50 protein-coding genes are annotated in these 50,998 nt (G+C 36.9%); 13 read left to right on the top strand and 37 right to left on the bottom strand.

What is annotated here, in order from left to right; genetic code table 11:
- Positions 1-49 precede the first annotated feature (49 nt).
- Both B2R82_RS05800 and B2R82_RS05795 read right to left on the bottom strand, forming a co-directional pair.
- On the bottom strand, positions 50-1,234 hold the full coding sequence (locus B2R82_RS05800) for an FtsW/RodA/SpoVE family cell cycle protein (RefSeq protein WP_286923960.1): 1,185 nt from the start codon (positions 1,232-1,234) through the stop codon (positions 50-52).
- Between the two features lie 60 nt (positions 1,235-1,294).
- Complete coding sequence (locus B2R82_RS05795; protein ID WP_004224778.1) at positions 1,295-1,576, bottom strand: YlaN family protein; 282 nt, start codon at positions 1,574-1,576, stop codon at positions 1,295-1,297.
- Positions 1,577-1,759: 183 nt separating this feature from the next.
- Between B2R82_RS05795 and B2R82_RS05790 the strand changes: the two genes are divergently transcribed.
- Both B2R82_RS05790 and B2R82_RS05785 read left to right on the top strand, forming a co-directional pair.
- Complete coding sequence (locus tag B2R82_RS05790; RefSeq protein ID WP_286923959.1) at positions 1,760-2,260, top strand: peptidyl-prolyl cis-trans isomerase; 501 nt, start codon at positions 1,760-1,762, stop codon at positions 2,258-2,260.
- Positions 2,261-2,271: 11 nt separating this feature from the next.
- A complete protein-coding gene (locus B2R82_RS05785; RefSeq protein WP_283871029.1) occupies positions 2,272-2,475 on the top strand; it encodes a YlaI family protein in 204 nt (67 codons plus the stop codon).
- 167 nt (positions 2,476-2,642) lie between these two features.
- On the opposite strand, the gene B2R82_RS05780 is transcribed toward B2R82_RS05785, so the two are convergent.
- The 5 genes from B2R82_RS05780 to typA form a co-directional block, all read right to left on the bottom strand.
- Positions 2,643-3,437, bottom strand: coding sequence for an ABC transporter permease (locus B2R82_RS05780; protein WP_286923958.1), 795 nt, complete (start codon positions 3,435-3,437; stop codon positions 2,643-2,645).
- Entirely contained in the window at positions 3,430-4,197 is a 768-nt protein-coding gene (locus B2R82_RS05775; RefSeq protein WP_286923957.1) for an ABC transporter ATP-binding protein, read from the bottom strand. Before B2R82_RS05775 ends, B2R82_RS05780 begins: the two co-directional genes overlap by 8 nt.
- Position 4,198: 1 nt before the next feature.
- A complete protein-coding gene (locus B2R82_RS05770; protein WP_286923956.1) occupies positions 4,199-5,191 on the bottom strand; it encodes an ABC transporter substrate-binding protein in 993 nt (330 codons plus the stop codon).
- A 151-nt stretch (positions 5,192-5,342) separates the two neighbouring features.
- Positions 5,343-5,741, bottom strand: coding sequence for a YlaH-like family protein (locus tag B2R82_RS05765; protein WP_283871025.1), 399 nt, complete (start codon positions 5,739-5,741; stop codon positions 5,343-5,345).
- 30 nt (positions 5,742-5,771) lie between these two features.
- On the bottom strand, positions 5,772-7,616 hold the full coding sequence (typA, locus tag B2R82_RS05760; RefSeq protein WP_286923955.1) for a translational GTPase TypA: 1,845 nt from the start codon (positions 7,614-7,616) through the stop codon (positions 5,772-5,774).
- 137 nt (positions 7,617-7,753) lie between these two features.
- On the opposite strand from typA, the gene B2R82_RS05755 reads away from it, so the two are divergent.
- Positions 7,754-7,939, top strand: coding sequence for a DUF5325 family protein (locus B2R82_RS05755; RefSeq protein ID WP_286923954.1), 186 nt, complete (start codon positions 7,754-7,756; stop codon positions 7,937-7,939).
- Positions 7,940-7,984: 45 nt separating this feature from the next.
- Here B2R82_RS05755 and B2R82_RS05750 read toward each other — a convergent pair whose 3' ends face one another.
- Entirely contained in the window at positions 7,985-8,779 is a 795-nt protein-coding gene (locus tag B2R82_RS05750) for an inositol monophosphatase family protein (protein WP_283871023.1), read from the bottom strand.
- A 241-nt stretch (positions 8,780-9,020) separates the two neighbouring features.
- Positions 9,021-9,218: a hypothetical protein gene (locus tag B2R82_RS05745; RefSeq protein WP_283871022.1), complete on the bottom strand. Its 198-nt coding sequence runs from the start codon at positions 9,216-9,218 to the stop codon at positions 9,021-9,023.
- Between the two features lie 126 nt (positions 9,219-9,344).
- On the opposite strand from B2R82_RS05745, the gene B2R82_RS05740 reads away from it, so the two are divergent.
- Positions 9,345-9,971, top strand: a complete 627-nt coding sequence (locus tag B2R82_RS05740; RefSeq protein ID WP_286923953.1) for a YktB family protein — start codon at positions 9,345-9,347, stop codon at positions 9,969-9,971.
- Between the two features lie 255 nt (positions 9,972-10,226).
- Here B2R82_RS05740 and B2R82_RS05735 read toward each other — a convergent pair whose 3' ends face one another.
- Positions 10,227-10,514: a UPF0223 family protein gene (locus tag B2R82_RS05735; RefSeq protein WP_054770792.1), complete on the bottom strand. Its 288-nt coding sequence runs from the start codon at positions 10,512-10,514 to the stop codon at positions 10,227-10,229.
- 20 nt (positions 10,515-10,534) lie between these two features.
- Positions 10,535-11,494: an NAD(P)H-dependent flavin oxidoreductase gene (locus B2R82_RS05730; RefSeq protein ID WP_286923952.1), complete on the bottom strand. Its 960-nt coding sequence runs from the start codon at positions 11,492-11,494 to the stop codon at positions 10,535-10,537.
- Positions 11,495-11,639: 145 nt separating this feature from the next.
- On the opposite strand from B2R82_RS05730, the gene B2R82_RS05725 reads away from it, so the two are divergent.
- Both B2R82_RS05725 and B2R82_RS05720 read left to right on the top strand, forming a co-directional pair.
- Complete coding sequence (locus B2R82_RS05725) at positions 11,640-13,109, top strand: aminotransferase class I/II-fold pyridoxal phosphate-dependent enzyme (RefSeq protein ID WP_054770791.1); 1,470 nt, start codon at positions 11,640-11,642, stop codon at positions 13,107-13,109.
- A 218-nt stretch (positions 13,110-13,327) separates the two neighbouring features.
- A complete protein-coding gene (locus B2R82_RS05720) occupies positions 13,328-13,930 on the top strand; it encodes a class I SAM-dependent methyltransferase (protein ID WP_286923951.1) in 603 nt (200 codons plus the stop codon).
- Between the two features lie 50 nt (positions 13,931-13,980).
- Here the strand turns inward: B2R82_RS05720 and B2R82_RS05715 are convergent, their stop codons facing one another.
- From B2R82_RS05715 to pdhA, 7 genes are all read right to left on the bottom strand, one after another.
- Positions 13,981-14,658: an LrgB family protein gene (locus tag B2R82_RS05715; RefSeq protein ID WP_286923950.1), complete on the bottom strand. Its 678-nt coding sequence runs from the start codon at positions 14,656-14,658 to the stop codon at positions 13,981-13,983.
- On the bottom strand, positions 14,651-15,094 hold the full coding sequence (locus tag B2R82_RS05710) for a CidA/LrgA family protein (protein WP_286923949.1): 444 nt from the start codon (positions 15,092-15,094) through the stop codon (positions 14,651-14,653). Before B2R82_RS05710 ends, B2R82_RS05715 begins: the two co-directional genes overlap by 8 nt.
- Positions 15,095-15,300: 206 nt before the next feature.
- Positions 15,301-16,083 (bottom strand): SDR family NAD(P)-dependent oxidoreductase, encoded by a 783-nt coding sequence (locus B2R82_RS05705; RefSeq protein WP_286923948.1) that lies wholly within the window; start codon positions 16,081-16,083, stop codon positions 15,301-15,303.
- Between the two features lie 204 nt (positions 16,084-16,287).
- Positions 16,288-17,703 carry a dihydrolipoyl dehydrogenase gene (lpdA, locus tag B2R82_RS05700; RefSeq protein WP_286923947.1) on the bottom strand — a complete coding sequence of 472 codons (1,416 nt, stop codon included), beginning with the start codon at positions 17,701-17,703 and terminating at the stop codon, positions 16,288-16,290.
- A gap of 5 nt (positions 17,704-17,708) precedes the next feature.
- A complete protein-coding gene (locus tag B2R82_RS05695) occupies positions 17,709-19,055 on the bottom strand; it encodes a dihydrolipoamide acetyltransferase family protein (RefSeq protein ID WP_286923946.1) in 1,347 nt (448 codons plus the stop codon).
- 23 nt (positions 19,056-19,078) lie between these two features.
- On the bottom strand, positions 19,079-20,056 hold the full coding sequence (locus tag B2R82_RS05690) for an alpha-ketoacid dehydrogenase subunit beta (RefSeq protein ID WP_008174017.1): 978 nt from the start codon (positions 20,054-20,056) through the stop codon (positions 19,079-19,081).
- 3 nt (positions 20,057-20,059) lie between these two features.
- Complete coding sequence (pdhA, locus tag B2R82_RS05685) at positions 20,060-21,175, bottom strand: pyruvate dehydrogenase (acetyl-transferring) E1 component subunit alpha (protein ID WP_286923945.1); 1,116 nt, start codon at positions 21,173-21,175, stop codon at positions 20,060-20,062.
- Positions 21,176-21,568: 393 nt separating this feature from the next.
- Here pdhA and def point away from each other — a divergent pair, with 393 nt between their 5' ends.
- Positions 21,569-22,126, top strand: coding sequence for a peptide deformylase (gene def / locus B2R82_RS05680; protein ID WP_283871011.1), 558 nt, complete (start codon positions 21,569-21,571; stop codon positions 22,124-22,126).
- 182 nt (positions 22,127-22,308) lie between these two features.
- Here the strand turns inward: def and phnX are convergent, their stop codons facing one another.
- The 5 genes from phnX to B2R82_RS05655 are packed head-to-tail and all read right to left on the bottom strand — an operon-like array spanning position 22,309 to position 27,575.
- Positions 22,309-23,112 carry a phosphonoacetaldehyde hydrolase gene (phnX, locus tag B2R82_RS05675; protein ID WP_286923944.1) on the bottom strand — a complete coding sequence of 268 codons (804 nt, stop codon included), beginning with the start codon at positions 23,110-23,112 and terminating at the stop codon, positions 22,309-22,311.
- On the bottom strand, positions 23,102-24,202 hold the full coding sequence (gene phnW, locus B2R82_RS05670; protein ID WP_286923943.1) for a 2-aminoethylphosphonate--pyruvate transaminase: 1,101 nt from the start codon (positions 24,200-24,202) through the stop codon (positions 23,102-23,104). Before phnW ends, phnX begins: the two co-directional genes overlap by 11 nt.
- Positions 24,203-24,215: 13 nt before the next feature.
- Complete coding sequence (locus tag B2R82_RS05665; RefSeq protein WP_286923942.1) at positions 24,216-25,202, bottom strand: extracellular solute-binding protein; 987 nt, start codon at positions 25,200-25,202, stop codon at positions 24,216-24,218.
- Positions 25,199-26,830, bottom strand: coding sequence for an ABC transporter permease subunit (locus B2R82_RS05660; protein WP_286923941.1), 1,632 nt, complete (start codon positions 26,828-26,830; stop codon positions 25,199-25,201). The genes B2R82_RS05665 and B2R82_RS05660 overlap by 4 nt, the downstream gene beginning before the upstream one ends.
- The gene (locus B2R82_RS05655; protein ID WP_286923940.1) at positions 26,823-27,575 is read right to left on the bottom strand and encodes an ABC transporter ATP-binding protein; all 753 of its coding nucleotides are present in this window, start codon (positions 27,573-27,575) and stop codon (positions 26,823-26,825) included. Before B2R82_RS05655 ends, B2R82_RS05660 begins: the two co-directional genes overlap by 8 nt.
- 151 nt (positions 27,576-27,726) lie before the next feature.
- On the opposite strand from B2R82_RS05655, the gene B2R82_RS05650 reads away from it, so the two are divergent.
- Entirely contained in the window at positions 27,727-28,485 is a 759-nt protein-coding gene (locus B2R82_RS05650; protein ID WP_286923939.1) for a DeoR/GlpR family DNA-binding transcription regulator, read from the top strand.
- A 60-nt stretch (positions 28,486-28,545) separates the two neighbouring features.
- Here B2R82_RS05650 and B2R82_RS05645 read toward each other — a convergent pair whose 3' ends face one another.
- Positions 28,546-29,316: a Cof-type HAD-IIB family hydrolase gene (locus tag B2R82_RS05645; protein WP_286923938.1), complete on the bottom strand. Its 771-nt coding sequence runs from the start codon at positions 29,314-29,316 to the stop codon at positions 28,546-28,548.
- Positions 29,317-29,914: 598 nt separating this feature from the next.
- On the opposite strand from B2R82_RS05645, the gene B2R82_RS05640 reads away from it, so the two are divergent.
- Both B2R82_RS05640 and rnjA read left to right on the top strand, forming a co-directional pair.
- The gene (locus tag B2R82_RS05640) at positions 29,915-30,124 is read left to right on the top strand and encodes a DNA-dependent RNA polymerase subunit epsilon (protein WP_054770786.1); all 210 of its coding nucleotides are present in this window, start codon (positions 29,915-29,917) and stop codon (positions 30,122-30,124) included.
- Between the two features lie 5 nt (positions 30,125-30,129).
- Positions 30,130-31,797, top strand: a complete 1,668-nt coding sequence (gene rnjA, locus B2R82_RS05635; RefSeq protein ID WP_286923937.1) for a ribonuclease J1 — start codon at positions 30,130-30,132, stop codon at positions 31,795-31,797.
- A gap of 149 nt (positions 31,798-31,946) precedes the next feature.
- On the opposite strand, the gene B2R82_RS05630 is transcribed toward rnjA, so the two are convergent.
- Entirely contained in the window at positions 31,947-32,126 is a 180-nt protein-coding gene (locus B2R82_RS05630; protein WP_286923936.1) for a hypothetical protein, read from the bottom strand.
- A gap of 23 nt (positions 32,127-32,149) precedes the next feature.
- Positions 32,150-32,983 (bottom strand): TetR/AcrR family transcriptional regulator, encoded by an 834-nt coding sequence (locus B2R82_RS05625; RefSeq protein WP_286923935.1) that lies wholly within the window; start codon positions 32,981-32,983, stop codon positions 32,150-32,152.
- 99 nt (positions 32,984-33,082) lie between these two features.
- Between B2R82_RS05625 and B2R82_RS05620 the strand changes: the two genes are divergently transcribed.
- Positions 33,083-36,172, top strand: coding sequence for an efflux RND transporter permease subunit (locus tag B2R82_RS05620; RefSeq protein WP_286923934.1), 3,090 nt, complete (start codon positions 33,083-33,085; stop codon positions 36,170-36,172).
- A gap of 203 nt (positions 36,173-36,375) precedes the next feature.
- Here the strand turns inward: B2R82_RS05620 and B2R82_RS05615 are convergent, their stop codons facing one another.
- The 3 genes from B2R82_RS05615 to B2R82_RS05605 form a co-directional block, all read right to left on the bottom strand.
- Positions 36,376-37,944 carry a glycoside hydrolase family 10 protein gene (locus tag B2R82_RS05615; RefSeq protein ID WP_286923933.1) on the bottom strand — a complete coding sequence of 523 codons (1,569 nt, stop codon included), beginning with the start codon at positions 37,942-37,944 and terminating at the stop codon, positions 36,376-36,378.
- Positions 37,945-38,281: 337 nt separating this feature from the next.
- Positions 38,282-39,544 carry a DUF4179 domain-containing protein gene (locus tag B2R82_RS05610; protein ID WP_286923932.1) on the bottom strand — a complete coding sequence of 421 codons (1,263 nt, stop codon included), beginning with the start codon at positions 39,542-39,544 and terminating at the stop codon, positions 38,282-38,284.
- The gene (locus B2R82_RS05605) at positions 39,541-40,041 is read right to left on the bottom strand and encodes a sigma-70 family RNA polymerase sigma factor (protein WP_286923931.1); all 501 of its coding nucleotides are present in this window, start codon (positions 40,039-40,041) and stop codon (positions 39,541-39,543) included. Before B2R82_RS05605 ends, B2R82_RS05610 begins: the two co-directional genes overlap by 4 nt.
- A gap of 498 nt (positions 40,042-40,539) precedes the next feature.
- On the opposite strand from B2R82_RS05605, the gene B2R82_RS05600 reads away from it, so the two are divergent.
- Positions 40,540-40,692 (top strand): hypothetical protein, encoded by a 153-nt coding sequence (locus B2R82_RS05600; protein WP_313373189.1) that lies wholly within the window; start codon positions 40,540-40,542, stop codon positions 40,690-40,692.
- Positions 40,693-40,814: 122 nt separating this feature from the next.
- Here B2R82_RS05600 and B2R82_RS05595 read toward each other — a convergent pair whose 3' ends face one another.
- The 5 genes from B2R82_RS05595 to B2R82_RS05575 all read right to left on the bottom strand — a co-directional run bounded on the left by B2R82_RS05595 (position 40,815) and on the right by B2R82_RS05575 (position 47,478).
- Positions 40,815-41,810 (bottom strand): S66 family peptidase, encoded by a 996-nt coding sequence (locus B2R82_RS05595; protein ID WP_286923930.1) that lies wholly within the window; start codon positions 41,808-41,810, stop codon positions 40,815-40,817.
- 40 nt (positions 41,811-41,850) lie between these two features.
- Positions 41,851-44,373: a bifunctional lysylphosphatidylglycerol flippase/synthetase MprF gene (mprF, locus tag B2R82_RS05590; protein WP_286923929.1), complete on the bottom strand. Its 2,523-nt coding sequence runs from the start codon at positions 44,371-44,373 to the stop codon at positions 41,851-41,853.
- 219 nt (positions 44,374-44,592) lie between these two features.
- Positions 44,593-45,084 carry a GNAT family N-acetyltransferase gene (locus tag B2R82_RS05585; protein ID WP_286923928.1) on the bottom strand — a complete coding sequence of 164 codons (492 nt, stop codon included), beginning with the start codon at positions 45,082-45,084 and terminating at the stop codon, positions 44,593-44,595.
- An 87-nt stretch (positions 45,085-45,171) separates the two neighbouring features.
- Positions 45,172-45,876, bottom strand: coding sequence for a response regulator (locus B2R82_RS05580; protein ID WP_286923927.1), 705 nt, complete (start codon positions 45,874-45,876; stop codon positions 45,172-45,174).
- The gene (locus B2R82_RS05575; protein ID WP_286923926.1) at positions 45,877-47,478 is read right to left on the bottom strand and encodes an ATP-binding protein; all 1,602 of its coding nucleotides are present in this window, start codon (positions 47,476-47,478) and stop codon (positions 45,877-45,879) included.
- A gap of 402 nt (positions 47,479-47,880) precedes the next feature.
- Between B2R82_RS05575 and B2R82_RS05570 the strand changes: the two genes are divergently transcribed.
- The gene (locus B2R82_RS05570) at positions 47,881-49,143 is read left to right on the top strand and encodes a dicarboxylate/amino acid:cation symporter (protein ID WP_286923925.1); all 1,263 of its coding nucleotides are present in this window, start codon (positions 47,881-47,883) and stop codon (positions 49,141-49,143) included.
- A gap of 46 nt (positions 49,144-49,189) precedes the next feature.
- Here B2R82_RS05570 and B2R82_RS05565 read toward each other — a convergent pair whose 3' ends face one another.
- From B2R82_RS05565 to B2R82_RS05555, 3 genes are all read right to left on the bottom strand, one after another.
- Positions 49,190-49,669, bottom strand: coding sequence for a hypothetical protein (locus tag B2R82_RS05565; protein WP_286923924.1), 480 nt, complete (start codon positions 49,667-49,669; stop codon positions 49,190-49,192).
- Positions 49,670-49,675: 6 nt separating this feature from the next.
- Entirely contained in the window at positions 49,676-50,338 is a 663-nt protein-coding gene (locus tag B2R82_RS05560; protein WP_054770830.1) for a potassium channel family protein, read from the bottom strand.
- A 163-nt stretch (positions 50,339-50,501) separates the two neighbouring features.
- On the bottom strand, positions 50,502-50,998 hold a 497-nt coding region (locus tag B2R82_RS05555), incomplete at its 5' end, for a hypothetical protein (protein ID WP_286923923.1).

Here is a 50,998-nt window from a genome sequence, read left to right as displayed (position 1 = left end):
CCCGATTGGCTACGAGAATTTTGTTGATTGACACCATTGATATCCCCCTTTATGATTGTGATTTTTTCCTTTCTACCTTTTCAAACATGGAAACATTAATCAATATCCCCATAGCTAAAGATAGAATAATTATAGATGTCCCGCCATAGCTAATAAAAGGTAGCGTTACACCGGTTAACGGGATTAACCCAGTTACACCCCCAAGATTGATAAACGACTGAAAACCAATCCAGCTTGCAATACCAGCCGCAATCATACGTGCCAGTGGATCTTTCGTACGCAAAGCAATTGAAAATCCTTTATATATAATAAATCCTAGACCACCTAAGACGATAAGTACTCCCCAAATACCTAGCTCCTCCATAATAATCGCCATAATAAAATCGGTTTGTGGTTCAGGCAAATACCCCAATTTTTGAATGGATTGACCTAGTCCCCTTCCTTCTAAGCCGCCTCCACCAATTGCATAATAACTATTTACAACTTGATGACCAAAATCATTTTCATAATCAAACGGGTTAAAATAGGATAAAATACGACCTTTCCGATTCCCCTTTAACAGCTCGCCTTTAAACATCCATAGAATACCAATGATAGCTGCACCAAATGCCCCTAACACACCAAAAAACTTCCAAAATGTTTTAAACGGAATTCCACTAGCTGCCACAACTGAGACAGCTATACCACATAAAATAATGCTGGCTCCTAAATCTGTTTCAAAAGCTACTCCCGCAACTACAAGTATCCAAAGAAATATTGGATAAAATATTTCAGTCGGTTGTAGCTTTTCAAATGTATATTTTTGTGCTTTTCGATGAAAGGCAGCAGCAAAATATAAAATAATAAATAGTTTCGCATATTCAGAGGGCTGGAAATTTCCCAATCCAGGAACAGCTATCCAGCTCTGAGATCCGATTCCTTCCTCAGCACCATTTCCGTCTATCTTTACCCAAGTAAATAACACAGCAAGTACAATCGTCAGCAACAGCATAATATTTTTATTTGCATAATGCTTATAAGGGAAAAATGCTGCCACTAAAAATCCTAAAAACGCTACGATTAAATTGGTCACTTGCTTACTATAATAGAAATCGGGTGTTTGTTCTTTGTGAACAATAGCCACCATCATACTGGAGCTATAAATCATCACCAAACCAAATAAGCTTAGCAATAGAACCGTAAAAAATAATGGATAATCAAAATTTTGTGCATAACGTTTTAAGTATTGTCTCATCGAAAAACCTCGTTCTAGAAAAAAAACTCAAATCGCAGATTGCGTTTGAGTTTTTTCTTTTTATTTGTCTGTATACGCGTCATGTAGTACAGAAAGTTCTTTCTCGAGTGAATCGAGAATTTCTTTGCCTTTTTCGCGCTCAATCAGTCCAAGCTTCACAGCAAAGTCAATTTCACGTGAAAGGCCGAACATTTGTGTATCTAATACTTCTTCATATAAAGGGCATTGTGGCATTGTTAAATGATCCATTTGTACTCGAATAAGGCGAGCAATTTTGTCTGCATCAGCAACTAAAAGCTCCAAAGCCTTCTCCTGAAAAGAAGTTTGTGATTTCGTATCCATGAGGACGCCCCCATTATCTGATATTTCTTCGATTCTATCTTAATAAAGTTTATCTTTTAGTCGTTAAAATTGCAAGTGTCTTCATTGGAAAAATAACGAATTCAAATTATATTTCTTTATTATCTCTAGTCATTAGCGTTATACTATTTCATGGATATACAAGATTTAAGGAGGATTTCTATTATGGAAACAATAATTCCTATCAAGGGTGCAGTTTCATTTCAACTAACATTAGATCCTACAGTTTGGATTTTCGATGATCGTAAATTAGATTTAAAAACATACTTCACATCACAAGAAGTGGAGGAGGATAAGGATATTAAATATATGCGTGAGGTAGGCGCTCATTGGTCACGCGAAATAATGGAAGGAGCCACTTTCCCTCCAACTCTAAAATCTGAACGTAAATTTGATCGTAAAGGGATGGAAACAGGTACTTTCGGTATTGAATTGAGCCCCTTCTTGAAAAATGCGGAAATTAAACCTGAAGCGACAATGATCGTTATTGAATGTGAAGATGGCACAGAATATCCATTCTCCATTGCAGAGGCACAAACACTCATTTTAAAATATAGCCAGGACGGCAAACCTTTACTTGAAGATGGCCCTGTCCATGTGCTCTTTAAAGATGGTTCAAATGTAGACAACCCTATTAAAAATGTATCAGCCATTCGTGTTGAATAGGAGGGAATGCAATGCGTGTAAAATGTGTCATTTGCGATACAATTAACAATTTAGACGATGATTTACCGTTAGCAAAAAAATTACGCAATCGACCAATTCATACGTATATGTGTGATATATGTCATGATCGGATTAAAGACAATACGCTTGCACGAATAGAAACAGGAAATTTCCGCTTTTATCGCACTTCACCACAAATGGATAAAGATTTTTAAATACAACAAAATCATTCCGAAGTATGAATATTCTCGGAATGATTTTGTTTTTTTAGGTGTTTGAAGATATCAATAATATTTTCCATAACAATAAAAGCGAGGTATCCCACAACGCTGAGATTAACCTCGCTTCCATTCTTTTAATCCAACTTAGGAGCCACATTATCTTATGCATTATTCTTTATGATTACCTTCTCAATCAGCTCGACTACCTGATACATAATAGTCGCAAAAAAGGCAATGATGAGCAGTGACATCAGAACTAGATTAAAATTAAATACTTGGAAGCCATAGATGATTAAATAGCCAAGACCTTTTGAGGCAACTAAAAATTCCCCTACAATAACCCCTACCCATGATAACCCTACGTTTACCTTTAAAGTAGAAATAATCGTTGGAAAAGAGGCTGGTAATATGACTTCTTTAAATATCTGCCACCTCGTAGCCCTAAAAGTTTGTAAAACTTTGCTATAGTTCGGATCTACTCCTTTAAAGGCTGTATAAACAACAATAGTTGTAATAATTATCGAAATTAAGGCACCCATAGCAATTATCGAAAAATACCCTGGTCCAAGTGCAACAATTAAAATAGGTCCTAGCGCTACTTTTGGCATGGCATTTAAAATCACTAAATAAGGATCCAATACCTTAGACAATAATGGGGACCACCATAAAATAATAGCTATTAATGTACCAAGTAAAGTACCCGCAATAAAACCAATAATCGTCTCCATCAGCGTGACACCAACGTGCAAAGTTAACGAACCATCACTTACTTTTCCAATAAATGTTTGCCATACATGTGTTGGCGAACTAAAAATTAACCGATCAATCCATTCAAATCTAGAAAGAAGCTCCCATCCACCAAAAAAAATGAGTAAGATGATGAGCTGATAAAATCGAACAAAACGTTTTTCCTTTTTTAACATTTGTTGATACTGTTTAAAAGGTGTATTATCCAAGGCTCTCCAGCTCCTTCCAAATAGCTTGGAATACATCTGAATATGCTGGATGTTGCCGTGCATCAAAGGGGGATAGCTGTTGTAATGCTTCCGGTATTTCAAAAACTCTGTGTAATGTACCTGGATTAGCAGAGAAGAGAAATACCCGTTCACTCATCGCAATCGCCTCTCCAATATCATGAGTGACAAGAACTGCTGTTTTTTGATAGGCCTTTAACGTTTCAACAACCAAATCCTCAAGCTTTAGCTTCGACTGATAATCAAGTGCTGAGAATGGTTCATCCAGCAGTAAAATTCTAGGATTTACTGCCAGCGTTCTGGCTAGTGCAACACGTTGCCGCATCCCACCAGACAGCTCTCGTGGGTAATTACCGCTGACATTTGCTAGCCCCACTTCTTGTAACAATGCATTTGCAGTTACTTTATGCGTTTTTTGGCTACGCTCCATAATCTTCAAGCCGATCGTAATATTGTCCTCAATATTTTTCCACGGAAATAAATAATCTTGCTGAAGCATATAGCCAATAAGTGATTGGTTTTGTGTCGATATTTCCTCACCATCAATATATATCTTGCCTTTAGTAGGAGGAAATAAGCCTGCTATGATGGATAATAAAGTTGTTTTCCCACAACCGCTCGGTCCGATAAAAGAGACAAACTCTCCTTCTCGAATGCCTAAATTGATATCACATAATACATCCTTTGCCTGTGTACTTGAAAAATAGCTATGGTGAATATTTTCTAGATTTAAAAATTCCATATTACTCAGCAGCCTTTTTTGCAAAAGTTGTATTCACCAATTCTTCATAATCCACCCGTTGAGGAAGTTCACCTGCTTCCTCCATAATCGTTTGCAAGTTATCCCATTCCCCCTTCTCCAATATAGGATCTGTCGCATAAGAGCCCTGAGATTTATAACGCTCTACCACTGTTTCAATCAAGTCTACATCCACATTTTCAAAGTATGGCTGAATAATTTTAGCTACTTCGGCAGCACTCTCTTTTTGCACAAAATCCTGTGCCCGTTTCAATGCATTTGTAAAGCCTTGGACGGTCTTCGCTTCATCCTTTAAATAACTACTTTTTGCCATAAACGAGGTATAAGGTAAATGGCCAGATTCTGTACCAAATGAAGCAACAATATAGCCTTTCCCTTCTTTTTCGAACACACTTGCAGTCGGTTCAAACAGTTGTACAAAATCTCCTGTTCCAGAAGCAAAGGCCGTAGCAATATTTGCAAAGTCAATGTTTTGAATAAGTGTTAAGTCTTGAGTAGGATCTATGCCATGCTTTTTCAATACAAATTCACCTGCCATTTGTGGCATTCCACCCTTACGTTGCCCTAAAAATGTGGAGCCTTTTAATAGATCCCAAGAAAAATTATCTATCTTATCCCGTGCAACTAAAAATGTACCATCTGTTTGGGTAAGCTGAGCAAAATTTTGAATTGGATCATTTGCGCCTTGAAGCGTTACATAAATAGAGGTCTCTGATCCAACTAGGGCAATATCAATCCCATCTGAAAGTAATGCCGTCATTGTTTTATCCCCACCAGCTATTGTCTGAAGTTCTACAGAAAGTCCTTCATCTTCGAAGAATCCTTTTTCAAGTGCTATATACTGTGGTGCATAGAAAATTGAGCGCGTCACCTCTCCAACTTTGACTTTTTCAAGCTCATGTTTATTACACGCCGCCAAAGAAAGGAGAAGTACAGCAATTACACTAAAAAACAAGCTTCTTTTAAACCACCGCATTCCTTTTCCTCCTCGTTTGTTGAAAATAAGTCTATCGACATTAACTTATTCACTTTAGAAGGTTTCGGTGCCTATGGTTTGACAATTCTCTTAAGCAACAAAAAAACAGCCTTAGCTTCAACACTAAGACTGTTTCTCAAATATAGTTATTTCACTGATTAGTAGCTTGTTGCTCTTCTCTTTTTTCACGCCACATACGTGTTTTATAGACAATTAAAATTAATGCCGCTACAATAAGCCCTTCAACCATTGGAAGATATAAAGCAAAAAATGTTAACAGGATACAACCTAAAAATAGGAAAATATAAATAATAATATTTTGTGATCTTTTTAATTTCTTTGCAAAGCCTAATTTATAGACAATTGCCGAAAGTAGAAACACCAGGAAAAATAGAACATAGCCAGCAATGTCATAGTTAGGCATATTCTCATATAAAAAACGTGTAATTCCAGCCATTTTTTCATAGGCATCTTCTGTTTCCTTTGCATTTACCTGTGCAGCTACTTGAATAACATTCAGTTCCCCCATTAAAGCGGACTTAATATCCAAGACTCCTCTTCCTTTCGTGGAAGCAAAAAATTATTGTTCAGCGTTTTTAAGCTTTTTCGCTATTCTTTCACGTTCATTTTTATCTAGAATTTGTTTACGAAGGCGAATAGATTCTGGTGTAATTTCTAGGTACTCATCATCATTTAAGAATTCTAATGCTTCTTCTAGTGTTAATAAACGTGGCTTTTTAATAACGTTTGTTGCATCTTTTGTCGCGGAACGAACATTCGTTTTTTGCTTCATTTTTGTTATGTTTACAGTGATATCATTGTCACGTGTATTTTCGCCAACGATCATACCTTCATAAATTTCAGTACCTGGCTCTACAAATAGTGTACCACGGTCTTCTACTTGCATCATACCATAAGTTGTTGATTTACCAGTTTCCATTGAAACAAGAACACCTTGGTGACGTCCACCAATACGACCTGGGATATATGGTTGGTAGCAATCAAATGTATGGTTAATGATACCAAAGCCTTTTGTCATTGACATAAACTCTGTCGTATAACCGATTAAACCACGAGCAGGAACTAAGAATGTTAAACGAACTTGACCATTGCCATTGTTCACCATATCTAACATTTCACCTTTACGAGTACCAATTGATTCAATAACAGAACCAACATTTTCCTCAGGAACATCAATCTGTACACGTTCAAATGGCTCACATTTTACACCATCAATTTCACGAATGATTACTTGAGGTTTTGATACTTGTAGCTCGAAGCCCTCACGACGCATATTTTCAATCAGGATTGATAAATGCAGTTCACCACGGCCTGAAACTGTCCATGCATCTGGCGAATCCGTATCTTCAACGCGTAAAGATACATCTGTTTGAAGCTGTGAACGTAGGCGTTCCTCCACCTTACGGGCAGTTACCCATTTACCCTCGCGCCCTGCAAATGGCGAGTTGTTGACTAAGAATGTCATTTGTAATGTTGGTTCATCAATACGTAATGGTGTTAATGCTTCTTGATGCTCTACTGGACATACTGTTTCACCAACGTTGATGTCCTCCATACCTGAAACGGCGATTAAGTCCCCAGCTTTAGCTGACTGAATTTCTTCACGTTTTAAACCAAAGAAACCAAATAGTTTCGTTACACGGAATTGTTTTACAGTACCGTCTAATTTCATTAATGCAACTTGTTGTCCTACTTCAATAGTACCGCGGAATACGCGTCCGATCCCAATACGACCAACATAATCATTATAATCAAGTAATGCTACTTGGAATTGTAATGGTTCTGCTGAGTTATCAATTGGTGCTGGGATTGCTTCGATTACCTTTTCAAATAGACATTGCATATTTTCTTCTTGGTTTGCTGGATCAGCATCAAGAGAAGCTGTACCATTGACACCTGATGCATAAACAACAGGGAAATCTAGTTGATCATCGTCAGCACCTAGCTCGATAAATAATTCTAATACTTCATCGACTACTTCTAATGGTCGTGCTGAATCTTTATCAACTTTGTTTACAACTACAATCGGTGTTAACTTTTGTTCTAACGCTTTTTTTAATACAAAGCGTGTTTGCGGCATACAACCCTCATACGCATCGACAACTAGTAAAACGCCATCTACCATTTTTAAAATACGTTCTACCTCACCACCGAAGTCAGCGTGTCCAGGCGTATCAAGGATGTTGATACGTGTTCCGTTATAGTTTACCGCAGTATTTTTTGCTAAAATTGTAATACCACGTTCGCGTTCAATATCATTAGAGTCCATTGCACGTTCTTCAACATGTTCGTTTGAACGGAATGTACCAGATTGTTTTAATAATTGGTCAACTAAGGTAGTTTTACCATGGTCAACGTGGGCGATAATTGCGATATTGCGAAGATCTTGACGTAAGTTTGTCATTATTCCACTCCATATTCTTTTTTCGAATGTTTAACTGTGATATTATAGCACAAGAGGGATAGAAATGTCCTTATTAGAATTTCCATCATTCTAAAAAATATATTTGATTTACAAATTTTAATATAGGGGGCTCGGTTATGAATCGTGCAAAATTCGTAATGGCCATTTATGCATTAGCAGCTGTTTTAGCAATGTGTTCTATCGGATATTCTGTAGCTGCTGAAAGTGTGTTTGGTATTCTAGCAGGCATTTTGGCTACTTGTGTCATTTTTATGACAGCCTTTAAAATGAAACGCAAATTGCGTGAACAAGGATTACTTTAATTATGTTACAAAGAAGGAGCCTGTCTAAAAAAGACGGCTCCTTTATTATTCATAAGGCACAATATATTTATCTAATAATTCTTTGTGTATCGATGGATTGGCAATGATAAAAGTATCCTGATGAAGGAAATCAAAACCTTCCCCGTGTAAATTTGTGGCAACAGCGCCAACCTCATGCGCGATAATAGTACCACCAGCAATGTCCCATGGTGATAAACGCATAGAGACATATGCATCTAACTTACCACTCACAACAAATGCTATTTCCATAGCTGCAGATCCGTATGATCGTGTACCTCGTACTTTACGAACCATATCAATAACCTTTTCATGATGAATATGCCGATTCGGTGCTACCCAATGAGCATTAATCCCAATGACAGCTTCTTCTATTTTTACTGACGTTAATTTTCGTAAAGGAGATTCATTGTACCAGGCACCTTCTCCAGCTATTGCATAAAATAAATCCTCACGCATCACGTCAAATATGTAACCAAGCTTGCCTATTCCATTGATGAAGATACCAATAGAAATCATAAAATGGCGGTGTTGCTTAACAAAATTCATGGTGCCATCTATAGGATCAATTATCCACACAATGCCATCTAAGGACTCTACTTTTTCTCCCATTCCCTCTTCCCCTAAAATCTTGTGAGATGGATCAAAAGCTCTTATTTTATCGATAAAGAATAATTCTGTTTCACGATCGATATTCGTCACAAGATCATTAGCACCTGATTTCGTTTCGATTACCAAATTATACGAAAAAGCTTGTCTAATGCGGCTGCCTGCCTCAAAGATAATACTTTTCGCAAATTGATCCAATTGTTGTATGTCCATAAAAACCCACCCTTCGATTAAAAAAACTCTAACTCTATGCTATTGGACTGATTTTTCATGTTCTCACCATTCAAGTATATGATATCTTTTTCTCTCGATGTTAGCATGGTGTATTCTGCACATTGTAGATACTTAAAACTTTTCATTATGATATAAAGTCTATTTTACCCATTATAACAATAAAAATCACCTGCTGTCGGAATATTCAGCAAGTGATTTTCAAATGGGTATAAAATTTTTATTACGCATAGGCGTGCAAACTTTCAAGTTCCATCTGAATTTCAGTCAGACGTTTTTTACTTTTTTCAATTTCAGCTTCATTTTTTTCATTCATAGCGTCGAAGAGAGAAGCTAATTCATAATCTAATTCCAACTGTAAAATGTGTTCATATTGCTTTTCAATGTCAACTTTACGTATAATTTTTACGATTGGTTTCATAAAAATCACTTCCTTTTTTTAATTTTTCACAAGAACATTTTGCAGACTTTAGAAAGTTCTTGTTATAAGATTTTTTCCCATTTTTCTAAAAAAATAAACCTTATAAATCGAAAGGAGCTACTACCATTGCCAAAAATAAAGTGGACGAATAAAGACTTTAATGTATTTCATATAGACGGTTTAGAACAGAGAATGGATGCATTAAATTCTTCTGTACGACCAAAATTCCAACTGCTAGGAGAGGACTTTTCTGCGTACTTTTCCAGTCATCTTGGGGAAGAATTCTATCCTCATGTTGCAAAACACGCACGAAGAACTGTCAATCCTCCAAATGATAGTTGGGTAGCCTTTGCTCCGTACAAAAGAGGTTATAAATCATTACCTCACTTTCAGATTGGTCTTTGGAGCACACATTTATTCATCATCTTGGCTATTATTTACGAAGCGCCTGAAAAAAATGTAATGGCACAGCGTTTAATGGCCAATAAAGCAATACTAGGGCAACTTCCCGAAGACTTTATTGTGTCTGGAGATCATATGTCTCCAGAGGCCTTTCCTTTACAAACGGCAAAGGAGGACAAGCTAGATGAGTTACTCCTTCGTTTACGGGATGTTAAAAAAGGTGAATTTTTAGTAGGTCGACATATTCCAAAAGAGCAAGCAATCAAACTGACAGCTAGTCAACTCCATCAAATAACGGAAGAAACCTTTAGTCATTTACTCCCAATCTATAACGTCATTGTTGGAAAGTAATGCTCGATGTATAGTGTTTTTATCCATGTAACATAATAATGCAAATGATATACTGCTTATATATTGTGGAAAATTTCCGATTTTATTCCTATTTTTATAAAAATTTTTTCGCGGTTAAAGAATTATAATTGGTATATTTTCTATTATTCAATAATAATGATATTGATGTAATGTATGCAAAACATTCTTTTTTAACACCAAGATAGTGTAAAGCTCTAAAAAAAGTGGACGTGAGAATAACTCACATCCACTTTTTTAATGACGTTGTTTCGGAACAACTTTAATCAAAGTACCATCCGTTCCTTCTTTCGCTAGCTTAACAACAGGATAACTTACATAGCCACTAGCTTCTTCAAATTCACGAAAAATAGATTTTTCTTCTGCCTGTGATGGGACAATTTGTTTAAAACGGCGATACTTTGCAAGCATATTTTCGCGTTTAATGCCCTTCTCATAAGCTTGCTCAATCCCTTCGAAGAATTGAACAACATCAACAATTTCTTCTGTAGACCAATCTGTTGAAAACGGATAGGAATATTCCATTAGACATAACCACCTTTACGTTATTGTCCCCATTTTACTCGGATACTTTCAGCTTCTGCAACCATACGATTCATTAGCTCCTGAACTGTTGGAATGTCATGAATCATTCCTGTTACTTGACCAGCCCAGCCAAATCCTTGATCATTCTTACCATCATAAATAAAACGTTTATTGGCAGCACCACCAATGAAATCTTTTAATGCTTCATATGTCGGTGTCTTCTCCTCAATTTCTAAAATTTTCGCAGTGAAATCATTGCGTAATGCTCGAGCTGGTGCACCAATAGAGCGTTTAATAATAGTTGTATCAGCCTCACTGCTTGCTAGTAACGCCTCTTTATAAGCCTCTGATGCATCTACACACTCTTTAGTCGCAATAAAACGTGTGCCCATTTCAATGCCCTCTGCTCCAAGCGCCTGTGCTGCCATCCAACCCCGACCATCACCTATGCCTCCAGAAGCAATAACTGGTATCTTTACACTATCGACAACTTGCGGAACAAGCACCATTGTGCCGACATCGTCACGTCCAAGATGACCACCTCCCTCTTGTCCAACAACCATCACAGCATCTGCTCCAAGTTGTTCCGCTTTTTGAGCTTGTCTACGTGCGGCTACAAGCACCAATTTTTTAATGTCGGTTCCTGCCAAAATATCAAAAATAGGTGCAGGATTTCCTCCAGTCATTGTTACTACAGGTACTTTTTCTTCCACTGCCACACGTACCATATCCTCGTAGCCAGTGCCATACATGCCAATGGCAAAGTTCACACCAAACGGTTTATCTGTTAATGTTCGTACTTTATGAATTTCTGCGCGCAATAGGTCAGGATCACGTAAACTCATCGCTGTTATTTGTCCAAGTCCGCCAGCATTCGACACTGCCGCTGCCAAATCAGCATAAGCTAAATAGGCTAACCCACCTTGTATTATTGGGTATTTCACATTTAATAGTTCTGTCACACGTGTATTCCAATTCATAGTACCTCCCCTTTCATACGTTATAAACTTCTCGAAAGGATCAAAAAACCCTTTTATTTTTTTAAGTAAAGTCTATTCTTTCATGTCGTAAGGTGCTATAATTCATATGTTTTCTTAGATATTATAAAGTGAGGTGGTACCTGCGTTGTCACAATTAGAGACTCCATTGTTCGACGTATTACTTAAACATCGGAACAGACATCCAATTCAGTTCCATATTCCAGGCCATAAGAAAGGTCAAGGTATGGATCCAGCCTTCCGAGAATTCGTCGGCGACAACGTTTTATCAATCGATTTAATTAATATTGCTCCACTAGACGATTTACATTCACCAAAAGGCGCCATTAAAGAAGCACAAGCACTTGCTGCTGAGGCCTTTGGTGCTGATCATACATTCTTTTCCGTTCAAGGTACTAGTGGCGCCATCATGACGATGATTCTGACCGTCGTCGGTCCAGGTGATAAGATTCTAGTGCCACGGAATGTTCATAAATCAATTATGTCAGCGATTGTTTTCGCTGGTGCAATTCCGATTTTTATTCATCCTGAAGTAGACAGTGAATATGGTATTTCTCACGGAATATCCCCTGAAGCTGTCGAAAAGGCTTTAAATGCTTATCCAGACACAAAAGCAGTTCTAGTTATTAATCCAACTTATTATGGCTTTACAGCTGATTTAAAACGTATTGTCGAAATCGCGCATGGTCGTAATATTCCAGTTGTTGTGGATGAAGCTCATGGCGTACACATTAAATTCCATGATGAACTTCCCTATTCAGCGATGGAGGCAGGAGCTGATATGGCTGCTACAAGCGTACATAAGCTAGGTGGGTCTATGACACAAACATCGATCTTAAATGTACGTGAAGGCCTTGTCTCAGCAAAACGTGTACAAGCAGTCTTTTCTATGCTGACAACAACATCGACATCTTATCCATTGTTAGCATCGCTTGATACGGCGCGACGTCAGCTAGCAATACATGGCGTTGATTTAATTGATGATGCTCTTCGCTTGGCAAAGGATGCACGTAAACGTATTAATCAGATACCACATTTAAAATGTGCTGGAAAGGAAAAGTTACATTCATCTGCCACATATGATATGGATCCTTTAAAGCTTTTAATTAGTGTGAAAGATTTGGGTATTTCTGGTCATCGAGCTGAGGAATGGTTACGTTATAATGCGAATATTGAGGTAGAACTTTCTGATCTTTACAATATTCTATGTTTAGTAACTTTGGGAGATACGAAAAAAGAGATAAACCTTCTTATTAACGCGCTTAATCGTATGTCCAAAGCTTTTGATTCAGAAGCTGCAATCACTGAAGCAGTAGTTAATGTTCCAGAAATTCCAGCACTTGCTATGTCGCCTCGTGATGCATTTTATGCTGATACTGAGGTTGTTCCATTGGCAGAGGCAGATAACTGTATTTGTGCAGAATTTATTATGGTATATCCTCCTGGAATTCCGATCTTTATTCCCGGGGAAATAATTACACAAGAAAATATTCATTATATTCAAATGAATATTGAAGCAGGTTTACCAGTACAAGGACCTGAAGATTCAACATTAAAAACAATTCGTGTTATAAAAGAACGCAAGCCTATTATTTAAAACTGGAAAGCTACCTCTTCAAAATTTTGATGAGGTAGCTTTTTCATTATTTATCAATTTCGATACATCTTGCCATGAAAAATGGAATCCTCTATTGGCTAATTTCGGAAGATTTTAGTTACATATTCGTAACAACTAGTAACGTTTTGGTTAAGCATTAGTACAAAAAATTAGATTAACTATGTTACTTTTTCTACAATATTAAAAAGGGAGGGAATTTGATGAATATATGGGATCAACATTTTAGCACTACCGAATATGTGTATGGTGAACAACCAAATGCCTTTATCAAGGACTATGTAGATTTTATAAAGGGTTATGTAAATGTTGCTGCATATGCAGAAGGTGAAGGAAGAAATGCTGTTTTTTTAGCTTCCAAAGGACATTTAGTAACTGCCTTTGATTATGCTGAAAATGGGTTAGAGAAGACTCAACAGCTAGCAAAAAAACAGGGTGTTACTGTAGTTACACAGCTTGCAGATTTATTACATGATGAATTGCCTGTAGAAAAGTTTGATGCTGCTATAATGGTGTTTGGACATTTCCCAATGAAGCAGCAGCACGCCGTTTTTGAGCGTATAGTAAATTCAGTCAAGCCAGGTGGTCGAATCATGATGGAGCTATATTCGATATATCAGCTTCCATATGCATCAGGTGGCCCAAAGCAGCTAGATAATTTATACGATCCTCTTCATGTCCTAACTTGGTGTCACCCTTATAAAATTATCCATTTTTTCACAGGTGAACAAATAAGAAATGAAGGTACTTTACACACTGGTCTTGCCCATACGGTTCAATTTATTATTGAAAAAGAGTCTTAATATAGTCAGATTTTCACCCTTTACAATTGTTTGTAAAGGGTTTGCTCGTTTTACATAAACAAATATACAAAAAGTGGGCAGAGAAATGCCCCAATTATTGCTGTTAACCCCATTGATAATGAACCAACTGATAATTCTCTTTCTCCATACTCTCTTAATTTAACAAGTCCAACGCCATGTGATGCACTACCTACTGCAACCCCTCTGCTAACCGCAGAATCAATTTTTCCAAATTTAATCACTAATGGTCCAATTATTGCGCCTACAAACCCTGCTAGCATAACAAATACAGCTGTTAACGGGGGAATCCCTCCAATTGTTTCGCTCACCTGCATACCAACCGGTGTCGTTAAAGATTTAGGTAAAGCTGTCAGCATCCAGCTATCACTTACCCTAATCCATTTTAGCATGACAAAAATCGTCACTAAGCCAGTAATCATGCCTATAAAGATACCTGATAAAATAGAGTATTTATACTTCATAATAATGGCACGCTGATTGTAAAGAGGATAGGCGAGTGCTACTACTGCTGGGCCAAGCATTTTTTGAAGCCATTCTCCTCCCTGCATATAGGTCGAATAAGGAATCTGAAATACTATTAAAATAACAGCACTGACGATAGTTGTCGTTACTAGTGGAATCATGATAGGATGCGGAAATCGCTGATAAAGCTTTGTAAATAGCATAAACAATATAATGGTGCCAACCACAACAATTATTTCAATCAACAGTTAATTTCCCCTCTCCTTCTTCTGGAACAGCTTCAGTTTCTTTCTTCGCTAACTCTTTCTTCTCAATCATTTGAGTAAGTAATCCAGTAATATAAATAGAAATTAATGTACTAGCTATAACAGCCAAAATAATTAGCAGTCCTGTTGTTGATAAAAGCTCTGGATAGTCAATTACCCCTACTGTTGCAGGAATGAAAAATAAGGTTAAAACCCCAATTAAAAAACCAGCTCCATCTTGAATATACTCTACTTTAATTATTTTAAATTGAAGTGATAGTGCTAATAAAAGTAGACCAATAACGCTTCCTGGAAGAGGTACATGTAATAAAGTTACAATGCCCACGCCCATGTAGTAATAAATATTGAGTATCCCAATTTGGACAATAATCCTTACAACCTTCATGAACAATGCAGCAAAATTTTCGTTCAACATTTCGCCACTTTTCACCCCCTATAACGATTATTCTACATCTGTAGGAATTTTCTGTCTATTATAATTTTAGAAAAACAATAGAAAAGAAGATAGCCCTTACACAATTTAAGCCATCTTCTCTTTATACAATAATTAAACACTTCTTTATTTGGACACCAATACATATTTCTTTTCTCAAAAATTACGCTGATCAATTTTTCAAAATCCTATAATGCATGTCCAGACCCACCATCAATATTCACTGAAGTGCCTGTCAAATAACTTGCTGCATCTGATACTAAAAAAGTAATGACATTTGCTGCTTCTTCTGTATCCCCTACACGACCAAGTGGAATTGTTTGACCGACTTTGCGAGAATACGCTTCCCAAGCAAGCTCAGGTTCTTCCTTCTTCCACTTTTTTTCGATTTGGTCACTACGAATTAGCCCTATACATACAGAATTCACACGAATATTATCTTTTCCTAAGTCCTTACTCATCGCTTTTGTTAATGCAAGACCAGCTGCTCGACTTACAGTAGTAGGGAGGGAACTAGCAGGTGGCGTTTTAGCCATAACAGCCGTTACATTGACAATCGCTCCGCCTCCAGCCTTACGCATATAAGGAACAGCGAATTTTGAACAATGGACAGCACCAAATACCTTTAAATCTAAATCAGCCTGCCATAGCTCACTACTAACTGATTCAAATGGGTTTGCTGAGGCTGTACCTGCATTATTGATAAGTATATCCACACCTCCAAAATGCTCAACTGTATGCTCAATTAAGTACTTACAATCTTTTTCTTTTGTAATATCTGTCGGTACGATTAAAACATCCTCACCTGTTTCATTTTTAATACAGCCAGCTGCTACTTGGAGCTGTTTTTCACCACGCGCACTCAGCACAACTTTTGCTCCCTCTTTCACAAGTTGCATTGCTGTATAATAGCCAATACCTTTACTTGAGCCTGTAATAATAGCTACTTTTCCCTTCAATCCTAGTTCCATTTTCATCACCCCAGTTTATTGTTCACTTCTATTGCTCTGTAGGCATCGTTATCTAGCGATGAAATTCTATCTCTGCTAGACCTTGGCACAGTTGTCGAATTATACTTTTTGAATATTCATTCGATATAGTAACTTTATCAAAATTAGAAGCAATATACAAAAAACGGCTATAAAGCTAATGCTTTATAACCGTTTCATATCTAATTATTTTTTTGTAACAATATGGATTGGATTGCCAAGTAGTACTTCAGCAGCTTCCATAGTGATCTCACCTAAAGTTGGGTGAGCGTGAATTGTTAATGCGATATCTTCAGCAGTCATACCGCCTTCGATTGCTAAGCCCATTTCAGCGATCATATCAGATGCACCAGCACCTACAATTTGAGCACCAATTAATAAGCCATCTTCTTTACGAGCAACAAGCTTCACGAAACCTTCTGATTGGTTTAATGCAAGAGCACGACCATTTGCTGCGAATGGGAATTTCGCTGCAGTGTATTCGATGCCCTCAGCTTTAGCTTGGTCTTCATTATAACCTACAGTCGCCATTTCTGGATCTGTGAAGCATACAGCAGGTACAGCAAGATAATCAACCACTGATTTTTCACCAGCGATCGCTTCAGCAGCCACTTTACCTTCGTAAGATGCTTTATGTGCAAGTTGTGGACCCGCTACGATATCACCGATTGCATAGATGTTTGAAATATTTGTACGACATTGTTTGTCAACATTGATTAGACCACGTTCACCGAATTCAACTCCGATTTCAGCAAGGCCCATTTCATCTGTATTTGGACGACGACCTACAGTAACTAATACGTAATCAGCTTCAACCTTTTTCTCTTCTCCGCCAACTTCATATGTTACAACTACGCCGTTTTCAGTTTCTTCAACGCCTTTTGCAGATGCGTTAACTTCAATCTCAACGCCTTTCTTTTTAAGGCCTTTTTTCACGATTTGAGTCATTTGTTTTTCGAAGCCAGCCAAAATATCTTTTCCGCCTTCGATAATTGTTACTTGTGAGCCAAGGTTAGCATAAGCTGAGCCTAACTCTGTACCAATATAACCTCCACCGATCACAACTAATTTACCTGGAACTTCCTGTAAAGAAAGTGCACCAGTAGAATTTAGCACGCGCTCAGAAAATTTAAATGTTGGAATTTCAACCGGACGAGAACCTGTTGCGATAATGACATTGTTAAATGTGTAAGTTTGAGCAGATTCACCATTGATGATACGCACTGAATGAGCGTCAACGAAATAAGCTTCACCTTGTACAATTTCAACTTTGTTACCTTTAAGTAAGCCTTCAACACCGCCAGTTAATTTTTTAACAACGCTGTCTTTAAATGCTTGTGCTTTTGAGAAGTCTAATTTCACATCAGAAGCGATGATTCCCATGTCATCTGAATGTTTAGCTTGCTCAAAACGGTGACCTACTGAAATTAATGCTTTTGATGGGATACAACCTACGTTTAAGCACACACCACCAAGTACATTTTTTTCAACGATTGTTACTTTTTGGCCAGTTTGAGCTGCACGGATTGCTGCTACATATCCTCCAGGACCTGAACCAATGACAAGAGTATCTGTTTCGATTGGGAAATCTCCTACTACCATTTTTGTTACGCCTCCATTAATAATAATTCTGGCTCACTTAACAAACGCTTTAAGTGATTTAAAGCATTTTGCGCAGTGGCTCCATCGATCATACGATGATCAAAGCTCAATGATAATGCTAACACAGGTGCGGCTACAATTTCACCATTTTTTATTACAGGTTTTTCTGAAATTCGACCAATACCTAGAATTGCTACTTCAGGATGATTAATAACTGGTGTGAACCATTGTCCTCCTGCAGAGCCGATATTCGTAATGGACATGGAAGCACCTTTCATTTCATGTGGCGCAAGCTTGCCTTCACGGGCTTTCGTCGCTAACTCATTGATTTCATTAGACACTGCAAATACAGATTTACGATCTGCATGCTTAATAACTGGTACTAGTAAGCCTTTTTCAGTATCAGCAGCAATACCGATATTATAGTAATGCTTTTGAATAATTTCTTGTGTTGCATCATCTAATGAGCGGTTAAATTCTGGGAACTCGCGTAAAGTTGAAATAAGAGCTTTAACTACATATGGTAAATATGTTAATTTAACACCTTTTTCAGCAGCGATATCTTTGAATTTTTTACGATGTGCTACAAGAGCTGTAACATCGACTTCATCCATTAGTGTAACATGAGGAGCAGTTTGTTTCGAGTGTACCATTGCTTTGGCAATCGCTTTTCGAATACCTGACATTTTCTCGCGAGTCTCTGGGAATTCCCCTTCGAGAACTACTGGTGCGGCTGAAGTAGTTTTATCTTGCTCAATTGCTGCTTCTGCTGTTTCTACAGTTGATGCTTCAGCTTCAATAGTACCGCCACCTTTTAAGAAGTTTTCAATATCTTCTTTTAAGATTCGACCATTTTTGCCTGTTCCCTTTACTTCATGGATGTTTACATCGTTATCTCGTGCAAATTTACGTACAGAAGGCATCGCAATTACACGTTTAGTATCATCGACAACTGTCTCCCCTTTTTCTGGTGCTGTCTCAGCTTTCACTGGAGCCTTCTCCTCATTAACAGGAGCTTTCTCTACGTTCTGACCAGATTCAGCAGTTGCTTGAACTTGTGCTTCTGTTTTCGCCTCAGCATGATCGTCACCTTTTAACTTTAAGTCTTCATAGCCAGGTGCATCAAATCGGATTAAGACATCGCCCACAACAGCAACTGTCCCTTCTCCTACTAAAACTTCCTCTACTGTTCCTTCAACTGGTGAAGGAATTTCAACTACCGCTTTATCATTTTGTACTTCGCAAAGAATATCGTCTTCTTTTACTGTATCGCCAGCCTTGACGAACCATTTCACAATTTCGCCTTCGTGAATACCCTCACCGATATCTGGTAATCTAAATTCAAATGCCATGTGTACCCATCCTTTCTAGTTCATTAGAATGTTAAAACTTTTTTCGCTGTTTCCATTACATCTTTATAGTTCGGTAACCAAACACCTTCAGCTTGTGGGAATGGGTACACAGTATCTGGTGCAGCCACACGAAGTACAGGAGCTTCTAAGCTTAAAATTGCACGTTCTGTGATTTCTGCTACTACATTTGCAGCGATACCTGCTTGTTTTTGCGCTTCTTGTACAACGATTGCACGACCTGTTTTTTCAACAGATGCAATAATTGTTTCAATATCAATTGGTTGAATCGTACGTAAGTCTATTACTTCTACAGAGTGACCTTCTTTTTCAAGCTCTTCTGCAGCCTTCAAGCTTTCGTGTACCATTAAACCATAAGCAACAATCGTTAAATCCTTACCTTCACGTTTTACATCCGCTTTGCCAAGTGGAATTTCATATGCTTCCTCAGGCACCTCTTCGCGGAATGAACGATATAGTTTTAAATGCTCTAAGAAAATTACTGGATTATCATTTCGAATAGATGAAATCAGTAAGCCTTTCGCATCGTATGGAGTAGATGGTACAACAACCGTTAACCCTGGTTGTGCTGTCATTAAACTCTCTAAACTATCTGAGTGCATTTCTGGTGTATGTACTCCACCACCAAATGGAGAACGAATTGTTACTGGTGCATTATAGACACCACCGCTACGATAGCTCATACGTGCTAACTGGCCACTAATTGAATCCATTACTTCATAAACAAAGCCGAAGAACTGAATTTCAGGAACTGGACGGAATCCTTGAAGAGAAAGGCCAATAGCTAAGCCACCAATACCCGATTCTGCTAATGGTGTATCGAATACGCGGTCTACACCAAATTCTTTTTGTAGGCCTTCAGTTGCGCGGAATACCCCACCGTTGACACCTACATCTTCCCCGAATACAAGAACGTTTTCATCATTCTTTAATTCTGTGCGAAGTGCATCTGTAATTGCTTGAATCATTGTCATTTGTGCCATAGGTTATTTCGACTCCTTCTCTTTGTAGATTTCATACTGTTCTTTTAAATTAGATGGCATTTCGCCTTTATACATGTTTTCCATTAACTCTGTTACTTTTTGTTTTGGAGCAGCATCTGCTTTTTTGATTGCTTCTTTAATTTCCTCTTTTGCTCGTTCGATTACTGCCTCTTCTTTCTTCTCATCCCATAAACCTTTTGCCTCTAGATATTTACGGAAACGAACGAGAGGATCTTTTTGAGCCCATTCATTATCTGTATCAGATGTACGGTAACGAGTTGGGTCATCCCCAGCCATTGTATGAGGACCATAGCGGTAACACATTGTTTCAATTAATGTTGGGCCTTCTCCATTAACCGCACGCTCACGAGCATCACGAGTTGCTACATAAACTGCAAGCGCATCCATTCCATCTACTAAAATACTTGGTAAACCTGCTGCTACACCCTTTTGCGCAATTGTTTTAGCGGCTGTTTGTAATTCACGTGGTGTAGAAATTGCATACTGGTTATTTTGAACGATGAAGATTGCCGGTGATTTAAATGCACCTGCAAAGTTAATGCCTTCATAGAAATCCCCTTGTGATGAACCACCATCACCTGTATATGTTACAGCAACAGCTTTTTTACCACGCTTTTGAATACCAAGCGCAACTCCCGCTGCTTGAATATATTGAGCACCAATAATGATTTGAGGAGGTAATACATTAACGCCCTCAGGGATTTGGTTGCCAACGAAATGACCACGTGAGAATAAAAATGCTTTATCTAATGGTAAGCCGTGCCATACGATTTGTGGAACATCACGATACCCTGGTAAAATCCAGTCTTCTTGCTCTAATGCAAAGTGTGAGGCAAGTTGTGAAGCTTCTTGTCCTGCTGTAGGAGCATAGAAACCTAAACGACCTTGACGGTTCAGTGAGATTGAGCGTTGGTCTAAAATACGTGTATAAACCATACGTGTCATTAGCTCAACTAATTCATCATCTGATAATTTTGGGTCTGCCTCTTCATTTATAATTTCGCCTTCTGTATTCAAAATTTGAAACATTTCAAACTTATCTTCGATTTCAGTTAGCGTTTGTTTTGCATCAAAAATATTATTGTTTTTCTTGCTCATTTGTCACATCTCCCTTTCAACTGTATTAAAATAAATCACTATTTAACTAGTACAACTTGTTCTTAGGACTCAGTATACTGAATAAAATACTGTCGGTCAATCATATATTATGCGTACAAACAAAGATTTTTTCTAAAATAACAATTCAATAAAGCTGTCTTATACTGTACCATCCATCAATACCTTCTGTATTACAACAACCCATATGACATGCATAAACATTAGGTTTTCTTCCATGCATACCAATAGTAGAATGCCCAGTTATAGATAATCTAATAGCTATAGAAAAATTTTTTAAGTATAGTCAAATAAGATCTTTTTTCATGTGATTGTTATTATGTGTGATGTATACTTATATATAAGGCACACAAAGATTGAAAGGAAGATTCACATATGATTTTAATGGATGATATTATACGCGAAGGTCATCCGACTTTACGCACGAAAGCTGAGGAAGTTAAATTTCCGTTAACCGAAGAAGTGAAACAGCTTGCAGCAGATATGCTTCAATATCTCATCAACAGTCAAGATCCTGAAATGGCAGATAAATATGATTTACGTAGCGGCATTGGATTAGCTGCCAATCAAGTCAATAGTCTACATCGAATGTTCGCCTTACATTTGCAAGATGATGATGGTGAGCAACTAAGCTTTGTAGCAATTAACCCTAAAATTGTTAGTCACTCTGTAGAAAATACGTATCTTACTGCTGGCGAAGGCTGTCTTTCTGTAGATCGCAACGTCCCTGGCTATGTTCCTCGTCATGCTCGCATTACAGTAAAATTTAAAACAATTGACGGAGAAGAGAAAAAAATGCGTCTTAAAGGCTTACCTGCTATCGCATTCCAGCATGAATTAGATCATCTGAACGGTATAATGTTTTACGACCGTATTAATGAAAAAAATCCATTTGAGGAAATTCCCGATTCAATTCCTTTTGAGCGTGACTAAAAATCCATCAAGCAAACAAACCTCTGCAGTTATTTCCTTTCTGCCGAGGTTATTTTTTTATAACCCATTCATTAATCATACTTTACTCTTCATTTTATTGTGTCCATCTACCATTTCCCTTTCTAAGCCATAAAAAAACCTTCTAATTGTATATCTACAACTAAAAGGCTCTTTCAAGAGGTTTACACCACTGATTCTAGTTTTAAACCATTATTAATAGTTTCAATTAACGCAGGTAGCTCTTTCATAGTTTCAATTGTATAATGAGCACCTATCTCCTCAAAAATGCGCTTCGCTTTCTGAATTTCAAATTGTTGTTCCTCCGCAGATAATGAGATGAATTCCTCTTCAGAAAGACCCATCTCAGAACTTCCAATAATAACCCCAACAGCCCAGACCCCCGCATTCAATGCTTCCTTTATATCTGACGTTGTATCACCAATCTTCACAACCTGCTTCGTCGATTTTGACCCTAACGCCTCCATATTTTTAAAAATCATATATGGATAAGGACGTCCTTTATCTCCAACTTGGGTTGGGGTTACTAGGAAATCAGGCTGATAACCCTTTATTGCTGCATGCAGTGTGACTACTTCCATCATTGAGTCTGTATAGCCTGTTGTGGAGCCAATTCGAATACCCGCTTCTCTTAATTGCTGTACGGTTTCCTTCACATACTGGATAGGATTTGTAAAGGCCGCTAAAGATTCCATTAGCTTCGACTCAAATTCTTTGTATAGTGCTTGTACATCCTCTTCTGTAAAGGATTGTCCATGAACTCGTTTCCATTCTTCTTGAATTCTTGGCATTTCTAGCATTGTACGAATATGATCGATTTTCAGCATGCCCATTGGTTTACGAGCCTCTTCAAGCGTTACTGTTACACCAGCATCCTCAAAAATGGTTAAAAAGACATTTACAGGGGCAAAGCAACCAAAATCAACTGCTGTTCCAGCCCAATCAAAAATAACTGTTTCAATTTTCATTGTTTTTCACCACCATATAATTTTCAATGACTTCACATAACGTAAGCATATCTTCTTCATGTATATCACCAATATTCCCTATACGGAATGTATCCACATCTGTCAGCTTGCCCGGATAGATAACAAAGCCCGCTTTTTTCATTTCATGATAAAAATGCTTAAAAGAGAACTCTTTATGTGGGAACAAAAATGTTGTAATAATTGGCGATTGTAGTTCTTCCGTAATATATGCTTTAAATCCAAGTGCTGACAAATGAGAGCGCAGTAGTTGATTATTCTCTGCATAACGTTCATAGCGTGCCCTGATTCCGCCTTCTTCCATAAGCTCCTCTAATGCCTTCGCAAATGCAGCTACTACATGAGTAGGTGAGGTGAATCTCCACTTACCGTCTTTTTTCATCACTTCCCATTGATTGTATAAATCTAATGCCACACTACGAGCCTGTCCATTACATTTTTCTAGTGCCTCTGTTTTAGCAATAACAAATCCAAACCCTGGGACGCCCTGAATACATTTATTGGCACTACTAATGCAAAAATCAATATACAAGCCTGATAAATCCATCGGTACACCACCAAAACTGCTCATAGCATCCACGATGAACGTTTTATTGAACGAATGAACAACTTCTCCAATTTTTTTAATTGGATTTAACATACCAGTGGTCGTTTCACAATGAACGACAGCTACATGTGTAATACTCGGGTCTTTTTCAAGTAAGGCTTGTACTTCTAATGAAGAGGGCTGTTCATCATAGGGAACACTATAAACAACATGCTGTAGATTTAACACTTCGGCCATTTCAACAATTCTTTCTCCATAAGCACCATTTGTAAGTATTAGCACTTTATCCTCTTCACCTATAGCGGTTGTTAGAACAGACTCTACAACAAAACTTCCACTCCCTTGCATAAGCACTGCTGTGTACTCAGATTCATCAACTTGGGCTAAATCCAAGAGCTGCTTACGAATGACTTGTGTAACATTTTTATAGTCATCATCCCATGTACAGCGATCTATTAACATTTCACGTTTAACCGTTTCAGTTGTCGTTAATGGTCCTGGTGTCAATAATTTATAGCTACTCATTTTCTATAACTCCTTATTGTTGCGCTTCTTTAAAGAATGCTTGGTGTTTTTCTAACAAATCTACCGTTAAAGTTGTATCCCATTTTTTAAGGTGTGCTGGCACATGCTCAGTCTTTACTTGCTCTCCTTCATAAAGCGCTACAGGATATTGCTCTAATAGACCACCGCGTGCCTCTGTTGCAATTACTTTCGCTATTTCTTTGGCTAGCGCTTCATCTCCCTCTTTATCCACAACGGCCACAGACTCTGTAAGTGTGAAGTTTCCTTCTGTCGGATCAATATAATCGATTGGCAATCCTTCATTTTTAGCATCAATAGCTTGAATTCGTAAGCCAAAGCCAGCTGCTACTTCACCTGTTTTCACCTTTTTAATAGGACCTGAGCCTGAGCTCTCAATATGAGGTCCAGCATTTTTAATTAAATCTGCTAAAACTTTTTTCCCTTCCTGCTCTCCATATTCTTTGATAATAGCCTGTACTAAAAGCCAGCCAGTTGATGAATCCATTATATTTGGAAATGACACTAAATCCTTATAGGCAGGATCTGTCAAATCCTTAATCGTTTTTGGTACAGATAACCCTTTCTGTTGTAAAACATCCGTATTGATAAAGATTGAGCCAACATTCCCTAAAATCGGCAACGCATACGAAACACCACCATCAAGAGGCATTAATTCTGAAGAGATATCCACAAACATCGATTTGGAGGTTTGCGCACTTTCTATAAAATAAGAAGCCATTGTTACGACATCTGCTTCTATATCTTTCCCTTCTGCCATCATTTTTCCACCTAGCTCAGAAGTACCAAAGGATTGTATTAAATACTTTCCTTTATAACCTTTGTCATCTAATGTTGATTCCATTACCTCTATTGCTTCATCATCAGCATTTGAATAAATAATCACTTGGTCTTTGGAATCTGCTTCTGCCCCTCCACATGCAGCTAAAACTACCGCCGCTGCACTAACTGTCCCTAGCATCATACATGTTGATTTCTTCATTTTGACATCTCCTTCACTTTTTCTTTATGTGCTGTTATATAATCACAACCTAATTTCACAATGAGGTTTGTACATAAAATAAATATAGAAAGTACAAAAATATCAGTATATTTAGCGAAATGCTGTAGCTCTTTTATTCTTGTAGATACAAGCATTGTCTTTGTGCTAACAAGGAAAATAACGCCACTGACTGTGACCATCGCATTTAAAAAATAGTAGCTAAACATTTGATAAATAGTTGGTCTAATATTCGGCAATATAATCCGTATAACTGTTTTTAACCATGAATCCCTTAATAGCTCCGCAGTCACTTCCCATGTAGGGTCCATCTTTTGCAATGAATTTTTTGCCATTAAATAAGGTGTTGTAAAGAAATGCACAATGTTACAGGCGATAATGATGAGAAATGTCCCTTTTAAAGAACTTCCATTAAAGAAAAACAGGTATGATAGACCAAGCACCATTCCTGGCACTGTGTTCGTAATCATGGAAGTAAGATCTAGGCTTTTTCTTCCTTTCAATGGTGTCCTTGCATTGAGAAGCGCGGACAGAAAAGTGATAGCTACACCTAAAACGGCTGTTAATACTGCCACGATAAGTGAATTGACATATACCTTGGTTAAATCTTGCTCCGACAGTACATTTTGAACATGCTCTAATGTAAAGCTAAAGTCATATGGATAGCCTTTTGTAAAAGGAACAATAAACATTGTTGAAAAAATAATAAACACCACTACTACACAGACAATTGAATAAGCAGTAAACACCCCGTCACGTAGACGGTGCTTTACAAGTTCACTTTGTCCAGCCTGTTTATATTGAAAATTAAAGCGCTCTAAAATCGTTAACATAACTACTCCAAGTACAGCTGGTACCAGCATTAACACGGAGATAACTGCTCCACGCTCAAAATGCACGATAGAACCTAACATAGCCTGATAGAGTTCGGTGGCAATCACCCTGTAATTTCCGCCAACTGATGCAGGTATCCCAAAATCCGTAAAGCTTAAAATAAACGTTAAAATAAATGCCCCACCAATTGTCCCTAGCATCGGACGGAACACCGTATGATAAAACCGCCGCAATGGACGATCATGCATTAACATGGAGACTAGTAAAAATCGTTTATCTATATATTGCATAGAATTTTGCATTAAAATAAAAGCGACTGGCAATGTATATAATACGTAACCTATAACTAAGCCGTTATACCCATAAACAGTAAAGAGTGGCTGTCCAATTAATTTTGTAAGAATTCCTTGATTTCCAAATGTATAAATCAACACAAAGCCATAGGTGATGGTTGGTAACAGCATAGGCAACGTGATTCCTATATGTACTAGCTTTTTCGTATGGCGATGCATTGTTGTAAAATGAATCGCATAGGCCAATAAAAAAGCTAAAATGGTTGTGAATACCGATGCAGCAAAGGAAACCTTAAAACTATTGAAGAAAGATCTACGGATTTCTATATTTTTCAAGGCATCTAAATAGTTTTGAATGGTAATAATATTTCCAATTTTAATAGACTGCCAAAACATATAAAGTAATGGCACTATTAAAAAGAATAGAAAAAATAATAGAATTGGCAGAAAAATTATTTTCATCATTTTATTCGTTTTAAGCATACGTTTCTCCAAATAATTGATAGATGTTGTGTCGCTTAATATGAAGCTGTCTTAAGATAAAGTCCTTAACAAATTGATTTTTGGGTACTGATACGATTTCCTGTGGTGTACCAAATTGAGCAACTGTTCCTTCATTAATAATTAAAACCTTATCTGATAGAGTTAGTGCCTCCTCTGGATCATGTGTCACAATAATAGTCGTCAAATTAAATTCACGAGCAATCAATTTAATGCGCTCCTTTATAGATTCCTTAATGACGCCATCTAGAGCACTTAATGGCTCATCTAACAGAAGAATTTTCGGCTGCATAACAAGTGTTCTTGCAATGGAGGCACGTTGTTTTTGACCACCTGATAACTCGTGAATTTTTTTGTGTAAATGTGGTGTCAACTCTAGAAAATCAAGATATTCCTGAACCTCCTCCTTGGACATTTGCACGCTTTTATTTTTCAATCCATAGACAATATTGTCGTATGCATTTAAATGAGGGAATAAAGCAAAATCTTGAAACACAATATTAAATCCTCTTTCTTGCATGGTGTTCTTCGATATATCTTGTCCATTGTAGATAAGTTGACCAGCCGTTTGCTCTGTAAGTCCTAAAATAATATTGAGCAAAGTAGTTTTACCGCAACCACTTGGCCCTAACAACGAAATAATTTCGCCTGATTCAATGGTTATATTTATATCTACTAAAACTTTCTTATCTTTATAGCTTTTTGAGATACTTTTTAGTTCTAACAAATTGGTCACCTCTCTCAGTTCTTAGCCATAGTATAGTGACAATTTGTAAAGGAAAATGCGTTTTTGTGTAAATGTTGAGTAAATTTCGACCAACTATTGACAAAGTTATGATTATTTTGAGTAAATATTATGTAGAGGTGATGTGATGTTTATGATAGAAAGGCAACAACATATTTTGCAGTTTATACGGGAACATAAAGTTGTGAAATTAGTAACACTCACAAAAGAGTTTAACGTTTCGATGGAAACAATCCGTCGTGATATCCAACAGCTTGTGCTGGAGAAGAAAATTGAGAAGTTTTATGGAGGTGTAAAATATGTTGAGCCAGTTGAGGGAATTATCGATCAACGACTTCATGAGCAGCTACCAGAAAAAATAGCTATCGCAAAAGCCTGTGCATCCTTCGTACAGGATGGGGATTGTATTTTTATAGATAGTGGAACAACTACATATCAAATGATTCCATTCCTAGTAGAAAAAGAAAAATTAACAGTCATTACAAATTCACTACCTGTAGCCTTTGAGCTGATTGGCTCTAAAGTAGAAGTAATTATTATTGGCGGGAAAATTAGACACTCTGAGAAGTCTGTAACATCTAACGAATTCCTTTTCCGCTTTGATCATCTTAATATTAATAAAGCTTTTATTTGTGCAAGTGGTGTTTCTATTGAAAAAGGTATTTCTGATTTTAATTTAGAGGAGGCCATCACAAGAAAACAAATTATTTCCATTTCCCAAACTATTTTTCTGGCAACTGACTCATCAAAATTTAACAAGGATGTTGCCATTCAAGTCTGCCCACTGCAAGAAATAGATACGATTATTACAGATAGTGCATTATCTAAAAAAACTATCATGCATTTTACAAAAGAAGGTGTACAGATAAAACTCGTTCAAACAGATAAATAAGACAATGCAAAGCAACTAGCTGAGACTACTTGCACCAACTAGTTGCTTTTTAATTCTTCATTAAATAATAGCTAGCTTACGCATTATTTTTGCCAACCCATCTTTATCCACATGATCAGCTATATGTGTAGCAATTGCCTTTACCTTTTCATGTCCATTTCCCATCGCCACACTTGTCCCCACAGCCTGAAGCATTTCTATATCATTAATACCATCCCCAAAAGCTACAGCATCCTCAAATGTAATTCCCATTCTCTCAAGTATTTTTTCAATACCAGCAGCCTTAGAGCCTCCCTTTGGTAAAATATCACACGAATAACGATGCCATCGGACAAATTGTACATTCGGGAATGTCTCACAATATAAAGATTCATCTTTTTCTTCCATAAATATTAGTGTTTGATAAACAGCATTCTGCATATAATAAGTTGAGTCTAATGCTGGATATGGATATTTTAAAGTATTTAAAGACTCCGCTACCATATGATTATTTCCAACTGACGCTATCATGCGTTTTTCATCTAAAAAAACTACTGGCTCATTTCGTGCCTCACCAAAGGCAATAATTTTGGCAAGCTCATCTTTTTCAATACCATTTGTATAGACAACCTCACCTTTGTAAACAACGTATTGTCCATTAAAGGTAACATATGTATCAATAGCCAATTCCTCTAACAAAGTTTCAATCATGAACGGTGCACGACCTGTCGCAATAGCAATTTCATACCCCTGGCGACGTGCTTCAAACAGCGCTTCTTTAGCGGATGCAGGTAATATTTTTTTACTATTATAGAGGGTTCCATCTACGTCAAAAAACAAAATTTTTTTCATTTTATAATTCCTTTCTATACATGCATAATTGATTCAAGGTTCATTACTTTACATAGACACAATTTTTTATTATAATGATCCTAAGGAGTGATGTGCCATGCTGAAGAAACTCAAACGGAAATTATTGAAGCAACTTCGCGGCATACTCGGAAAAAAATCAATTGCCTAACATTTGCCCTTCATTATTTGAAGGGCTTTTCTTTATTTTAGAGTAACTGCATGATAATATAAAGGAAATGCATTTATTTGGCTATGTGCAACCACTGTCTCATTGCTTTTTATCAATAACGCCTTGGTATATTTGTTGCTGTTTCTTTAGCATATTGCTTTCATAGCAAGAAACGAAACATTCAAATTTTGAATTATAGGCACAATTGATCAAAATTCGTGATATCTACCAGAGGCTTTAGCTTTTATCAGCTACAACTACCTTGCTGATTGAAGCAATTTGTGCTCATTTGAAGCACTGAGATACAAGAACTTCAAACGCCTTATTTCTGGTTATAAATAATAGAAATTCGTTGTTTTTTCTTGTAGTACGTGTGTGGTATTAGTCAAAGGTGCAATAAAATTGTACGCAATAAAAGGAGAGCAAACTATGATTTACAAAGTTTATTATCAAGAAAATGCAAATGAAATTCCAGTTCGCGAAAACACTAAAAGTCTATACCTTGAAGCTACTTCAGAACGTGAAGTACGTCAAAAGTTAAAAGACCGAGACTACAATATCGAGTTCATCCAACTGCTTGAAGGTAATTATTTAGCCTATGAACAAGCAAGTCCGAACTTTGTCTTGGAGGAAATTTAACAAACATGAAGTTTGTTAAAAATGACCAAGCAGCTGTTTTCGCACTCGGCGGACTGGGCGAAATCGGCAAAAACACTTACGGCGTTCAATTTCAAGATGAAATCATTTTGATTGATGCTGGCATAAAATTCCCAGAAGACGACTTACTCGGCATTGACTATGTTATTCCAGACTATACGTATTTAGTACGTAACGTCGACAAAATTAAAGGCTTATTTATTACACATGGCCATGAAGACCATATTGGTGGTATTCCCTATTTATTACGCCAAGTAAATATCCCTGTCTATGGCGGTAAGCTTGCACTTGGCCTATTGCGTAATAAATTAGAAGAACATGGCTTGCTACGTACTACAAAGCTAATCGAAATTAAAGAAGAAGATGTGGTTAAATTTAGAAAAACTTCTGTTAGCTTCTTTAGAACAACACATAGTATTCCTGATGCTTATGGTATTGTCGTAAAAACTCCACCTGGAAACATTGTGCATACTGGTGACTTTAAATTTGATTTTACACCTGTAGGAGAACCAGCTAATCTAACAAAAATGGCGGAAATCGGACGTGATGGTGTACTTTGCTTACTTTCAGATAGTACAAATGCTGAAAAACCGAATTTCACAATGTCTGAACGTACAGTTGGAAAAAGTATTGATGAAATATTCCGTAAGGTGGATAGTCGTATTATTTTTGCAACATTTGCATCAAATATACATCGTTTACAACAGGCTACTGATGCCGCGATAAAATACGGTCGAAAAATTGCCGTTTTTGGACGTTCAATGGATAATGCTATTACAATTGGGCGTGAGCTTGGTTATATAAATGCACCAAAGGATACTTTTATTGATGCCCAAAGCATTAATCGCCTCCCTGCTAATGAAGTCATGATATTATGTACCGGCTCTCAGGGTGAGCCAATGGCAGCTCTATCACGTATTGCCAATGGTACACATCGTCAAATTCAAATTCAACCTGGTGACACAGTTATCTTTTCTTCTTCACCAGTACCTGGAAATACAGTAAGTGTCAACAAAATTATTAATTTACTGTTCCGTGCAGGTGCAGAGGTTATTCATGGTGCACTAAATAACATCCATACCTCTGGACACGGTTCTCAGGAAGAACAAAAACTGATGCTCCGCTTGATGAAGCCTAAATTCTTTATGCCTATCCACGGTGAATTCCGTATGTTAAAAATGCATACACATCTAGCAGAAGATTGTGATGTTCCGCTTGAAAATACGTTCGTGATGGAAAATGGTGATGTCCTTGCATTAAGCGCCAATGAAGCTCATGTAGCAGGACGTATCCCTTCTGGCGATGTATACATTGATGGCAATGGTATTGGAGATATCGGCAATATCGTGCTACGTGATCGACGCATTCTTTCAGAGGAAGGCTTGGTCATTGTTGTTGTCAGTGTTGATATGGAAAATCAAAAAATTGTTTCCGGTCCAGATATTATTTCAAGAGGATTTGTTTATATGCGAGAGTCAGGAACGATGATTAACGAAGCTCAAAAAATGCTAAATCGTCATCTAAACGACACAATTCAAAGCAAAACACCTCAATGGACTGAGCTTAAAAATGAAATTACAGACGTCTTAGGGCCCTACCTATTTGAAAAGACAAAACGTCGACCAATGATTTTACCTATTATTATGGAGGTTTAAACCTCTTAAAGAAGCTATGTAAATTTTACGTAGCTTCTTTTTTTTAATTTTTTTGAAACCTCTTCTTTCGTTTTACGTATATAGTAGTAAAGCATGATAAAGGAGCATCTTTATGTTAGTTAAAATCCTTCATTCTTAAATAGTATTCTTCATCTAGTAGCAACTAAAAATACTAAATATTCAAGCAATACCTCGACTTCAATAACAGGGGAAATACCAATAAGAATTAAATTTGCTGGTAGCATAAAGAATACTTTCATAGTCACTAGAGGCACTGCAATCCATTCCGTTAGAAATAAAGGAGCAAAATTAAAAATAGAATTGTTCACAATAAATGTGAACAATTCTCTCCTTACACTTTAAAATATTTGGTTAATACATAGGCAACCCAATTATATGCTGGTTCAACACGTATATTTTCAACCAAACCTTTTAGTATCGGCATACTATAAGTTGGGTTTTCTACTTGATCTTTTAAAAGCACCATCGATTCCCGTTCAATGGATTCTTCCATATTGCTTATATGTTGCTCCATTAGCTGTAATAGGGTTTCCTTTGAAATTTCCTGTTCACAAGGCTTGGATACAAAATGAACAAGGTCTTCTGTTATAAAGGGAATCGTCGTGAAACGTGCAATAATATCCGTCTTTTCAGCTAGAGATTTAGCTAATTGGTCTAAATCAAGGGGCATATTAGAAAAAATAAAGAGTTCTGCATAACTCTCCATAAATCCTTTTATGCAATACATAACATCGTATTTTGTCTCTTGAAGTTTATCCTCATAGAGCTGTTCCAGCATATAGATAATCAATTTAGACATTTCCGCTTCATAAACCGTTTTTTTATGAAAAAGTTCTTTTTTTGACAAAAAGATTTTCTCATTAAAAAAGACACGCGCAGAAGCTGAATGCGCTTTGAAGGCCTGGAAGATACTTTTGTAAAATTCAACCAATAAATTTTCTTTGTTATAAGAGCCTCTGACTACCTGGTCAATATCTATGAGAAATTGTTGTAAGTAATAGTCTACCATTGAAAAAACAAGCTCATCTTTTGTTTTGAAGGACAAATAAAATGCTCCTTTTGAAATACCACAGCGTTCCGTTATTTGCTGTACAGATGTAGCTTCAAAGCCTTGCTCAGAAAACAATTCTAATGCTTTCTCCATTATTAATTGCTTTTTTAACATATTTTTTTCTCTCTCCTAATGCATTTCGTTGACAAATGACCGATTAGTCATTAGTATAAATAATTGAATTTAGTTAGTCAATAAAGGGTAGGTGTGAAGGTGAAAGGTTTAGTTAATTTCGTATTGAAAAACAAATTGGCAGTATGGTTACTAACAATTATCATCACTGTCTCTGGTATTTATTCGGGAACACGAATGAAAATGGAATCCATTCCTGATATTTCGATTCCATACTTAATTGTGATGGGTGTCTATCCTGGCGCAACTCCTGAACAAGTTATGAATGAGCTTTCCATACCATTTGAAAAATCTGTAGAAAGCTTAGAAGATGTAAAAGCCGTTTATTCAACATCCTCATCCAACGTATCACAAGTTCAAGTTGAATACGACTATGGAATTGATATGGATGAGAAAAAACGACAATTAGAATCAGCTTTAGATGATGTAAAGCTACCTGAGGGTGCAGAAAAACCGACAATTATGGCCATTAGCATGAATATGATGCCTGTTGTTGCATTATCAGTTAGTAGCTCTAAGGAAGATATTGTTGATTTAACATCAACAGTAGAAGACATTCTCCTTCCTAAAATCGAAAAAATTGATGGTGTTGCATCTGCAACCATTACTGGTCAGCACATTAACCAAATCTCATTTAAATATGATGAGGAGAAAATGGCTGCGCTCGGTTTAACAGAAGATACCGTCAAACAAATGATTCAAGCTAGTGATATGTCACTTTCACTTGGTTTATATCAATTTACTGTTGGTGAACAAGCTGTTTCCGTTGATGGTAAAGTAAAATCTGTAGATGAATTAAAAGACTTATTAATTCCAGTCACACCTTCAGCTACAAACCCTTCCCCATTCGTTCGCTTAGGCGATATTGCAAAGATTGAGGTAGAGGGTAAGGTGCAATCTGTATCACGCACAAATGGTAAAGATGCAATTGCCATACAAATAGTGAAGGGTCAAGATGCAAATACGGTGACAGTCGTAAATGCAGTAAAAGACCTAATTAAGGATGAAGAAAAATTAATTGATGGCTTAAAGGTTGATATTTCGTTAGACCAAGGTGCCCCAATTGAAGATTCAGTCTTTACTATGATAGAAAAAGCTGTCTTTGGTGGCGCAATTGCCGTTTTAATTATTTTACTGTTCTTACGAGATTTCAAATCTACGATTATTTCAATAATCTCTATTCCAGTTTCTATCTTTATGGCATTGCTATTATTAAACTGGATGGATATTACATTAAATATTATGACTCTTGGTGCGATAACCGTAGCGATTGGTCGGGTTATTGATGATTCCATTGTAGTAGTTGAAAATATTTATCGACGTATTCATTTAAAAGAAGAAAAAGTAACAGGTCGCGCTCTCATTCGTGAAGCGACTATCGAAATGTTCAAACCAATTCTTTCTTCAACCTTAGTAACGGTAGCAGTATTTGCTCCACTTATATTTGTAGGCGGTATGGTTGGTGAATTATTCATGCCGTTTGCATTAACAATGTCATTTGCCTTAGGGGCATCATTATTAGTGGCGATTACCATTGTTCCAGCTTTATCGCACTTCCTGTTCCGTAAAAAACTGTATGGTGAGAAAAAAGAAAGTCAGCATAAGGAAGTTGGTAAACTAGCTACTTGGTATAGAGGTGTGCTTGAAAAAGCATTAAACCATAAAATCATCACTTCTGTAATCGCTATTTTACTGCTAGTTGGTTCTCTTGCCTTAACACCATTGATTGGCTTTAGTTTCATGGGCTCACAGGAAGAAAAGGTCATGTACCTAACTTACACACCTGGAACTGGCGAGCTAATGGATGAAACAGAAACAAATGTTGCTAAAGTAGAAAAAGAATTAATGAAACGAAAAGATATTGATATTTTACAAGTCTCTATCAATGATCCGCAAAATGTTGATCCTTCTGCTATGATGATGGGCGGCGGTGCAGGCGGTGCATTAATGTACCTCATCTTTGATAAAGATATGGAGGACTTCCCTAAAGCTCGTGAAGAAGTAGAAGACTATGTATTTAACATCGGTCAATCTGGAGAATGGAAATCTCAAAACTTCTCTTCTATGTCGATGTCTTCAAACGAAGTTAGCTATACGTTATATAGTGAAGATTTAGATAAGCTTCGAGATGCAGTGAAACAAGTTGAAGGTGCATTAAAAGAAGTGGATGGTTTAGAGGACATTAAATCTGACAACGAAGATCCATATGTTGAGCATGTCCTAAAGGTAGAGCAGAAGAATGTTTTACAATACGGTTTAACGACGGCTCAAATCGTCATGGCATTGAGCAACAATACTTCTAAAGAAGTGTTAACATCCGTAAGATATAATGGTGAAGATATTGATGTAATTGTGCAACGTGACGCAAAAGCAGCTGCTCTATCTATCGATGATGTATTAGCTACTGAGGTTAAAACAGCCTTAGGTACAACTATGACTATTGGTGAACTAGTAGATGTAGAGAAAGGCACTACGCTTAACTCATTATCTCGCTCAAAAGGTGAATATTTCGCTACAGTTTCTGGTACGGTTATCGACGAAGATATCTCAAAGGCTACTTCAGCTGCAGATAAAAAAATCGATAAATTAGATTTACCTAAAGGTGTAACAACTGGTGTATCAGGTGTAGCTGCCGATATGCAAGAAACATTTACAAAGCTAGGTATTGCTATGTTAGCTGCCATCGCTATCGTTTACTTTATCTTAGTAGTAACATTTGGTGAAGGTTTAGCTCCATTTGCTATTCTGTTCTCACTTCCATTTGCAGTAATTGGCGCGTTTGTTGGCCTATTTGTAACAAATCAAACAATTTCTGTTTCGGTTATGATGGGCTTATTAATGCTCATTGGTATCGTTGTTACTAATGCTATCGTATTAGTAGACAGAATAATTCATATGGAACGTGACGGACTTGTTATGCGTGAGGCAATCTTAGAGGCTGGTGCAACGCGTTTAAGACCAATTCTAATGACTGCTATTGCAACAATTGGTGCGATGATTCCAATGGCACTTGGTACTGGTGGTAGTGGGTTAATCTCAAAAGATTTAGCAATTACCGTTATCGGTGGTTTACTATCTTCCACATTATTAACATTAGTTGTAGTACCAATCGTATATGAAATGCTATCAAAAATGTTAAAGAAAAACCGAAAAGATATTGAGGAAAATTAATAAAGTGAAACTTCAATCAATGGGGATTTTCCTCATCCCCATTGATTGTTAGTTGAACCAATCGGGCTTTTACGGGCAGTTTATCTCCCACTTATATTTTTTTGCTTCACTTAAATCTTTGTCTTACTGCCCGTTTATGCGGGATAAAAACAGCCACTCATGCGATTATCGCGTGAGTGGCTGTTTTATTCATCATAAAATAATTATTGATCTTCTTTCACCACAAAAGCTTCTTTGCTTTCCACCCCTGTAGCAGATACAGCTGTAATGCCGTATGTGTAGCTACGCTTAGCTAGAGCTGTCTTGTCCACAAATTCAGTGATGCCATTCTTATTATAAATTACATCTACTATATTTTGAGGATCATTATAGGAACCTTCTCCATTCCCTGCAAAACGATAAATGACATACTTGCGTGGTTGCGTTTTATTTTCGTCAATTATTTTAATCTTGCGACCATCTGCTTCCTTTGTCACTTGTACAAAAGTCGGCTCATTTGGCACTGTATCATCAAGCCAAGGTGTATCTGGTGTCAGAGCTGTGTAATTATATAGTTGCTGATTTACAATCGTTGCATAACCCAGTTTATTGTTTTGAATACTTCTTAAGGAGAAGTGCATTTGACCCTTGGCTGCTACCTGCTCCGAACGATTCGCCATAATTTGGTTAGGTAGCTCCATCTTATTTTTCCAAGCCCCATCACTGTCATTCCCTACTTTATAGTCAGCTAGACCAATATACAACTGAACAGGATGTGTCTGTGCATAGGTTTGTACTTCGTGGCTCCACCAATCCAGTAACGTACCATATTTGGCTACAGCTAATGTTCTTGACCAATAAATTTGTGGTGTAATGTAATCAATCGTACCATTTTGAATCCATGTTCTGACATCTGCAAATAAATCATCATAATTATTGACACCAGCTCGTGTATCGCTTCCTGTTTTATCCAGGGATTTATTGCGCCATACACCAAATGGTGAAATACCATATTGAACATATGGCTTTGTGTCTTTAATGGCTGTGTAAATTTTTTCTACAAGCTGGTTGACATTGTCTCGTCGCCAATCTTCCACCTTTTTAAAGGAAGCACCATATTTTTTGTAAGCTGCTTGATCTGGAAAGGCTTCATTAGCAATTTTGTATGGATAAAAATAATCATCCATATGGATTGCATCAATATCATAATTAGCTACTAGCTCTTTTACGATATCAACTAAATAGTTTTGTACTTCTGGTAAACCAGGATTTAAATAATACTGCTTGCCATATTTAACAACCCAGTTTGGATTTGTTCTTGCCACATTATCGGCAGCAAGGTCTGTCAGTTTTTGTCCTGGCATTGTTACACGATAGGGGTTCATCCATGCATGTAGCTCCATACCTCGTTTATGTGCCTCCTCTACCATAATCGTAAGAGGATCGTAACTAGGATTTGTGCCTTGCTTTTTCCCTGTTATGTAGGACGACCACGGTGCTAGATCAGACGCATACATTGCATCATTTGTTGGTCTTACTTGATAAATAACAGTATTCATTTTATTGGCTTTTAATTTGTCCAATGTTTGACGTGTCCAAGTCGTGTATTGCTCCTTAGTCATGCCTGCTTTCATATCAATATTTTGAACCGTTGAAATCCAGACTGCCCGCATTTCCCTTTTTGGCTGTGTCGTATTAGCTAGCGCTGTCTTTGCAGGGATTGTCGGTAGGCATAACATAAAAATCATTGCGACTAAAGTGATAAGTTTCCATTTACTATTTTTCTTGCTCATATTTCCTCCATATCCTATTTTTCTAGTTTTGTATATGATAAGTGCTCGCTATATGTACCTCTACGAAGCTACTTCACCCAATGATTGAAATGCAGTATAAGTAATCTCTTTTTTATGAAAGCATCAAAAATTTTTCTAAGAAAGCAGGATGATTACAGAGTCTCTCCTCTCGTTGACGTTCATTTGTTATTTTATCAAATGCTCTAGTTAATTCCAACCAAAATATGTATCTATTAAAATATGAAAAACTGCCGAAAAAGCATATACTTGCTTTCTTGGCAGCTTCTTATTTTTCCATCATTCCCAATGGCGGACGTGTGATAGATTCATCTGTACTTTATTGCATTGGAATATTCAGTTCAATATTTTTTCCAATAGGATTGAAGTAATAGTTTAAATATATTTTTGCTTTGCCATCATAATTTTCAAAGTTCTCTGTCGCATATAGGTACTGCTCATCATCCGAGAAAGAGCCACTTGTGTATTTTAACTTCGAGCCATCTGCTTTTACAGCATTATTTAGAAACGAATGTCGCGTCCCATCATCCCATTTCTTTGCAGCAACTGCTACACCTTGCTCCGTGACAGAAATATCCCAATCCAAATAATCAGGCTTTGTGAGTACTTCTTTTGTGCCAAAATCAACTTCGATAAAATCTTCGCCCTTTGGCACGGCATGAACAGCTCCAATTAATATTTTGAGTGAATCTGAATCATGGAAATAATTACTTTGTAAATTTAGTGTGAATTTACCTTCACGAATATTTCTGCCTTCAAACATAGCATTTTTAACGACTTCTTCTCTTCGCTCCCCATTTTCCATCTCGACCGCAATATTTTCAAGCGATAAAATTTGCATCGTATTCGCTCCGTCTACTTCGATATCGATTGCCATTTTTAATGGAGAACGGCGAATTTGTGTAATCGTAAATTTTTGACCATTGACATCTACTGTACGATTCGCAGTAATAATTTTTTCCTTTGCGATTTCGTTTTGTAGTGAAAACGGTATCGTAATTTCAATGTTCCCCTTATCTTTTTCATAGAAATGAAAAACCACTTTAAAATTCTTTGAAGTATAAGCGAAAGGCTCTGAAAAACTATAATTTACTGAAGAAGAGAAGCGCGTTTGACTTGATTGATTGTTTGTAAATGAACCCCCGCCTTTAATTTCTTCGTCTCCTTGGAACAATTGAACTTTCTCCAAGTGTAATTTCGACATATCAAATGTTGCATCGGCGTCATAGTAAAGTACTAATCCCGTATTATCTGCAATCACGCCTTGTAGTGTAAGTGATAGGCCATTTTTAGACTGCTTCACATTGATTTCTTCATAGTAGTCACTATCCACAATATCTTTTATCCCTTTATCTCTTCCAACCGCTAATACAAGTGCTTCAAAGCCAGGTATTTTTGCAATATGGCTAGCAATCGTAGGGGAAACACGAATTGAAAATAAAAGGCTTAGGCAAAACAAAGAGGCTATTGCAACCGAAACAATGCGCTTCTTAGCTCTTTTTTCTCGTTGAACTTTACGAAACATATCTATCCTTATTTGTTGAAGTTCCTCCTTTGGAACGTCAATCGGTAGTTTACTCATAGCCAGTCCTCCTTTTCTCCAGCGAAGTTTCTAAGCTTCTTTAATATGTGATGAAGCTTAGATTTTACAGTACCCTCTGGAATTTGATTTAGCTCAGCAATTTCTTTGTTTTTTAGTTGCTGAAAATATTTCATATAGACGAGTTGCTGCTCCGACAAGGATAATTGCTCCAATAATCGCTCCATATCAGAGTAGATGACCCATTGAACTTGGTGATGTTCCTTAATTGGAACGGTTGCTTGGCGTTTTCGTAAATGGTCTTTACAACAATTGATTAAGACGCGCACGAGCCATGTTCTGACATATTCGTGCTGTTTAACGGTATGCATTTTTTTTAGTGCCTTGTACACCAGGTCCTGCATCACGTCTAGAGCATCTTGTTCATTTTTTAGATATGTAAAAGCCATACGAAATAAAATTTCTTCATCCATTTCAATAAGAGAAAGTATCGCTTGATGATCCCCACGAATAGCACGCTGCACGATTTCAAATTCCATCCTTTTCGCCTCCTTCCTCCATTAGACGGAGCGATTTTTCATTTCGTTCAAAAATTTTAAAATTATTTATAAATCCCTTTTATGCTTTATTTTATTAAATCCCAACATAAAAACTATAAGAACTTCTGGATATACCTATAAGCTGTATCTTTGATTTTTTTATCAGAAATACTGCTATTTATTTTCCAGAGCCGATTGAATATATGTTGACTAGGGAACTAAGTGCAGAGATTTTCTATGTATTGATCTAACCCGTTCGCTTTTGCTGTTTCAACAAGAATTAAACAGGTAGTTGTCCTAAAATTATCTAGTAGCTTTTGGGGAATTATAGGTGGTAGCTTGGGAGATTTTTTGGATTTGTCTTACTTTTTAGCCAAACCATTTCATTTTTTAGGTTCATCGCTCGTACAATATGCTATTGCTTGGTATATTACATTAACAACACAATTAGGCATGACATGATGACATTGGCTACTCTTTTGTTTGGAGGCTGTACGTTTGTCCACGGTATATACTAGACTTTGGGCTATATCTAGTCTTTATGGGGTAACAGGCTTGGCAATGCCTATCTTTAATACGCCCGCTACTGGTTTACTTCAAGAAAAAATTGAAGGAAAATTTTTGGGAGAGTTTTCGGTGTACTTGGATTAATTTCTACCTCTATGATGCTATTAGAAATACTGATATTTTCGCTATTGAATGGTTATAAAAAACAGGTTTGTGCTATTTTTTTGATATTAAGAAAGCCTTGCTGTTATGCAGGGCTTTTTCGTCTATAACCATTTCTCGATACAATAAATTTTTTGTGCATTAGCATCTAGCCTTACTTTTTTCCCAATGGCAATTGGATGTATAGGATGTGTATGACAAATATCAACCTCCGCTAAAATAGGAATGTTCATACCATCTAATTGCTCAAGCAATACCTCATATGGTTTACGCATACTCCCTAAATCCTCATAACATTCATGCTTGCCTAAAATAATGCCACTTATTTTTTCAAATACTCCATGCAATTTTAGCATCGCAAAGTTTTTCTCCACAATGGCTATATTTTTACTACTATCTTCAATTAATAAAATATCCCCATCATCAATTTTTGGGAAATAAGGTGTCCCAATAAATCCATACATTGCATTTAAGTTACCACCTATTAGTCTACCTTCCGCAACGCCTTCTTGAACCGTCAGCCATTTATTTTGATACAACTTTTTTTCCACAGTCTTTTCTAGCCAATTAATAGGTTCATCTGACCAATATGAAGGCATCATTATTTCATAAGGTAATACCTGAGGTTTAAGGAAATAATTTTCAAAAAACTGATATGTGTCATTGACTAATGGCTCAAACTCACCAAAAGAAGGAACTAGGGCTGGTCCATAATAGGTGGTAATTCCTGTTTTTGCGTACAGTGCTAGTAAAAGAGCTGTTACATCAGAATAGCCAACAACGATTTTTGGATTGCTTTTAAATGCCTCATAGTCGATGTACGGCAGCATACTATTTGAATTTGTACCACCTATTGTTGACATGATGATATGGACATTGGGATTCCGTAGCAACTCATTAAATTCTGCAGCACGCTCTTTAGGGGTGCCTGAGCGATAAAAATCAGATTTGCCAGTCAGATTTCCATCAATTATGTTTATATTTCTTTGTTCAAGAAACGCTTTTGCTCGCTGAAAACGGGTAAATGCACGAACAGAAGCAGGTGATGAAGGTGAAAAGATACCGATGTTAATAGGACTGCTATTGTTTACTAAATTCATATAGTCTCTCCTTTCATTTTATTATAATTTTTCGTTGGACCTATTTTCTCTTAGTGCCAATTAACAAGGTGATTTGCGCCATGGTAAATGGTAATGAAGATTTTTTTCGATACGCTACATATTTCGGTACCCAAAAATCAGCATATTTTAATTTAAAGTTTTTTAATCCTTTAAAATGATAGAAGTGCTGTCCATGTAAAAATATTTGCGCAGCTATTTTTTCACTTAAAAAGGAGTATCTAGACTGTCCGACATTTGATAAAGGCGACATCCCCATGTTAAAGACCCGATAACCTTCTGCTTTTGCCCATTCAAATAATGAAAGGAAAATGAAATCCATTGTCCCGGATGGTGAACCTGGTTTAAAACGCATAAGATCTACTGAAACTCTTTCGCCATTATCGTACATCGGCATGATACTAGCAAAGCCAAACGTTCCTTCTGCGCCACGTAAAACGGCAATGTTTGAGGTGCTTAAATAGTGTTCATCAAAAAAACCAAGTGAAAAACCCTTTTCTGCCCTACCCTGCAACCATTTTGTTGACACCTCTTGCAGATCTTTCATAATTTCCTGAGAATAAGGTGGGCTTAGTATTTCCACTATATAATTTTCTCGTTCAAATTTATTTTTTATCGCCCGACTTCCCTTCATCTCTTTACCTGAAAATGTAAACTTCTCTAAATCTACAAAGGCTTCCTCGCCGAGCTTAAAAAAGCTATACCCATACTCGTGTAAAGCAGAAAAAATTTTATTGTTAATTTCATAAAAGACTGGTGTATAACCATGCTTATCGGCCAATTCCAAAAACTCTTGGATAGCGGGTAAAAAATCAGACTCATTTCCTACTGGGTCTCCAAGGACAATAATCTTATCCGCATATATTTGATAAGAGAATAAAACAGTACCCTTTTTATTCCAATGGACAAATTTATCATGTAAAAAAATTAAATGTGAATACTCGGTCCCTTTATAGGTTAGCAAATGGTTTTTGATAGCCTCCTCCTGCTCACTAGACAATAGTTTTTTCATTTTCTTAGGTGCACGAATAAAATAACCTATATAAAAAATAACAATGGCGATAAAAATGCCAATTAAAGCACTATAAAAAAGGTCTTGATAATCAGTGATCATATAGGCCTGCAGAGCACTAGGAAAATGAATTTTGGCAGAGGGTAAATTTACATAGCCAATCAACACATACATAGCAGTAATGACTATCACTATAGCAAGATCTAGTATGATGATTCCCCATGTCAATACATAGCTTTCCCGATAAAATTGCTTTTTGGACACCATTAATAACGCTGCGACAATCACTAAAAAAATTGCTTCCTCATAATCAAGGCCTTTAAAAATAGAAAACAGCGCTGAACTGCCTAGCACAACGATGGTTAGTTGATATGCCCTCTTTACTTTATATTTTATCCCCCTACATAAGCCTAAGAGAATAAAGCCTGCTGCCACCGTCATTTGATGAGAGACATTCATAATTGGTGAGGATAAAAATTCCTGAGCTATTTTTAGGCGACTTAAAACCCCTGGCAAGGCTGCAGATAGCAATAAAATAATGCCAGAGATAAACACCAATATTGTTAATAGCATATGGCTAATCTTCTGAAAAATTATATTAGGTAGGTTATCCCAAGATTGATTCCAGCGTATCCAATATTCTTTAATAAATAACAAAGAGGAAATCAAAAATGGTAGCACAAAGTAGCCAATACGGTACAAGATTAATAAAAACAACACTTTTTCATCAGCAATTCCAATGCTCTGTGTCCCCCATAAAAAAACGAGATCAAATGAGCCAACCCCACCAGGTATCATACTCACTATTCCTGCACTAGAAGCAATTAAAAATATGGGAATTAGCGCAGATAATTCTATTGGGATCTTCAAAATAAACGTTAAAATCCAGATTACTAAAAATACAGCAAGCCACTCAGCTACTGAAGTTACCATCAATTGAAGTGATATTTTTGGCTTTAGAGAACTTTTCTTTTTATAGCGAATAATATGCATAGCCAAAAATACTGGTACATATAGGCTAACAAGAATAACTGCAATCGATAACCATCGTTCTTCTTTCAGCAAAGGAAAATCCCAAAAGAATATATACATAATCCACGTTAGTAGAGAAATCCCTGTTAAATAAAACAGTGTTACCGAGGCAATATTTTTTAGCAAGCCTTCCTTATCCGCTTTATATTTGGAGTAGAAGTAATTACGCAAAAATATACCGACTAGACCACCAAAGCCAATAAGATTTGAAAAAGTATTGACGATAAACGAATGATTAAGCAATTTACATTTATTGATGTTGATTCCTAATATTTTCGCTAAAATTACATCATAAAAAATCATTGGTGTAATCGCAAAAAAGGTGATGAGAAAAATTAATAAAAGCTCCCATAGCTGTAGCTCATTCACTTCTTTTCGTAGTAAATGGATATCGACGCCACTCACTGATTGTTGAATTTCATAAATAGCTATCGCCAAAAGTACTATTGGAAATAGAATCTTCAAAAATTTCAATAGTGACTCTTTTCGAACGTTAAACATATGCCAAACCTACTCCCCATAAGCTTTCTTAAATTTTTAAATTACCGACCAGTTCTAATTTTGAAGGTAAATGACTATTTCCCTATTGTAACGTATTCTTTGCTATATGTATCGTCAAAGCAAGGGACTACTATTCACACGAATCTTCTCAGCCAAAATAAAAGTTCATTTTCACTCCTCTATATTATAGAGAAGTAAAAATGAACCTATTTAAAATTTTCAACCATTTTTTCTTAATTCATAAACAGCTTGTTCATGTCCAAATCTCTCCAATATCTGAACCTTGTGCATTCCTACTTTTTCAAGTAAGCGACAGGACGCGATGTTTGCTGTTTGTGTTTCTGCTACTAGGTACGGCAAATTTAGAACATTCAATCCATAATCTATAACATTTGTTAGTACCTCATATGCATACCCTTGCCCCCAATACTGTGGTAAAAATTGATATGAAAGCTCATATGCCTCTTTATCATGATATTCATCAATTGAGACAAGTCCTATAAATTCATCCGTTGCCTTTAACGAAATATAAAGATATGTATTGGGAGATGGGGCTTCTAGCATTCCTCTAAATGAAGCTTCGATATAGCTTTCTTTTGGGACGCCTCCCAGATAGGCTCTGACATTTACATCTGAGTAGAGCGCATTTATAGCATAATAGTGTTCCAGCTTTAAATGCTCAATTGTACAGTTTTTTGTCAACCTTTTCATTTCATAATCTCCTTGTTTTTATCAAAGTTTAATACAACAATCAAAGGGAAATCAATCAATATTTAACAAAATTCAGGGAATAAGCATTTAAATATAATACCGATGAATAGGACGTCCTACACTTCCATATTGGATATCTACTTTTAATAGATTTTGCTTTTCCAAAAAGTCTAGATAGCGTCGCGCTGTAACTCTTGCTGTACCTATATAAGTTGATACCTCCTCAGCAGATACCGCCCCACCACTTTCTTGAATATATGCAAGCACCTTATCTAAGGTAGCTCGATTAAACCCTTTTGGTAGCTCTTCTATAAGAATAGCATCCTTTCCTCTTGAAACCGCAACTTGCTCTGGAAGACGTTGCTGCATTAAATGATCGACATCATGTTGGGTTAAATCCTGCATACCGCTTATTTTCTTTCTATAGTTTTGATAATTTTTCAAAGTCTGCTCAATTCTCTCAAACGTAAAAGGCTTCATAATATAATCATAAACACCTAGGTGTAAAATACGCTGCACAGTGGGCATATCATTTGCAGCAGTTACAGCGATTACATCAACAGGAAGATGCTCCTCTCGGATTTTCCCTAACGTAATAATACCATCTTGCTCTGGCATAAAAATATCCATAAAGACAAGCTGTGGGGTTAATTGCCTAATCTTTTGAATTCCCTCAACACCATTGCTAGCATAGCCGATTAATGAAAAACCCTTGATTTGCTCAATAAATTGTCTGTTCACTTCTCGTACCATTGGATCATCTTCAATTAGTAAGACATTTATTACATCCATCTATTCTTCTCCTAACTCAAATAAGATTAAGAAACTTGTTCCTTTCATAAATTCACTCACTACTTCAATATCTCCATTGCCTTTTCTTACAATTTCAAAGATTAAATGCAAGCCAATGCCCCGGTTCTCACTAGCCTTTGTCGAAAATCCATTTTCAAACATACGAGCCTGCACCTCTTTGGACATTCCGATTCCATTATCAGAAACGCCTATTGCTAATACACCATCATGCTCATCTACAGAGATAGCTACATACTTATCATCCTTTGAAAGGACATTTAAAGCCTCAAAGGCATTTTCGATTAAATTTCCGAGTAAAACAACAAAATCATGATGATCTAAAAGAGGTGGAAAGCGTTTAAAATGACTTTTTCGGTCAATTTCAACCTCAATCCCTAGTTCTTTGCCATAGCTTACCTTACTCAATAATAAACCTGAAATATTTTCATTATGAAAACGTTCATTCAAAAACTTCGTTAAAGATGCTTCATTTTCGGTAGTGGCTGTTACATATTCAAGAGCTTGCTTTGTATGTCCCAATTGCAGCAGTCCTGCAATCGTATGAAGCTTATTTTTATGCTCATGGGTTTGTACACGTAATGCTTGAACAAAGGCTTTTACACCTGTTACCTCCTCCGCAAGCTTTTTCACGGCTGTTAAATCCTTAAACATGGCAACTGCACCGACTAGCTCATTATTCACAATAATTGGTACACGATTACTTAAAATACTATGATGATTAATGTAAAGCTCCTGATTATAAACAGGTGTTGCCGTTTCAACAATTTCAGGCAGACGAGTATCAGGCAAAACATCATAAATCTTTTGACCAATACAGTCCTCTATATTCCTAGTGACGCCTAATATGTCAGCCGCTTTTTCATTAAAAATGGTGATATTCATTTCCTTATCAACGGCTATTATTCCCTCATGCATTGCATTAAAGGTTTCTGTTCTTTCCACATACATCTTTGCAATTTCATGAGGTTCAAGCCCAAACATTTGTTTTTTTATATGTCGTCCAAGTGTATAGGCGCCCAAAATACTGAAAATCAACGAAATAACAATCGTAATAAAAATTTCTCGCTCATAACTTTGCAGCATTTCTAGCAGCGTTGGTAATGAATAGCCAACTACTACAATGCCCACTTGTTCTTTTTTGTCATTGATAATCGGAACAAATGCCCGTATCATGACACCCGATTCTCCACGTGCCTTCGATACATAATAATGCTCACTAAATGCTGCATTCAAATCCTGCGACTCACTTCGCCGCCCTAATTCTTTACTTACTGGATGGGATAGTTTAATGCGGTCCATATTCATTACAACAATGTACTCTGCCTTATTGATGACCCTAATCCCATCTACAATTTTATTAATATTTTTGGCAGCTTCTTTCATATTGTCATTTTTCAAATGTACACTTAGCTCTGGTACATTTGATACAGTTCGTGCAACAAGCATAGCACGCTGACCAAAATCTTTTTCTTGCTCAGATAATAAGTTACCGAGTACAAAAATACCACCTAGTAAAAAGGAGAGTGCAATGATTAAAAATGTCACTAACAGTATCTTGCCGTTTACAGGCATTTTCATCATTAAAAATTCCTTCCTTTCCAATCTGTATTCTCATAATCAGTAGCACACCATATTCATGATATGTTTTTAAGATTATCTGTAATAAATTCTTTTGACAACACCTTTAGTCGACATAAGTAGGAGAAAATATTGAACTTAATGAACAATATTACAAAAAAATGATACAAAACAAGTTTTATTATCACTTTTTGCTTTTGTATTATAACAATAATTAATTAACACTAGCGTACCATAACAGTGAAAGATATTGAAAATACTACATTTACATGGGAATACAAGCAAATGTACTTAATGAACGATATGTTTCTTATTTTCTAAATCTCTTTTTTTAAAAAGTATTCGCTATGATATTTCTAGTGAAAACGATATCAAAAAGAAAATTTAGAAAAGAGGTAGCGTAAAATGAAATTACTGAAAAATTTGACTGTTCAGGTTATAGCAGCTATCATCCTTGGAATTATTGTAGGGGCAATTTTCCCTGAGTTCGGTGCCAGCTTAAAAATCCTAGCAGATCTATTCATTAAATTGATTAAAATGTTAATCGCTCCAATTATCTTCTTAACAGTAGTTATTGGAATCGGCAGTATGGGAGATATGAAAAAGGTAGGGAAAATTGGAGGGAAGGCATTACTTTACTTCGAAATAGTATCTACAATTGCCCTAGCAATCGGAATTGCTGTTGCCTTAATTGTAAGTCCTGGTACAGGTTTAGATACATCAGGTGCATCTGAAGCTGATATTTCCAAATATACAACTGCTGCGGCTGAAACTGAGCAAGGCTTAGGTGCATTCATTTCAAGTATTATTCCAGAAAATGTAGTAGGTGCACTGGCAACTGGTCAACTATTACCTGTTTTATTCTCTGCTATTTTATTTGGTTTAGCTGCTGCTTCAATTGGTGCACCCGCAAAACCAGTAATCTCATTCTTTGAGCAAGTGGCAGAGATTTTCTTCAAAATTGTAAGTATGGTCATGAAAATATCACCAATCGGAGCTTTTGGTGCAATGGCCTATACGATTGGTAACTTCGGTTTAAAGTCACTAGGTAATCTAGGTTTATTAATGGCTGCTGTGTATATTACAATGTTTTTATTTGTTGTCTTTATTTTAGGAGCCATTGCAAAATTCTTTGGATTTAATATCTTTAAATTTATCGCATATATCAAAGATGAGATTTTCTTAGTTATCGGTACATCCTCCTCTGAATCAGCTTTACCATCTATGATGCGAAAGCTTGAAAATTTCGGTTGCTCGAAGCAGGTTGTAGGTTTAGTTGTTCCTACTGGGTATTCCTTCAATCTTGACGGAACTTCCATCTACCTATCAATGGCTGCATTGTTTATTGCACAAGCATATGGAATGGAACTCACTTGGATACAAATCATTACACTACTTGGAATTTTAATGATTACTTCTAAGGGGGCAGCTGGTGTAACAGGATCAGGATTTATCACATTAGCAGCAACTTTAGCTGCGTTCCCAATGATTCCTGTGGAAGGAATAGCACTTTTAATCGGTGTTGATCGTTTTATGTCTGAGGCTCGTGCTGTAACAAATTTAATTGGTAATGGTGTAGCTTGTGTTGTAGTGTCCAAATCTGAAAAAGAGTTTGATGTAACTATGCAAGAACGTGCACTTCAAGGAAAAGCCTCTATTGTATCCTAAGAAAAAAAGGGTAGTGATGACAGCCATAGCTGTGTCACTATCCTCTTTATTTTCCATATTGTTCGAGTAAAAGCTGTGTGCTTGTAGATTGTTCAAGTGCTTTCTTCTCTTTAGCCCAGTATATTAAATATTGCTGGTCCCCCACACGAAAAACCATTTGCTGGAGCTCTTCACTTAGCTCGGAGCTTATTGCTACCTTTAAAATGTCTACCTCATATAGCGGTTTATCTTTTATATTGTAAACAATCCGATAGGCTGGTTTCTCTTCAAAGATAGCCCTTTCTTTTTTGCTCAAATTCCTAACATGACTTAGCGGATATTTTTCGTGTTTGGTAGCTGCATCCTCACCTGTTAAGCGAATGATAGATTGCTCTCCTTTAAAAAGCTCAATGCTATCTATTTGTGCTGCCTGATCCAAAATGGCTGAAATGGCTGCTTCCTTATTTTTTTCTTGAAACTGCATGGTAAACGCAATAATTAGTATAATTGCTCCGAAAATGACTAATCTCCATCTACGTTTGTTCATTGGACACTACCCATTTAATGCCTTTTTCACAAAGCGGTTAATATCTACATCAGCCCCAATAACAAGCATAATATCCCCAAGTAAAATTTTGTCACTAGCCTGTGGTGAGACAATTATATCTGGGCCACGCTTGATGCCAACAATGTTAATACCGTATTTTGCACGAATATCTAAATCCATAATGGAGTAGCCTGCAATTGCATCATTTGCCTTTAACTCCATAATCGAGTGTTCATCCGAAAGCTCTAAATAATCAAGAACTGTATTAGATAGCATATTATTGGCAATCCGTATCCCCATATCACGCTCAGGGTGAACAACAAAATCAGCACCAATTTTGCGTAGCACCTTTTCATGATAATCATTTTGAGCCTTGACTGTAATTTGCTGCACACCAATTTCCTTTAAAATAATAGTTGTTAAAATACTGGCTTGAATATCTTCACCAATTGCAACAATTACATGCTCAAAATTTCGAATACCTAATGAATTTAGGACCGATTCATCTGTCGAATCCGCGATAACAGCCTGAGTGGCGATGGAAGCAAATTCATCCACACGCTCCGAGGAATGATCAATCGCCATAACCTGTGCACCCTGACTCATTAACTCGCGAACAATACTCCCTCCAAAACGCCCAAGTCCAATGACAGCAAACTCTTTTTTCATCATAAAAATCCCTCCGAAAACTACTATAACATTATTGTAACGTATTCTTGGTTATATGTATCGTCAAAGAAGATTTCAATTCGGCAACATTGGAGGTGTTTGGTTGAAGTTGAAAATGCTAAAGATTATTTTTAATTGATTTATGCTCAGGGAACTTCGTGCTTTAATCAGGTTGGCGCTCTTTTTGATCAGCTTCAGCTCTTTTTCGCTCCGGTTTTCCCATTTTTTGATCAGCTTCACCCCTTTTCCGCTCCGATCTACACTCTTTCTGATCAGCTCCGGCTCTTTTTCGCTCCGGTCTACCCATTTTTTGATCAGCTCCACCCTTTTTTCGGTCCACACTCTTTCTGATCAGCTCAGCTCTTTTTCGCTCTGGTCTACTCACCTTTTGATCAGCTTCAGCTCTTTTTCGCTCTGGGCTACCCACTTTCTGATCAGCTCCGGCTCTTTTCCGCTCCGGTCCACCCACTTTCTGATCAGCTTCACCCTTTTTTCGCTCCAGTCTACACTTTTTCTGATCAGCTCCGGCTCTTTTTCGCTCCGGTCTACTCACCTTTTGATCAGCTTCAGCTCTTTTTCGCTCTGGTCTACCCACTTTCTGATCAGCTCCAGCTCTTTTCCGCTCCGGTCCACCCACTTTTTGATCAGCTTCAGCTCTTT

It is taken from the genome of Lysinibacillus sp. UBA6686, assembly GCF_002455205.1.
Taxonomy (GTDB): domain Bacteria; phylum Bacillota; class Bacilli; order Bacillales_A; family Planococcaceae; genus Lysinibacillus; species Lysinibacillus pakistanensis.
The sequence above is the reverse complement of the archived record's forward strand: the minus strand, read 5'-3'. Positions and strand labels throughout refer to the sequence as shown.

What these genes read in the sequence shown, in the direction of transcription:
- B2R82_RS05800 (WP_286923960.1), bottom strand. Translation starts at nt 1,234, where the DNA reads ATGAGACAATACTTAAAACGTTATGCACAAAATTTTGATTATCCATTA.
- B2R82_RS05795 (WP_004224778.1), bottom strand. Translation starts at nt 1,576, where the DNA reads ATGGATACGAAATCACAAACTTCTTTTCAGGAGAAGGCTTTGGAGCTT.
- B2R82_RS05790 (WP_286923959.1), top strand. Translation starts at nt 1,760, where the DNA reads ATGGAAACAATAATTCCTATCAAGGGTGCAGTTTCATTTCAACTAACA.
- B2R82_RS05785 (WP_283871029.1), top strand. Translation starts at nt 2,272, where the DNA reads ATGCGTGTAAAATGTGTCATTTGCGATACAATTAACAATTTAGACGAT.
- B2R82_RS05775 (WP_286923957.1), bottom strand. Translation starts at nt 4,197, where the DNA reads ATGGAATTTTTAAATCTAGAAAATATTCACCATAGCTATTTTTCAAGT.
- B2R82_RS05770 (WP_286923956.1), bottom strand. Translation starts at nt 5,191, where the DNA reads ATGCGGTGGTTTAAAAGAAGCTTGTTTTTTAGTGTAATTGCTGTACTT.
- typA (WP_286923955.1), bottom strand. Translation starts at nt 7,616, where the DNA reads ATGACAAACTTACGTCAAGATCTTCGCAATATCGCAATTATCGCCCAC.
- B2R82_RS05755 (WP_286923954.1), top strand. Translation starts at nt 7,754, where the DNA reads ATGAATCGTGCAAAATTCGTAATGGCCATTTATGCATTAGCAGCTGTT.
- B2R82_RS05750 (WP_283871023.1), bottom strand. Translation starts at nt 8,779, where the DNA reads ATGGACATACAACAATTGGATCAATTTGCGAAAAGTATTATCTTTGAG.
- B2R82_RS05745 (WP_283871022.1), bottom strand. Translation starts at nt 9,218, where the DNA reads ATGAAACCAATCGTAAAAATTATACGTAAAGTTGACATTGAAAAGCAA.
- B2R82_RS05735 (WP_054770792.1), bottom strand. Translation starts at nt 10,514, where the DNA reads ATGGAATATTCCTATCCGTTTTCAACAGATTGGTCTACAGAAGAAATT.
- B2R82_RS05730 (WP_286923952.1), bottom strand. Translation starts at nt 11,494, where the DNA reads ATGAATTGGAATACACGTGTGACAGAACTATTAAATGTGAAATACCCA.
- B2R82_RS05710 (WP_286923949.1), bottom strand. Translation starts at nt 15,094, where the DNA reads ATGTTGAACGAAAATTTTGCTGCATTGTTCATGAAGGTTGTAAGGATT.
- B2R82_RS05705 (WP_286923948.1), bottom strand. Translation starts at nt 16,083, where the DNA reads ATGGAACTAGGATTGAAGGGAAAAGTAGCTATTATTACAGGCTCAAGT.
- lpdA (WP_286923947.1), bottom strand. Translation starts at nt 17,703, where the DNA reads ATGGTAGTAGGAGATTTCCCAATCGAAACAGATACTCTTGTCATTGGT.
- B2R82_RS05695 (WP_286923946.1), bottom strand. Translation starts at nt 19,055, where the DNA reads ATGGCATTTGAATTTAGATTACCAGATATCGGTGAGGGTATTCACGAA.
- B2R82_RS05690 (WP_008174017.1), bottom strand. Translation starts at nt 20,056, where the DNA reads ATGGCACAAATGACAATGATTCAAGCAATTACAGATGCACTTCGCACA.
- pdhA (WP_286923945.1), bottom strand. Translation starts at nt 21,175, where the DNA reads ATGAGCAAGAAAAACAATAATATTTTTGATGCAAAACAAACGCTAACT.
- def (WP_283871011.1), top strand. Translation starts at nt 21,569, where the DNA reads ATGATTTTAATGGATGATATTATACGCGAAGGTCATCCGACTTTACGC.
- phnX (WP_286923944.1), bottom strand. Translation starts at nt 23,112, where the DNA reads ATGAAAATTGAAACAGTTATTTTTGATTGGGCTGGAACAGCAGTTGAT.
- phnW (WP_286923943.1), bottom strand. Translation starts at nt 24,202, where the DNA reads ATGAGTAGCTATAAATTATTGACACCAGGACCATTAACGACAACTGAA.
- B2R82_RS05665 (WP_286923942.1), bottom strand. Translation starts at nt 25,202, where the DNA reads ATGAAGAAATCAACATGTATGATGCTAGGGACAGTTAGTGCAGCGGCG.
- B2R82_RS05660 (WP_286923941.1), bottom strand. Translation starts at nt 26,830, where the DNA reads ATGCTTAAAACGAATAAAATGATGAAAATAATTTTTCTGCCAATTCTA.
- B2R82_RS05650 (WP_286923939.1), top strand. Translation starts at nt 27,727, where the DNA reads ATGATAGAAAGGCAACAACATATTTTGCAGTTTATACGGGAACATAAA.
- B2R82_RS05645 (WP_286923938.1), bottom strand. Translation starts at nt 29,316, where the DNA reads ATGAAAAAAATTTTGTTTTTTGACGTAGATGGAACCCTCTATAATAGT.
- B2R82_RS05640 (WP_054770786.1), top strand. Translation starts at nt 29,915, where the DNA reads ATGATTTACAAAGTTTATTATCAAGAAAATGCAAATGAAATTCCAGTT.
- rnjA (WP_286923937.1), top strand. Translation starts at nt 30,130, where the DNA reads ATGAAGTTTGTTAAAAATGACCAAGCAGCTGTTTTCGCACTCGGCGGA.
- B2R82_RS05625 (WP_286923935.1), bottom strand. Translation starts at nt 32,983, where the DNA reads ATGTTAAAAAAGCAATTAATAATGGAGAAAGCATTAGAATTGTTTTCT.
- B2R82_RS05615 (WP_286923933.1), bottom strand. Translation starts at nt 37,944, where the DNA reads ATGAGCAAGAAAAATAGTAAATGGAAACTTATCACTTTAGTCGCAATG.
- B2R82_RS05610 (WP_286923932.1), bottom strand. Translation starts at nt 39,544, where the DNA reads ATGAGTAAACTACCGATTGACGTTCCAAAGGAGGAACTTCAACAAATA.
- B2R82_RS05605 (WP_286923931.1), bottom strand. Translation starts at nt 40,041, where the DNA reads ATGGAATTTGAAATCGTGCAGCGTGCTATTCGTGGGGATCATCAAGCG.
- B2R82_RS05595 (WP_286923930.1), bottom strand. Translation starts at nt 41,810, where the DNA reads ATGAATTTAGTAAACAATAGCAGTCCTATTAACATCGGTATCTTTTCA.
- mprF (WP_286923929.1), bottom strand. Translation starts at nt 44,373, where the DNA reads ATGTTTAACGTTCGAAAAGAGTCACTATTGAAATTTTTGAAGATTCTA.
- B2R82_RS05585 (WP_286923928.1), bottom strand. Translation starts at nt 45,084, where the DNA reads ATGAAAAGGTTGACAAAAAACTGTACAATTGAGCATTTAAAGCTGGAA.
- B2R82_RS05580 (WP_286923927.1), bottom strand. Translation starts at nt 45,876, where the DNA reads ATGGATGTAATAAATGTCTTACTAATTGAAGATGATCCAATGGTACGA.
- B2R82_RS05575 (WP_286923926.1), bottom strand. Translation starts at nt 47,478, where the DNA reads ATGATGAAAATGCCTGTAAACGGCAAGATACTGTTAGTGACATTTTTA.
- B2R82_RS05570 (WP_286923925.1), top strand. Translation starts at nt 47,881, where the DNA reads ATGAAATTACTGAAAAATTTGACTGTTCAGGTTATAGCAGCTATCATC.
- B2R82_RS05565 (WP_286923924.1), bottom strand. Translation starts at nt 49,669, where the DNA reads ATGAACAAACGTAGATGGAGATTAGTCATTTTCGGAGCAATTATACTA.
- B2R82_RS05560 (WP_054770830.1), bottom strand. Translation starts at nt 50,338, where the DNA reads ATGAAAAAAGAGTTTGCTGTCATTGGACTTGGGCGTTTTGGAGGGAGT.